This window comes from Pseudomonas sp. (genome assembly GCF_030696055.1).
Taxonomy (GTDB): domain Bacteria; phylum Pseudomonadota; class Gammaproteobacteria; order Pseudomonadales; family Pseudomonadaceae; genus Aquipseudomonas.
In genome coordinates, this window is the sequence record NZ_JAUYNP010000304.1 from 1 (window position 1) to 52,607 (window position 52,607).

Here is a 52,607-nt window from a genome sequence, read left to right on the forward strand (position 1 = left end):
TGAGGGAGGCTTGCCTTCCGACCAGCGCTGCAGCGCCTTGATCCGCGCCTGGCTCTCGGCCAGGGGCTTGTTCAGCTCTGCTTCATAGTCTTCCAGCCAGCTGCGCGAGCCGGCAATCATCCCGGCCAGGTCGCGCATGCCCAGCTTAAGGGCGGCGATGGAGCTCTGATAGCTGCGCTCCTGGCCGATCAGGGTGCGCGCCACCATCTGCTGGGTTTCTTTATCTTTGTTGCTGGTCTGTGGCGCGGCGGGTGCCGGGGCGGGGGTGAGCGCGGTCTTCTGTTGCAGAAGCAGGAGCTTCTGCTGATCCTGCAGCTGCTTCTGCAGGCTAGCGAGCTGCAGCTGCAGGGCGCCGACTTCCTTCTGCAGCGCTAGCGTGTTGGCTTCGCTTGCGTGCGGTTTCTCGGCTTTTTTCGCATCGCCTGAGCCGAGCAGGGCGATCAATAGCCCAGCCAGCAGCACCAGGGCCAGCCCACCGGCGAGGGCATAGATCAGCAGGCGATTGAGTTTGCCGGCTTTCTCCAGTAGTTCGATGCGCTGCAGGTCGTCCATGGCCTCGGCGGCTACGCTTGCGCCGCCGTTGCTTTGGCTGTCGTCGCTCATGCCGTTCACCCTGTGCTGCTGTTGCTATGCACTGCATGCTAGCAGCGCCGCGGCGCATGGCACGGCCTTTCTAGAAGCTGGCGAGAATTCGCCCCAGCACTTCCATCGCCTGCTCGCTCTGCGCATCCCAGGGATGGCCATGATTGAGCCGTGCGCAATTGCGAAAACCCCGGGTGGCGGAGAAGATCGGCCCCGGTGCCAGGCTGATGCCCTGGGCCAGGGCGAGCTGGAACAGCTGCAGCGAATCGACCCGCTCGGGGAACTCAAACCAGAGGAAATAACCGCCGCTGGGCCGCGTTACCCGCGTGCCGGCCGGGAAATGCCGCGCGGCGGAGGCGAGCATGGCCTCCTGCTGGGTCTCCAGGGCGATGCGCAGCTTGCGCAGATGGCGGTCGTAACTGCCGTGCTGCAGGTAGTCGGCGATGGCGGCCTGGGCCGGCACCGAGGGCGAGATGGTGGTCATCAGCTTGAGCCGGCTGATCTGCTCGGCATAACGTCCGCCGGCCACCCAGCCAACCCGGTAGCCCGGCGCCAGGCTCTTGGAAAACGAACCGCAGTGCATCACCAGGCCATCACGGTCGTAGCTCTTTACCGGCTTGGGCGGCTGGCTGCCGTAGTACAACTCGGCGTACACATCGTCCTCGATCAGCGGCACCTGATGGCGGTGCAGCAGCTGGTACAGCTCTGCTTTCTTCGCCTCGCTGAGGCTGGCGCCCAGGGGGTTCTGCAGGCTGCTCATAAACCAGCAGGCCTTGATCGAAAGACTTGCCAGGCGCTCGGCCAGCACGCCGAGGTCGATGCCTTCACGCGGGTTGACCGGGATTTCCACGGCCTTGAGCTGCAAGCGTTCCAGCACCTGCAAACAGGCGTAGAAGGCCGGCGCCTCGATGGCCACTAGATCCCCTGGCTTGGTCACACACTGCAGGCACAGATTGAGCGCCTCCAGGGCGCCGTTGCTGATAACCAACTCATCCAGCGACAGGCGCACGCCGGCGCCCATATAGCGCAGGGCGATCTGCCGGCGCAGGTCGGGGTTGCCGCTGGTCATGTCGGCTATCACCGCGTGCGCCGGCATGTCGCGCAGGGCATGGGCCATGGAGCGCGCCAGACGCGGCAGGGGGAACAGCTGCGGGCTGGGGAAGGCCGAGCCGAACGGTACGGTGTTTGGGTCCTTGAGCGAGCCGAGCACGGAGAACACCAGCTCGCTGACGTCCACTTCGGTGGTCTGGGTCGGTTGTGTGCTGGTCTCGGGTTCGGCCAGGGAATGCCGAGCCAGTTCACGGACGAAATAACCGGAGCGCGCCCGCGCCTGAATCAGGCCGCGGTCTTCCAGCAGGTAATAGGCCTGGAACACGGTGGACGGACTGACGCCGTAGGTGCGGCTGGCGTGGCGCACCGAGGGCACCTTCTCGCCGGGGGCGAGCATCCCGGAGCGGATCAATTCGGCTATCTGCTCGGCGAATTTCTCGTAGCGTTTCATCGTGTCCGGGGCTGCGGCCAGTGATGGGCCACAGTCTACGGCGAGTTGCCGGCTCATGCTCGTCAGCGCCGGCTCGGGGCGATAAAGATGCTCTTGGTCTGCGCGCGCTGGCTGGCATCGGCTAGGTTGCTGACTTCGAAACGCACCGGCGTGGTGGTGCCGGCAGGCTGCTCGATCAGCTGCACCAGGGTTACCGGCAGCTCGAGGATTTCCCCCGGCGCCAGCGCCAGGTGTTGCGGCGCGTCCAGGCGCAGCTCTGGGCTGTCGAGCAGCTTCAGGCCATAGCGCTGGGGCTGCTGGGTCTTGTTGATCAGCTTGAGGCGATAGCTGTTCTCGATCTGCCCGGCACTGTTCTCGCGGAACATCGTGCGGTCCTTGGCCGCATCGATGGACAGCAGCGAGCGGGCGTTCAGGGCCCAGATAAAGGCGCCGAGCATCAGCGCCAGGGCCACGCCATAGCCAAGCAGCCGTGGGCGAAGCAGGCGGCTCTTGCCGCCCTGCAGCTCGCGCTCGGAGTGATAGCCGACCAGGCCACGGGCGTAGCCCATCTTGTCCATCACCCCGTCGCAGGCGTCGATGCAGGCGGCGCAGCCGATGCAGTCGATCTGCAGGCCGTCGCGGATATCGATACCGGTCGGGCAGACCTGCACACACAGCTGGCAGTCGATGCAGTCGCCGAGGCCCTCGGCCTTATGGTCGCTGTCTTTCTTGCGCGGGCCACGGCCTTCGCCGCGGGCGGCGTCATAGGCCACCAGCATTGTGTCCTGGTCGAACAGGGCGGCCTGGAAGCGCGAGTAGGGGCACATATGCACGCAGACCTTCTCGCGCAGCCAGCCGGCGTTGAGGTAGGTGGCGGCGGTAAAGAACAGCAGCCAGAACAGCGCGGCGCCTTCCAGTTGCAGACCCAGCAGTTCCTCGGCCAGGCCGCGGATCGGGGTGAAGTAGCCGATAAAGGTCAGCGCGGTGAGCAGGCTGACCGCCAGCCAGATGCCGTGTTTGGCGCTGCGTCGCGCCAGCTTGTTGAGTGACCAGGGCGCGGCGTCCAGCTTGACCCGCTGGTGGCGCTCGCCCTCGGTGATCTGCTCCGCCCACATAAACACCCAGGTCCACACACTTTGCGGGCAGGTGTAGCCGCACCAGATGCGCCCGGCCACCACGGTGGCGGTAAACAGGCCGAAGGCGGCGATGATCAACAGCGCCGAGAGCAAGATAAAGTCCTGCGGCCAGAAGGTCGCGCCAAAGATGTAGTAGCGGTGCTCGGCCAGATTCCACAGCACGGCCTGACGGCCATCCCAGTCCAGCCAGGCGGTGCCGAAGAACAGCAGAAACAGCAGGCCGGCGCCGTACAGGCGCAGATTGCGAAAGCGCCCGCTAAAGCTGCGGGTATGGATAGGCCCACCAGCCTGGGACGGCGTCAGCCGCACAGGCTGGGTAACGTCGATGGATTCCACGATCCGCGCGGGAATGCGCTCGCTCATGACAACTGCCTCATCAAGCCTTCTAAGATGGGGCAATGGTCGACGCGTTAGCGATTACATAACAGATTCAGGTTGATCAATAAAAAGCGGATCAGATCGCGCCGGACGCAGTTTTGTCCTGGTTTTGTGCTGCGCTGGCGGATGGACGGTGCAGCGAATGCTTGGGGGAGTTGGAGTCGGCTTTGTGGGTTGCTTTCGACCCATTGCGGACAGTCAGGTTCGTCTAGAAAACTACGGCCGATTCAGTAGTAAAAACATGATAAGTTTCTATTCATCGTGCTAAAAAACTTTGGGGATGACGAATGGAACAGCTACTTCAAATAGCCGCGGGGGTTGCCACCCTATTAGTAGTAGGGGGGCTTACACATGGCTTCTATAAAGCCTTCAAGGCTTCTGAACCAATGAGCGCGTTAGCAGTTCGAATTTCCCCAGAACCACCCAAAATTAGCTCTCTGGTATATCGCGGACTGATTGTGATCAGCTGGTTAATCTTTGCTTTCAGTGGTCTTTATGGCCTGCTTTTTTGGCTGCCGCCAGAAGCAGCTTTCTCCAGCGCAGGACTTCTAGCGCTCATGTCACTAGGAATGCTGGAGGAAATTACCAATGTAGCCAAGATCCGGCATACCAGTCAGGGGCGGCTACTTATCATCTCTGAGATTTGGCGCCTAATCACCCCCCCTAGGGTCATTCAGAAAGATATCATTACCGATTTCAGTGAGAAATACAGAACAGCGCAAACAGCGTCTATTCGGCAGGCTAATTTGGACCTTTCGCATTTCGCAACCACCTTGGCAGAACGTGACGCAGTGCTTACTGCCGAGGCTGCGAGCGCAGCAGTAACGAAAATTAAGGACAAGCAAGAAGCTATCGATCAGGAAAAAGCTTTAGCGGCCGCACGAAGTGAACGAGAAAAGCTTCAACAGCCACTAGAAGCAATCAGGAAGGCGCTACCGACCATTAAGACAATTGATTCAGTCATCTCAGGAATCGAGTCAATTGTTGATCCTAGTGTTCTGAATCAGCAGCTCCAGAAGCTATTACATTTCGCAGAGCGCTTGAAGCAAGGAGCTACAGAGGACTGTATTCCCACCCTTATAAAGGCAGTTCCAGGTATGCAACCACTTGATAGCGTAACTTTCAAGCTGGAGTTAGAGGGTGACGAAAGGGATGGCCATTACGAAGTGATTTGTATGCGACAGGGTGTTAAGGGGAATTTGGCTGACGGTATTTACTTTGAAGCATCTTTAAACGGCCTGATGGCCGCGTTCTACGTGCGCATCATACTGCCGGGAAGACTTGCATGGAATCATGGACTTTATGGTCGGAATCAGCAGTTCATAGAGGAGCAAGAGCAACTTATAGCAACGCTTGAAGATGTACATATAACCTCTGATAGCGCCAAATTGAAGTCATTATCCGTCCCGGCGGGTTTTCGAATATCCAACCCAACGAATGAAGCTCTTACGCTAAAATGCTTAGCCTATATCCCGACCTCAGGTAAGTTTTGTGACTATGAAGTTAGTGTTTTCAAAGGTGCCGCTTCTGAAGCAATAGAAACCGTCATACTGGAAACTGGAATGAGCATGTTTTACTGACTAATTCGCCCTGGTTTGGTAGGCGCGTCTGGGGGGGGCGATTCTTGGCTGGGGCTGCTGCACTCTATCGCCAGCGGCTGCTTTTGGCCGATTCTGTTGAAAAAGTCGGTCTGCCCAAATTGTCTGATCATTGACTGGTGAAAACGCCTTTTTTGCACGCTGCTACGTGAAATCCGAGTCCGTAAGCCTCTGCCAAAAGTAAAGATTTCAATCTCGGACGCGTACTTTTTCTGATGCGCAAACCATGGCCGACTTTTTCAACAGAATCGGCCGAAAACTGTCGATATGCACGCCCGCTCTGCTGCGCCCTAAAGATTGATCGCAGCATCTGCTCCGTATTCTCACCACCAATCTGAGTCTGTTCGCGCTCCGCCACACCATAGTCACTCCCCTTGGGCCAGCAGGGCGGGTGGTTGATAAGGTGGCGGGATATATCAGTGCGACGAATACGACCACGTGCAGGTGCGCGAGCGGGTCGTCCAGTTCCGCGACCAGCTCAGCCATATGCACCAGTGCGGTTTCGATGCCTTCGCCGTGTGCGCAGGCAAGTCGGCGGCGGATGCGCTTAAGGGGCTGGCCGGTATCAGCGCGCTCCATGGCCGCTCGGCAATCGAGCCGCGGCCGCTATTTCGTCGGCGTTAACCGCTTGGCGCCAGGTTTTAGCACTGAGCTGTCGTTTGGTTAAAAAACCATCTATACCTGACGGGTAGGCCCGCGCCTCTTGGGCGAGGTTGCGGGCGCCTCGCTGTTCTCTCCCCGAGCTGTGGCGCAAGGGAATGACACTTATGCCGCGCGGTTGGGCCACCACTGCACGGCACTGTCGGGAGAAAGGGATTGATAAGTGCGGAGACGGGTGCCAGGCGGGCGTGCATTAGTTCCCAGTTGCTGCGGCTGGTGTGGCCTTTTGCCCTGGTGATTCTGCTGCAGTCGCTGCTGGCCGGCGGCAGCCTCTATCTGATGTCCGCCGTGCGCGCCTATGTGGGCGGCGAGAGCCTGTGGTCGAAAGGCCTCAAGGATGCCATCCATCACCTCGATCTCTACGCGCAGAACCAGGCGCCCGTGCATTTTCGCCAATACCAGCAGGCGATCGCCGTGCCCCTGGGCGACCATGCCTTGCGCATGGCCATGAGCCAGGAACCGCCAGACCTGGCTGTGGCGCGCAAGGGCATACTGCAAGGCAAGAATCACCCGGACGATGTCGAGGCGATGCTCTGGCTGTTCCGCCACTTCCGCCATTTCAGTTACCTGGAACGGGCCATCGAACAGTGGACCCTGGGCGATCGGCATATCTTCGCCCTGACCGAGCTGGCGGAGGAGATGCATGCCAGCATCGGCCGCGGACAAGTCACGGCGCGGCAGAGGGTCGACTGGCAGGCGCGGGTCGAGCAGATCAACAACGGCGCCACGCCCGCCGCCGAGGCGTTCTCCAGCATTATGGGCGAGGCCTCGCGGGTGGTGCTGCGCCTGCTGATAGTGCTCAATCTGCTGACCGCCGCCCTGTTGATCGGCCTGGCGGCGCTGCGCACGCGCAAGCTGCTGACCCAGCGCGAGCTGGCCGACCAGGCCCTGGAAAGCGAGAAACAGCGCGCCCAGGTGACCCTGGCGGCGATTGGCGATGCGGTGATCAGCCTCGATCGGCGTGGCCATATCGCCTATATGAACCCCACGGCGGAACGGCTGATCGGCTGCCGGGTCGAGCAGGCGCGGGGGCAGGCCTTCGATGCGCTGTTCTCGATAGTCGACGAACAGCCGAGCGAGGGCGGTGAGCCGTTTTTGCAGGCCATCCTGGCCGGTGGCAGCCAGAGCCTGTACGACCACAGCAAGCTGATCCTGCGCGCGGATGGTAGTTCGGTGGCGGTTAACCTGGTCGGCACGCCTATCCTCAGCGACGGCCAGGTAAGCGGCGCGGTGATGGTGCTGCACGATATGACCCGCGAGCGCCAGTTCGTCGCCAGCCTGTCCTGGCAGGCCAGCCACGATGCGCTGACCGGCCTGGTCAACCGCCGCGAGTTCGAATACTGCCTGGCCCAGTTGCTGGAGCGCCTGCAGCACGAACACCGGCGCCATGCCCTGATGTTCCTCGATCTGGATCAGTTCAAGCTGGTCAACGACACCAGCGGCCACGCCGCCGGCGACGAGCTGCTGCGCCAGGTCTGCGGCGAGTTGCAGCAGCACCTGCGCGAGGGCGACACTCTGGCGCGCCTGGGCGGCGACGAGTTCGGCATCCTGTTGGAAAACTGCCCGGCGGAGGCCGCCGAGCGGATCGCCGAGGCCCTGCGCAAGTCGGTGCAGGACCTGCGTTTCGTCTGGGGCGGCCGGCCCTTTGCGATCAGCGTGAGCATCGGCCTGGTGCAGATCACCCAAGGCCATAGCAGCCTGGAGGCGTTGCTGCGCACCGCCGACATGGCCTGCTACTCGGCCAAGGAGAAGGGCCGCAACCGGGTGCACGCCTACCAGCCGGACGACTCCGAGCTGTCCCTGCGGGTCGGCGAGATGAGCTGGGTGCAGCGTATCCATACGGCGTTGAAGGAGGACCGCTTCTGTCTCTATGCGCAGAAGATCCTCGCCCTGGGCGACGGCCAGCAGAGCGAGCATATGGAGATTCTCCTGCGTCTGCAGGACGAGAACGGTCAGCTGATCGGCCCCGGCAGCTTTTTGCCGGCGGCCGAGCGTTACGGCCTGATGCATATGATCGACCGCTGGGTGCTGCGCAACACATTGCAGGCCTTGGCCCGCCAGTTGGCCAGCGGCGCCCTGACGGACAGCGCCACCTGCGCCATCAACCTGTCGGGGGCGAGCATCGGCGATGCCGAGTTCCTCGGTTTTATCCGCGAGCAGTTCGCCAGTCAGCCGGTGCCGCCGCAGATGATCTGCTTCGAGATCACCGAAACCACGGCCATCACCAACCTGGCCGAGGCCATCCGCTTTATCGGCGAGTTGAAGGGCCTGGGTTGTCGCTTCTCCCTGGACGACTTCTGCGCCGGCATGTCGTCCTTTATGTACCTCAAGCACCTGCCTGTGGATTACCTGAAGATCGACGGCAGTTTCGTGCGCGACATGCTGGAAGACCCCATCGACCGCGCCATGGTCGAGGTGATCAACCATATCGGCCATGTCATGGGCAAACGGACCATCGCCGAGTTCGTCGAGTCCGAAGAAATTCTCGCGGCCCTGCGCGAGGTCGGCGTCGACTACGCCCAGGGTTATGTCATCGCCCGGCCGCAGCCCTTTGCCGACGCGGGTCGGGTCGTCGAGGCGCTGAACGAGCGCTCGCCGGCGGCTGATCCAGCGATCTAGAGCGCCGAGCAGCCTGCGCTGGCAGCTTACTGAGCCGCATTGGCAAGAAAGCGTTACGCGCGGCAAGCCGTTACGGTGGTGCTTTCCAGCGATTTCAGGGCTGTAAGGAAAACTTGCCGACCTGGCCGGGCGGCAGCCGGTCGCAGGCCTGTTACCGCGCTTGTTCGTGACCCGGCCACGGGTTGTTATGGGGGTATCGACAGCGTCACGGCGGCACGCGCCGGACGGCATCCCACAACAACGAGGAGGCGCAATGAACGCCGTGAACAAGATCGAGCAGCACAACCCCATAGGTACCGACGGTTTCGAGTTCGTCGAGTACACCGCGCCGACGCCCGAGGGCATCCAGCAGCTGCGTGAGCTGTTCACCGCCATGGGCTTCACCGAAACCGCCAAGCACCGCTCCAAGGAAGTCTGGCTGTTCCAGCAGAACGACATCAATTTCGTGCTCAACGGCAGCCCCACCGGGCATGTCCGCGAGTTCGGCCTGAAGCACGGCCCCAGCGCCTGCGCCATGGCCTTCCGGGTGAAGAACGCGGCCCAGGCCGCGGCCTATGTCGAGTCCCAGGGCGCAACCCTGGTGGGCAGTCACGCCAACTTCGGCGAGCTGAATATCCCCTGCGTCGAGGGCATCGGCGGCTCCTTGCTCTATCTGGTGGATCGTTATGTCTGTGATCACAGCGACAAGAGCATCTACGACGTCGACTTCGAGTACATCGCGGGGCGCACGCCGAACGACAATGCGGTCGGCCTGAAAGAGCTGGATCACCTGACCCACAACGTCAAGCGCGGGCAGATGGATGTGTGGTCGGGCTTCTACGAGCGCATCGCCGGTTTCCGCGAGATCCGCTACTTCGATATCGAAGGCAAGCTCACCGGCCTGCTGTCCCGCGCCATGACCGCGCCGTGCGGCAAGATCCGCATCCCGATCAACGAGTCGGCCGACGACAAGTCGCAGATCGAGGAATTTATCCGCGAGTACCACGGCGAAGGCATTCAGCATATCGCCCTGAGTACCGAGGATATCTACGCGACGGTGCGCAAGCTGCGCGCCAATGGCGTGCACTTTATGCATACCCCGGATACCTATTACGACAAGGTCGACAGCCGCGTGGCCGGCCATGGCGAGCCCACCGCGTTGCTGCGTGAGCTGAGCATCCTGATCGACGGCGCGCCCGAGGATGACGGCATCCTGCTGCAGATTTTCACCAATACTGTGATTGGCCCGATCTTCTTCGAGATCATCCAGCGCAAGGGCAACCAGGGCTTCGGCGAGGGCAACTTCAAGGCGCTGTTCGAGTCCATCGAGGAAGACCAGATCAAGCGCGGCGTGATCAAGGCCGAATAAGCCAGAACCGTAGGGTGGGCGGCGCGTGCAAAAAGGCTTAGGTCCGGCTCAGGACTGAAGCGCCGCGTAACCCACTGATCCGGCGCAGCAATGGTGGGTTACGGCGCGCAAGAATCAGCAGTGTGATTGCAAAGCGCTGGACGCGCGCCTAACCCACCCTACGAAACTACGACCGTCGCCGTTTTCGAGGAGATTTTCATGAGTCGTAAATGGATCAGTTTTCCCCTGCGTGAAGGCGAGTGCTCGCGGCAGGCGCACTGCGACTTTCCCGCGGGCACTTACGAGCGCGAGATGGGCCGCGAAGGTTTCTTCGGCCCCACCGCGCACCTGCACCACAAGCATCCGCCCACCGGCTGGATCGACTGGCAGGGGCCGTTGCGCCCGCACGCCTTCAATTTCAACGAGATCGCCAGTGAGCGTGACTGCCCGCTGGAAGCGCCGCTGTGCCTGCATAACGCCGACGTGAAACTGCGCCTGTGGAAAACCCACGGCGCCATGCGCCATCTGGCGCGCAACGCCGATGGCGACGATCTGTTGTTTATCCATGAAGGGGCGGGACACTTCTACTGCGACTTCGGCCATCTGACGTATCGCGACGGCGATTACCTGCTGATCCCGCGCGGCACCGCCTGGCGCATCGAGGCCAGCGAGCCGACCTTTATGCTGCTGATCGAGAGCAGTGACGGCGCCTATCAGCTGCCGGACAAGGGCCTGCTCGGCCCGCAGGCGATCTTCGACCCGGCGGTGCTCGATCATCCGAAACTGGATGAGGCCTTCAAGGCCCAGCAGGACGAAAGCACCTGGCAGATCCGGATCAAGCGGCGCAACCAGATCAGCACCGTGACCTATCCGTTCATCCCGCTGGATGTGGTCGGCTGGCACGGCGACAACACGGTGGTGCGCCTCAACTGGCGCGATATCCGCCCGCTGATGAGCCACCGCTACCACCTGCCGCCGTCGGCCCACACCACCTTCGTGGCCAATGGCTTCGTCATCTGTACCTTCACCCCGCGCCCGGTGGAGAGCGACCCGGGTGCGTTGAAGGTGCCCTTCTATCACAACAACGACGACTACGACGAAGTGCTGTTCTACCACCGCGGCAACTTCTTCAGCCGCGACAATATCGAGCAGGGCATGGTTACCCTGCACCCCTGCGGCTTCCCCCACGGCCCGCACCCCAAGGCGCTGAAGAAGAGCCAGGAAGCGCCGGCCAGCTTCGTCGATGAAGTGGCGGTGATGATCGATACCCGCCGCGCCCTGGAAGTCGGCGAAGCCGCGGCCGGCGTGGATGTCCCCGAATACGTGAACTCCTGGCGTGCGCCGGGGAAACCAGACTGAACAAACCTGTAGGAGCCAGCTTGCTGGCGATGCTGTTGATCCGCTGATCGCCAGCAAGCTGGCTCCTACACATTGACGGAAGCTGCTTATGAAACTCGCATCACTGAATCAAGGCCGTGACGGCGTGCTGGTCGTGGTCTCCCGCGACCTGCGCCGCGCCACCAAAGTCCCGGCGATCGCCGCCACCCTGCAGGCGGCCCTGGATCACTGGGCAGTCAGCAAGCCCAAGCTGGAGGCGGTCTACCAGCGTTTGAACGATGGTCTGGAGCAGGGCGCTTTCGCCTTCGACCAGGCGGCCTGCCACAGCCCCTTGCCGCGCGCCTATCACTGGGCCGACGGCAGCGCCTACGTCAATCATGTGGAGCTGGTGCGCAAGGCTCGCGGCGCCGAGATGCCGGAGAGCTTCTGGCACGACCCGCTGATGTACCAGGGCGGCGCCGACAGCTTTATCCCGCCGCACGGCCCGATCCAGATGGCCGACGAGGCCTGGGGCATCGACCTGGAAGCGGAGATCGCGGTGATCACCGACGACGTGCCGATGGGCGTCACCCCGGCCGAGGCCGCCTCGCATATCCAGCTGCTGATGCTGGTCAACGACGTGTCGCTGCGTAACCTGATCCCCGGCGAGCTGGCCAAGGGCTTCGGTTTCTACCAGAGCAAGCCCTCATCCAGCTTCTCGCCGGTGGCCATCACCCCGGATGAGCTGGGCGATGCCTGGCAGGGCGGTAAGGTGCATCGGCCGCTGGTCTCGCATATCAACGGCGTGCTGTTCGGCCAGCCGGATGCCGGCACCGACATGACCTTCAACTTCCCGACGCTCGTCGCCCATGCGGCCAAAAGTCGGCCGCTGGGCAGCGGCACTATCATCGGCTCGGGCACCGTATCCAATTACGACCGCAGCGCCGGCTCCAGCTGCCTGGCGGAGAAGCGCATGCTGGAAATCATCGAGCAGGGCGAGGCCAAGACGCCCTTCCTCAAGTTCGGCGACCGGGTGCGTATCGAGATGTTCGACGCTGCTGGCCACAGCCTATTCGGCGCCATCGACCAGGCCGTGGAGCGTTATGAACATTGAGCTGGGCAGCAGCATTTTTGTAGGAGCCAGCTTGCTGGCGATGCTCTTGCAAAAACCGGATCGCCAGCAAGCTGGCTCCTACAGGGAGGTGTGGCATGTTGACTCTTTATAGCTACTGGCGCTCCAGCGCCGCCTACCGGGTGCGTATCGCCCTGAATCTGAAAGGCCTGGCCTATAAGCAGGTGTCGGTGCACCTGGTCAAGGAGGGCGGCCAGCAGCACTCGGCCGAGTACAAGGCGCTCAATCCGCAGCAACTGGTGCCGCTGCTGGTGGATGAGGGCAGCGGCGGGGTGCGCATCGCCCAGTCGCTGGCCATTCTCGAATACCTCGACGAAGCCTTCCCGGTGCCAGCGTTGCTGCCGTCCGACCCGGCGCAACGCGCCCAGGTACGCGCCCTGGCCCTGCATATCGCCTGCGACCTGCACCCGCTGAACAACCTGCGGGTGCTGCAATACCTCACAGGCCCGCTTGGGGTAAGCGAGGCGGGAAAAGATGCCTGGTACCAGCATTGGCTGCACGCGGGCTTGGCCGCAGTGGAGCAGGGCCTGGCGCTGTTCGATGGGCGGCTGTCGCTGGGCGAGCGCCCCGGTTACCTGGAAGCCTGTCTGATTCCACAGCTGTACAATGCGCGCCGTTTTAACGCTGACCTCGATGCCTACCCACGCATCCTGGCCATGGGCGCGCGCTGCGAATCCCTCGATGCGTTCAAGAACGCCGCTCCGGAGGTACAGCCCGACGCACAGTAGTCCCAGTCGGCCACGCCGCCTGGGTTGAGCGACCCTGATTCCCTCAGGTCGGTGCAAAGCGTCGCGAGCGAAGGCTAGGCAAGGCGAAATCAGTCGAGGACGCGCAGTGTACGTCTGTACATGAGCAGTCCGAGGCTGATTTCAACGCTGCATAGCCGAGCGCAGTAGCTTTAAGCCGATCTGAATGCCTTGCCCATTCCGCCGCACCACAAGCGCGGCGGGTTCTATTCCGTCACAGATAAAAACAAAAGGTGACGCATCCATGCAACATGACACCCTCCCCTCGGGCGGCCTCAAGCGCGGCCTGAAGAATCGCCATATCCAGCTGATCGCCCTCGGTGGCGCCATCGGCACCGGCCTGTTCCTCGGTTCGGCCGGGGTGCTGAAATCCGCCGGGCCGTCGATGATCCTCGGTTACGCCATCTGCGGCTTTATCGCCTTCCTGATCATGCGCCAGCTCGGCGAGATGATAGTCGAGGAGCCGGTAGCCGGTTCCTTTAGCCATTTCGCCCACAAGTACTGGGGTGGCTTCGCCGGTTTCCTCTCGGGCTGGAACTGCTGGGTGCTGTATATCCTGGTGGGCATGTCGGAGCTGACCGCGGTCGGCAAGTACATCCATTACTGGTGGCCGGATGTGCCGACCTGGGCCACCGCGGCGGTGTTCTTCGTCGCGGTCAACGCGATCAACCTGGCCAACGTCAAGCTGTTCGGCGAGGCAGAGTTCTGGTTCGCCATGATCAAGGTGGTGGCGATCATCGGCATGATAGTGCTGGGCTGCTACCTGCTGTTCAGCGGCGCCGGCGGCGAGACGGCCACGGTGAGCAACCTGTGGCAGCATGGCGGCTTCTTCCCCAACGGCATCGGCGGCCTGGTGATGGCCATGGCCTTTATCATGTTCAGCTTCGGCGGCCTGGAGATGCTCGGTTTCACCGCGGCCGAGGCCGACAAGCCGAAGACCGTGATCCCCAAGGCGATCAACCAGGTGATCTACCGCATCCTGATCTTCTACGTCGGCGCGCTGCTGGTGCTGCTCTCCCTGACCCCCTGGGACGCCCTGCTGCAGAACATCAACAGCGCCGGCGATCCCTACAGCGGCAGCCCCTTCGTCCAGGTGTTCGCGATGCTGGGCAGCGATACCGCCGCGCATATCCTCAACTTCGTGGTGCTCACCGCCGCGCTGTCGGTCTATAACAGCGGCACCTACTGCAACGGCCGCATGTTGCTGGGCCTGGCCGAGCAGGGTGATGCGCCCAAGGCCCTGGCCAAGGTCGACAAGCGCGGCGTGCCGGTGCGCGCCCTGGTGCTCTCGGCGTTGGTGACCTTGCTCGCCGTGCTGGTCAACTACCTGGTGCCGCAAAACGCCCTGGAGCTGCTGATGTCCCTGGTGGTGGCCGCGCTGGTGATCAACTGGGCGATGATCAGCTACTCGCACCTGAAGTTCCGCCAGCAGATGGACCGCGATGGGGTGCGCACCGGCTTTCGGGCCTTCTGGTATCCCTTCGGCAACTACCTGTGCCTGGCCTTCGTGCTGTTTATCCTCGGCGTGATGCTGCTGATTCCGGGTATTCAGGTGTCGGTCTACGCCATCCCGGTGTGGCTGCTGCTGATGTGGGGCTGCTACCGGCTGAAACTGGCCAAGCAGGCCGCGCCGGCCGCTAGCACCAGCGCGTACGAGGTCGGTTAAGCCCTCACTAGCTCGCCCGCTATAGCAGCGGGCGGGCGCCTGTCGTCTGGCTGGCCGGGCAATTGCCGGGCTGTATATACTGCCCGGCGTTGCCGTGACCCGATGCCGCCTTGGCATCACCCGGGCCAATAGCCCCTAAGAACCTGTTTACGATCTGCTGCGCGTCGGCCATCCAGCGTTAAAAACAGCCTCGGAATGCTCATTTACCGCTCGTAAACTGCGCTTCCTCGGCTGTTTTTTCCTTGTCTGGCTCTAGCTCGCGAGATCGTAAACAGGTCTTAAGGTTCCGCAGGATCACGAGTCCCGCGGGTTTCCGTCACGGCACTGACCGACAGGTGACCCCTATGCCACGTATTCGTCTCTTCCGCTGCCTGCCCAGGAGCGCCCGCTGATGTCCGAACAGCTGCACACCGGCCCGCTCAACCGCGGCCTGAAGAATCGCCATATCCAGCTGATCGCCCTCGGTGGCGCCATCGGCACCGGCCTGTTCCTCGGCTCCGCCGGGGTGTTGCAGAGCGCCGGGCCGTCGATGATCCTCGGCTATGCCATAGGCGGTTTTATCGCCTTTCTGATCATGCGCCAGCTCGGCGAGATGATTGTCGAAGAGCCGGTGGCCGGCTCCTTCAGCCACTTCGCCCACAGCTACTGGGGGCCCTTCGCCGGCTTCCTGTCCGGCTGGAACTACTGGGTGCTCTACGTGCTGGTGGGCATGGCCGAGCTCACCGCGGTGGGCAAGTACGTGCAGTACTGGTACCCGGAGATCCCCACCTGGGCCACGGCGGCGGCCTTCTTCGTGCTGATCAATCTGATCAACCTGGTCAACGTCAAAGCCTTCGGCGAGACCGAATTCTGGTTCGCCATCATCAAGGTGGTGGCGATCATCGGCATGATAGTGCTCGGCTGTTACCTGCTGATCAGCGGCGCCGGCGGCGAGCAGGCGACTGTCGCCAATCTGTGGAGCCACGGCGGCTTCTTCCCCAACGGGATCGAAGGTCTGGTGATGGTGATGGCCATCATCATGTTCAGCTTCGGCGGCCTGGAGCTGGTCGGTATCACCGCCGCCGAAGCCTCCGAGCCGCGCACGGTGATCCCCAAGGCGATCAACCAGGTGGTCTACCGCATCCTGATTTTCTATATCGGCGCGCTGACCGTGCTGCTCTCGCTCTATCCCTGGGACAGCCTGGTGCAGAGCCTTACCGCCGGTGGCGACGCCTATGGCAGCAGCCCCTTCGTGCAGATCTTCTCGCTGATCGGCAGCGATACCGCCGCGCATATCCTCAACTTCGTGGTGCTCACCGCCGCGCTGTCGGTCTACAACAGCGGCGTGTACTGCAACAGCCGCATGCTCTACGGCCTGGCCGAGCAGGGCGATGCACCCAAGGCGCTGATGAAGGTCAACAGTCGCGGCGTGCCGGTGCTGGCCATCGGCCTGTCGGCGGCGGTGACCCTGCTCTGCGTGCTGGTCAACTACCTGGCGCCGAAGTCCGCCCTGGAGCTGCTGATGTCGCTGGTGGTGGCGTCCCTGGTGATCAACTGGGCGATGATCAGCTACTCGCACCTGAAGTTCCGCAAGGCCATGGTCGCCAAAGGCGTGGAGCCGAGCTTCAAGGCCTTCTGGTATCCAGTCAGTAACTATATCTGCCTGGCCTTCGTGCTGTTTATCCTCGGCGTGATGCTGCTGATCCCGGGCATCCAGGTGTCGGTCTACGCCATGCCGGTGTGGATTGTGTTTATCTGGGTTTGTTATCGCCTCAAGCTGGCGCTCGGCGGGGCCAGAGTGCTCAGCCAGGGTTAACTTTTAACCTCGCCTAGCGACGGCCCGCAGGCTGGCTGCCATGGATGGCAGGACACAAAAAAACAGGCTAATGCATGGACGTCAGCCTGTTTTTTTATGCCCCTTCGGCAGGCCCGGCAGCAGTCAATCAGCCGAAGCGTTCCACTAGAAAATCCACGAAGCTGCGCAGCTTGGGCGAGCGATAGCGGTCCGGCAGGTAGACCACGCTCGTCGGCTTGCTGGGGAGTTCATGCTGGGGAAACAGTTGCACCAGGCGACCCGCCCGCACATCGGCCTCCAGCAGAATCGCCGGTTGCTGCACTATACCCAGGCCCTTTAGCGCCGCGACACGCAGCGCCTGCCCCTGATTGATCTGCAGGCGACCCGACACCGGCACGCGGTAGCTGCCGTCCTGGTCGCTCAGGCGCCAGTGGCTCAGCGCGGCGGTCGAGAAAGCCAGGCACTCATGCTGGCTCAGGTCCTCCGGCTTGGTCGGCGTACCCCGGCGCGCCAGGTACTCGGGGGAGGCGCAGATCATCAGCCGATAAGGCGCCAGCGACTTGGCTATCAGTGTCGAATCCGGTAATTCGCCGATGCGGATGGCCGCCTCGAAGCCTTCCTCCAGCAGATCCACCACCCGGTCGGACAAGACCAGATCGACGCTGACCTGGGGGTGGCGCTCGAGGTATTGCGCCAAGGCGGGCATCAGTGCCTCGGTGCCGAAGGTCACGGGTGCGCTGATGCGCAACTTGCCCGCAGGCGCCAATTGCAGGCTCTGGGCCTGTGCGTCGGTTTCGGCCACCAGCCTGAGGATTTCCTTGCAGCGGCCGTAGTAGTCCTCGCCGAAGGTCGTGAGGTGCTGGCGCCGGGTCGTTCGGTTGAGCAGTTGCATGCCCAGGCGTTTTTCCAGCGTGCGCAGGTGGTTGCCCGCCATGGTCGCCGAGATACCGTAAGCCGTGGCGGCGGCGCTAAGGCTGCCCTTTTCGACGGCCAGAACGTACACCTGCATGCTGTCGAGTAAGTCCATTAGCAATCCATGTTTTCAAATGAATAAATAGAACCGCAGTTTATCCATTGTCTGTTTTTAATAAAACTGATGCCTAGTCGTTGGCGCGCTACATCACTGGCGCTGTGATGTAGCGAGTTGGCGGCCTCACCCGGCAGCTGTTTTATTGGAGAGAAAAGACCATGAAAGCCATTGAACTCACCGCTCACTCCCTCACCGCGTTTCGCCGCACTGAATTGCCCGACGCCAAGGCCAGTCACGGCGAGGTGCTGGTGCGCCTGCGCGCCGCTACGTTGAATTTCGCGGACGTGGCCGTCGCAACGGGCGCCTTCCCTGGCGCGACCTTTCCGATGATTCCGGTTGCCGATGGTGCGGGTGAAGTCGTCGCGCTGGGCGAAGGCGTCAGCGGCCTGGCCATTGGCGAGCGGGTGATCCCGCACTTTATGCCGAATTGGCAAGGCGGGGCCATGACACCGCGCAATGTGGCCGCGATGCGTGGCATCACACTGCCAGGTTCGCTGGCCGAGTACGTGGCCGTTCCCGCCACCAGCCTGGTCGCCTTGCCGGCTCACCTGGATTTCGTTCAGGGCGCGGCGTTGCCCATCGCCGCGACGACGGCCTGGAATGCCGTGCGTTCGGCCCAGCTGCGCCCCGGCTCGGTGGTGGTGCTGCTGGGAACCGGCGGGGTCAGCATCTTTGCCTTGCAGTTCGCCAAGGCCTCTGGCGCCACGGTGATACTCGCGTCGTCCTCCGACGAGAAGCTGGAGCGTGCGCGCCAGCTCGGCGCCGATCAGCTGATCAACTACCGCGCCACGCCTGCCTGGGACGAGGAAGTGCTGAAACTCACCGAGGGGCGCGGCGCCGACTTGGTGGTGGAGACGGTTGGCGGGGCAACCTTCGCGCGCGCGCTTAACGCAGCGGCAATGGGCGGTACGGTATTTACGGTCGGCTTTGTCAGCGGCACGGCCGCCTCGATCGACCTGCTGCCGATCATAGTCAAGGCCTTGCGTATAGTCGGCAATAGCACTGGCTCCGTGGCCGACCTGGCGGAGGCGGCCCGCGCCATTACCGCCCACCGCATAGTGCCGGTGGTCGACCGTGTGTTTAGCATCGACGATACCCGCGCCGCCTATGCCGAACTCAGTGCTGGCGGGCGGCACTTCGGCAAGCTCGCCATCGCCCATTGAGCCACGGCAGACAGTTCGAGTCCTGAGCGTTCGGCAACTAGTGCTGTGCCGGTTTTAGAACCTGTTTACGATCTTGCGAGCTAGAGCCAGACAAGGCAAAACTGGCCTAGGGAGCGGAGTTTACGAGTTGTAAATGAGCATCCCGAGGCCAGTTTTAACGCGGTATGGCCGACGCGCAGCAGATCGTAGGCAGGTTCTAGGGCATTTCGCGCTATCAGGGTTTGTGGGTCAGGGCTTGGGCCCAGCTCAGCAGTTGCACCGGCTCGCGTTCGTCCCAGATCCGTTGCCAGAGCACCAGCAGGTGCTCGGGTTCACCTCGGGTGAAGGGCAGGCGTTCGATTTTCGGCAGCGGCTGCCAGCGGCCGTCGCGGCGTTCGGCGAAGATAAAGCGGAAGGGGTGGTAGCCGGTCATGCCCAGGCGCAGGTCGGTGACTATCAGCTGCTCGCCGATCTTGTCGTAGCGCAACACGCCGTGGGTAAACCAGCTTAGGCGCGCATGCTGTGGCGACTTGCGCAGCGACTTGGCCAGGGCGGCGCCGCGGGGAATACGTTCGAGCAGGGGTGGGCTGTGGTCGAGCCAGCCGACCAGGGCCTCGTGGTAGTCCTCGCCATCCAGCACTATTACCCGCCACAGCAGGCTGTTGAATGGCGTTGGTGTGCTGAACAGCTGTTCGGCCTGGATGCCGCGCTGGGCCAGCAGTTGTTCCACTCGCTGTTCGGCCATCCACTTGCCGGTGACGGTAAAGGCCAGGTACAGGCTGGACAGGCACAGGGCGGCAATCGCCAGCCATTGCGGGCGCTCGCGTAGGTCTCGCAGTAGCCCGACGATGACCGCCACCAGCAGCGGCAGGGTATATAGCGGGTCGATAATAAAGATGCTCGACCAGGTCGTGGGAATCGGCATCAGCGGCCAGAACAGCTGGGTGCCGTAACTGGTAAAGGCGTCCAGCAGCGGGTGGGTGATCAGCACCAGCCAGATCGCCAGAAACAGGCGTCGCGTCGAATACGCGGGGTTGGGCTGCCATCGTCGTATCACCCAGGTCAGCAGCACGGCCAGGCTGCTGAGCACCAACAGCGAATGGCTGAAGCCGCGGTGCTGGGTCATATTGGCCACGGCGTCGCCGTAATCGATCAGCACGTCGAGGTCGGGCACTGTGCCGAGCAGGGCGCCGTACAGCAGCGCCTTGCGCCTCTGCCAGCGGCCGAGCAGTGCGCCCTGAATGCTGGCGCCGAGTACCGCCTGGGTGAGCGAATCCATTTATCGTCCCTTGGCCAATTCCGTGGTCTTAACTTAGCGCCGAGCCGGCCGAAAGGCAGCGGTTAAATTCCGACTAAAGATTTCAGCGCTCCGCCGGTTTGCCCCCTTTATTTGTCCCATATGTCCCTCCCGCATGGCCGCTGGCGGGCCTAGCATGGCGGTATCAATCACAAGGAGCGTCGTTATGACCGCTTTCGATTTCCAGGTGACCTGGGCCGATCTGGATTCCAGTGCCCACCTGAAAAACACCCGTTATCTGGATTATGCCGCGCAAACGCGTTTCCTCTTCCTGGCCGGGGCCGGCTTCACCCCACAGGCCTTTGCCGAGGCGAAGATGGGCCCGGTGGTGTTCGAGGACCGCGTCGAGTACCGCAAGGAGTTGCGCCTGCTGCAGAAATTCAGCGTGCGCATGCAGGTCGGCGGCCTGACCGAGGATGGCGCAAAGTTCATCCTGGTCAACGAGGTGCAGGGTCCCAAGGGCGAGCTGTGCGCCCGGGTGCAGACCACTGCCGCCTGGTTTAGCCTGGACAGCCGCAAGGTCACGCCGCCACCAGCAGCGCTCAAGGCGGCCATGGAGCAGGCCGAGCGCACCGAGGATTTCCGCTGGCTCTGATGCCGCAGACGGGCAGGCGAGGGCGCATGGGGTTATCCTGGGCGCCCTTGAGCTTATCCCGACCCTGCCCATGCTGGTGATTTCCCATAGCGTCCACCTGCCCGACGACGAAGTCGAGCTGACCGCCATTCGCGCCCAGGGCGCCGGCGGGCAGAACGTCAACAAGGTGTCCAGCGCCGTGCACCTGCGCTTCGACAGTCAGGCCTCAAGCTTGCCGCCGTTCTACAAGGAACGCCTGCTGGCGCTGCGCGACAGCCGCATCACCTTGGAGGGCGTGGTGATCATCAAGGCCCAGCAATACCGCACCCAGGAACAGAACCGCAGCGATGCCCTGGAGCGCCTGGTCGAGTTGATCCGCAGCGCCGGCAAGACCGAGAAGGCCCGACGCCCGACCAAGCCGACCCTGGGCTCGAAGAAGCGCCGCCTGGAAGGCAAGAGCAAGCGCGGGACCATTAAGGCGGGCCGGGGCAGGGTCGACTTCTAACAGGCCATTGAAAAACTACCTACGTTGCCGATACTGCGTTAAAAACGGCCTCAAAATGCTCATTTACAGCCAGTAAACTGCGCTTTTTCGGCCGTTTATGCCTTGTCTCGGCTGCCTCGCCGACATTTTTCAACGGCCTGCTGACTGCGTTCGCCGCAGAGCCTCAGGGCCGAGGCCGGCAGTACCAGCAGCGCCATCTGGAGGCCGATAAATAGGCTGGCGCTGGCGCCTGTGTCCGCTATTAGCTGCGGTTATGCAGATAGGCGGTGTAATCGGGAATGCGGTAGTCGTGGGCCTGGTCCAGCAGCGCGCTGCCGAGCATATAGTCGGCGCTGCTCTCGTTGCAGGCCACCGGGATATTCCACACCGCGGCGACCCGCAGCAGTGCCTTGATATCCGGGTCGTGGGGCTGCTGCTCGAAGGGGTCCCAGAAGAACACCAGCATATCCACCCGCCGCTCGGCGATACGCGCGCCCAGTTGCTGGTCGCCGCCCAGGGGGCCGCTGATCATGCTTTCGATCGGCAGGTCGAGGCGGCGGTTGAGCAACATGCCGGTGGTGCCGGTGGCCAGCAGATGGTGCCGGGCCAGTTTGTCGCGCTGGCGTTCGCTCCAGTCGAGGAGGAACTCCTTGCAGTGGTCGTGGGCCACCAGGGCGATGCGCTTGCGCGCCGGCAGGGTGGCGCTGGTAAAGCTGATACGGCTCATGCTGGGTTCCTGGATTTAGCTGGGTAGCCCGGATGCAATCCGGGGAGGCGCTGTCCCGGATTGCATCCGGGCTACGGTACTGGCGATCCATTGCCGGTGAAAAGCATCGCCAGCAAGCTGGCTCCTACAGATAAACGTGCCGCCGCGATCGCTTTCAAACAGCGTTATGCAGGGCCAGGCAGCTATCCAGCATCCTGTTGGAGAAGCCCCATTCGTTGTCGTACCAGGCCATGACTTTCACCAGCCGGCCGCTGACCTTGGTGTGGTTGGCGTCGAAGATCGACGACAGCGGGTTGTGGTTGAAGTCGCAGGACACCAGCGGCAGGCTGTTGTAGCCGAGCACCGGGGATTTCTGGCTGGCGGCCAGGAGCAGGGCGTTGATCTCCTCGCTGCTGGTGTCGCGCTTGACCTGCAGGCACAGGTCGACCAGGGAGACATTGATCACCGGCACCCGCACGGCCATGCCGGTGAGTTTGCCGGCCAACTCCGGCAGCACCAGGCCGACCGCTTCGGCGGCGCCGGTCTTGGTCGGGATCATCGACTGGGTGGCCGAGCGGGCGCGGTAGGGGTCGTCGTGGTACAGGTCGGAGAGGTTCTGGTCGTTGGTGTAGGCGTGGATGGTGGTCATCAGCCCCTGCTCGATGCCCAGCTCGCGCTGCAGCACCTGGGCCACCGGGGCCAGGCAGTTGGTGGTGCAGGAGGCGTTGGAGATTATCTGCATGGACTGGCGCAGAATGTCGTGATTGACGCCGTAGACTATGGTGGCGTCGGCACCCTTGGCCGGCGCCGAGATGATCACCTTGCGCGCCCCGGCGCTGAGGTGGGCGGCGGCCTTGTCGCGCTCGGTGAACAGCCCGGTGCATTCGAACACCACATCGACCTTGAGCGCCTGCCACGGCAGCTCGGCCGGGTTGCGAATGGCGCTGACGGCGATGCGGTCGCCGTTGACGCAGAGGCTCTCGCGTTCGTGCTCGACGCTGCCGGGAAAGACGCCGTGCACGCTGTCGTACTTGAGCAGATGGGCATTGATCGCGCTGTCGCCGAGGTCGTTGATCGCCACCACCTGCAGCCGTTGGCGATAGTCTTGACTGTAGAGGGCGCGCAGCACGTTGCGGCCGATGCGGCCGAAGCCGTTGATTGCGATGCGAATAGTCATGCTCGAGCTCCGATCTTGATTTTTGTTGTTGGAATTACAAGATTATGCCCGTAAGTGTAGAAATCAAGTGTTTTAAGTGGCAGTATTTTTGTAGGAAGCACAAAATATTGCCATTCACCTGCCAGGAGTCCTGCCCATGCATCCCCGCGTTATCGAGGTAACCGACCGTCTGATCGCCCGCAGCCGCGCCACGCGCGAGCCCTATCTGGCGATGATTCGTGGGGCGGCCAGCGCAGGTCCGCAGCGCGGCAAGCTGCAGTGCGCCAACTTCGCCCACGGCGTGGCCGGTTGCGGCAGCGCAGACAAGCAGACCCTGCGCCTGATGAATGCGGCCAACGTGGCGATTGTTTCTGCTTATAACGACATGCTCTCGGCGCACCAGCCCTATCAGCCCTACCCGGAGCAGCTCAAGCAGGCTCTGCGCGAGGTCGGTTCGGTCGGTCAGTTCGCCGGCGGTGTGCCGGCCATGTGCGACGGCGTGACCCAGGGTGAACCGGGCATGGAGCTGGGCATCGCCAGTCGCGAGGTGATCGCCATGGCCACCGCCGTGGCGCTGTCGCACAACATGTTCGACGCCGCGTTGTACCTGGGGATCTGCGACAAGATAGTGCCCGGCCTGCTGATGGGCGCCCTGCGTTTCGGCCATCTGCCGAGCCTGTTCGTGCCGGCCGGGCCCATGCCTTCCGGGCTGTCGAACAAGGAAAAGGCCGATGTGCGCCAGCGCTACGCCGAGGGCAAGGCCAGCCGCGACGAGTTACTGGAGGCCGAGATGGCCGCCTACCACAGCCCCGGCACCTGCACCTTCTATGGCACCGCCAACACCAACCAGTTGCTGATGGAGGTGATGGGCCTGCATCTGCCGGGCGCCTCCTTCGTCAACCCCAACACCCCGCTGCGCGATGCCCTGACCCGCGAGGCGGCGCAGCAGGTCACCCGTCTGACCCAGCAGAGCGGGCAGTTTATGCCGCTGGGCGAAATCGTCGACGAGCGTTGCCTGGTCAACGCCATAGTGGCCCTGAGCGCCACCGGCGGTTCCACCAACCACACCCTGCATATGCCGGCCATCGCCCAGGCCGCGGGGATTCAGCTGACCTGGCAGGACATGGCCGACCTGTCCGCCGTGACCCCGACCCTGGCCCACGTCTATCCCAACGGCCAATCCGATATCAATCACTTCCAGGCCGCGGGCGGCATGGCCTTGCTGATAGGCGAGCTGCTGGATGCCGGGCTGCTGCACGACCAGGTCAACACAGTGGCCGGGCCTGGCTTGCGCCGTTACACCCGCGAGCCCTTCCTCGAAGACGGTCAACTGGTCTGGCGCGACGGCCCGCGCAAGAGTCATGACGAAAGCGTGCTGCGCCCGGTGGCGCGGCCGTTCTCCGCGGAAGGCGGCCTGCGCCTGATGCAGGGCAACCTGGGGCGTGGGGTGATGAAGGTGTCCGCCGTGGCCCTGGAGCATCAAGTGGTCGAGGCCCCGGCAAGGGTGTTCGAGGATCAGCAGGAGCTGGCCGATGCCTTCAAGGCCGGCGAGTTGGAGCGCGATTTCGTCGCGGTGATGCGCTTCCAGGGCCCGCGCAGCAACGGCATGCCGGAGCTGCACAAGATGACACCCTTCCTCGGCGTGCTGCAGGACCGCGGCTTCAAGGTGGCGCTGGTCACCGACGGGCGCATGTCCGGCGCTTCGGGCAAGATTCCGGCGGCCATTCACGTCTGCCCCGAGGCCTTCGGTGGCGGGCCGCTGGCGTTGGTGCGCGACGGCGACCTGATTCGCGTCGACGGTCACACCGGCGAGTTGTGCGTGTTGCTCAGCGACGCCGAGCTGGCGGCGCGCACGCCTGCGCTCGGCACCCTGGATAATGCTGTGGGCTGCGGCCGCGAGCTGTTCGCCTTTATGCGCCAGGCCTTCAGTTCGGCGGAGCAGGGCGCCTGTGCCTTTACCAGCAGCCTGGAGTCGCTCAAGTGAAGTTGGCCCTGGTCGGCGATATCGGCGGCACCAACGCGCGCTTCGCCCTGTGGCGCGCTGAGCGGCTGGAGTCGGTACGGGTGCTGGCCACCGCCGACTATCCGGGGCCGGAGCAGGCGATTCGCGCCTACCTGGCCGAGCTGGAACTGCCTCTGGGCGCGGTGGATTCGGTGTGCCTGGCCTGCGCCGGGCCGGTGAGTGGCGACCTGTTCCGCTTCACCAATAACCACTGGCGCATCAGCCGTTCGGCCTTCTGCCGCGAGCTGCAAGTGCGCGAATTGCTGCTGATCAACGATTTCTCGGCCATGGCCCTGGGCATGACCCGGTTGCGCGAGGATGAGCGCATCGCCATCTGCCCCGGCGAGGCGGAGGCGGAGCGCCCGGTGGTGGTGATAGGCCCGGGCACCGGCCTGGGGGTCGGCACCTTGCTGGCTTTGGCCGATGGCCGCTGGCTGGCCTTGCCAGGCGAGGGCGGGCATGTCGATTTGCCGATCGGCAGCCCGCGCGAGGCCGAGCTGTGGCAGCAGCTGTATCGCCAGCTCGGTCATGTGCGCGCCGAGGATGTGCTCAGCGGCGGCGGCCTGCTGCTGCTCTATCAGGCCATCTGCGCCCTGGATGATCTGACCCCGCGCCTGCATTCACCGGCGGAGGTCACGGCGGCGGCGCTGGCCGGCGATCCCGTGGCCGCGGCGGTGCTGGAGCAGTTCTGCTGCTGGCTGGGCCGCGCCGCCGGCAATAACGTGCTGAGCCTGGGCGCGCGCGGCGGCGTCTATATAGTCGGCGGCGTAGTGCCGCGCTTCGCCGAACTCTTCCTGGCTAGTGGTTTTGCTCGCAGCTTCAGTGACAAGGGCTGCATGAGTCATTACCTTGCCGGCATCCCGGTGTGGCTGGTGACGGCCGAGTATCCCGGTTTGATGGGCGCGGGCGTGGCCTTGCAGCAGGCGTTTGCCGTAGCCCGGATATAATCCGGGACAGCCGTTGATAGAGCCCCCCGGATTGCATCCGGGCTACAGAGTCATAACAAGAAAGGTGGCGGACCATGAGCCAGCCCGGCAAGTCGATTCTGCTGGTCGATGACGACCAGGAAATTCGCGAACTGCTGCAGACCTACCTGAGCCGCGCCGGCTTTCAGGTGCGCACCGTCGGCGATGGCGCCGGCTTTCGCCAGGGGCTGTGTGCCGAGCTGGCGGATTTGGTGATTCTCGATGTGATGCTGCCCGATGAGGATGGTTTCAGCCTGTGCCGTTGGGTGCGCGAGCACCAGCGTTTCGCCCAGGTACCGATCATCATGCTCACCGCCAGCTCCGATGAAACCGACCGGGTGATAGGCCTGGAGTTGGGCGCCGACGATTACCTGGGCAAGCCGTTCAGCCCGCGCGAGTTGCTGGCGCGGATCAAGGCCTTGCTGCGCCGCGCGCATTTTTCCCAGGAGCGCGGCGGCGAGGTATTGGCCTTCGATGAGTGGCGCCTGGATATGGTCAGCCACCGCCTGTTTCATGCCGATGGCGAGGAGGTGATTCTCTCCGGCGCCGACTTCGCCCTGCTCAAGCTGTTTCTCGATCACCCGCAGCAGATTCTCGACCGCGATACCATAGGCAACGCCACCCGCGGCCGCGAGGTGATGCCGCTGGAGCGCATAGTCGATATGGCGGTCAGCCGCCTGCGTCAGCGTCTGCGCGATACCGGCAAGCCGGCGCGGCTGATCCGCACCGTGCGCGGCAGCGGTTACCAGTTGGCGGCGGCGGTGACGCCCTACAGCCATGCATAGCTGGCGCAAACTGCTGGCGCTGCCGCGCTCGCTGCTCGGGCGCATGTTGCTGCTGACCCTGCTGGTGGTGTTGCTGGCCCAGGGGCTGTCCAGCCTGATCTGGGTCTCGCAGTTGCGCGCCAGCCAGATGGAAGGGCTGCTCACCAGCTCGCGCAGCCTGGCGCAGTCGATGGCCGCCAGCGTCAGCTATTTCCGCTCGCTGCCCCTGGGCTATCGGCCCATGGTTCTCGACCAGCTGCGCAATATGGGCGGCACGCGTTTCTTCGTGTCCCTCAACGACAAGCCGCTCAGCATGCAGGTGCTGCCAGAGACCCCACGCAAGCGCGCGGTGCTGGATGCGGTGGACGCCACCCTGCGCGAGCGCCTGGGCAAGGACCTGGACCTGTTGGTGCAGTTCGTCAGCCCGGACGACCTGCGCATCTTCAACAGCGCCCTGAAACTCGACGAGTTGCCGCGCTCCTGGGCCCACTATGCCCTGAGCCTGGAGCCGCTCAATCCGCCGGTGCTGGTGACGCAGATCCAGATCGCCCCGGGCGAATGGCTGTATCTCGCCTCCCTGATGCCCGAGCCCTATGTCGGCCTGGAGCAGCAAGGGCTGCCGGCCCAGCAGCTGTGGTTCATCATCCTCACCAGCAGTTTCCTGCTGCTGTTTATCGGCATCCTGGTGCACTGGCAGAGCCGCCCGCTCAAGCGCCTGGCGGTGGCGGCGCGGGAAATGTCCCTGGGCAGCGAGGTGGAGCCGCTGGCCGAGGCGGGCGGCAGCGAGGTGGTCGAGGTCAGCCGCGCCTTTAACGCCATGCGCGAGCGCATCGGCCGCTACCTGCGCGAACGCAGCCAGCTGTTCAGCGCCATTTCCCATGACCTGCGCACGCCCATCACCCGTCTGCGCCTGCGCGTCGAGCTGCTCGACGACGAAGCCGTACAGGCCAAGTTCAGCCGCGACCTGGACGAGCTGGAGATGCTGGTCAAGGGCGCGCTGCAATGTGTCAAGGACACCGACATCCACGAGAATATCGAGCCGGTGGACCTCAGCCAGCTGCTCAATTGCGTGATCGAACCCTACCTGGCGCCGCTCGGCAACGGCCGCGTGACCCTGGATGGCCAGGCGCTGGCGCCTTACCCGGGCAAGCCCCTGGCGCTCAAGCGCTGCATCGGCAACCTGGTGGACAACGCGCTGAAATATGGCGAACGCGCCCATCTGCATATCGAGGACGCTATCGACGCCTTTGTCCTGCATGTGGATGACGAAGGCCCGGGGGTGCCCGAGCAGCGTCTGGAGCAGGTGTTCGAGCCGCATTTCCGCCTGGCCGGGCAGCAGCAGGGCTACGGCCTGGGCCTGGGCATTGCGCGCAATATCGCCCACAGCCACGGTGGCGAGGTCAGCCTGCGCAACCTGCGCGAGGGCGGCCTGCGGGTGACCCTATGCTTGCCGCGTTTCGCCGAATAAAGCGCCGTTTGGGCGCTGTTCGCCGCCCTGCTCCGGTGCCGTTGTAGCCCGGATGCAATCCGGGGCGTTGGGCCTGCCAGCCAATCCATCCCGGATTGCATCCGGGCTACGGACCGCGCCTATGTAACCATCCCGTGACCTTTACGCATCCCTTCGTTACCCGCGGCGGCGGTGACTGTGGTTAGACTCGATTCCAGCGCAAGCACCAGACTTGCTGGTAATAACAACAATAAAGGTACTGCTCATGAATGCGATCTCACGCCTGACTGCCGCTATCTCCCTGGTCTCTCTGCTGCCACTGGCTGCCCATGCCGGTGAAGTGGAGGTGCTGCACTGGTGGACCTCGGGCGGCGAAAAACGCGCCGCCGATACCCTGCAGAAACTGGTCGAAGCCAAGGGCCATAGCTGGAAGGACTTCGCCGTCGCCGGCGGTGGTGGCGAGGCGGCCATGACCGTGCTGAAGACCCGCGCCGTGTCCGGCAACCCGCCGGCCGCCGCGCAGATCAAGGGTCCGGATATTCAGGAGTGGGGCGAGCTGGGCTTGCTCGCCGACCTCAATGGCGTGGCCGCCGAGCAGCAGTGGGACAGCCTGCTGCCCGAGCAGGTGGCCAACGTGATGAAGTACCAGGGCGACTATGTGGCGGTGCCGATCAACGTGCACCGGGTCAACTGGCTGTGGATCAACCCCGAAGTGTTCGCCAAGGCTGGCGCCACCCCGCCGACCAGCCTCGCCGAATTCTTCGTCGCCGCCGACAAGCTCAAGGCGGCCGGCTTTATTGCCCTGGCCCATGGCGGCCAGCCCTGGCAGGACGGCACAGTGTTCGAGGACCTGGCCTTCAGCATTCTCGGCGCCGAGGGCTATCGCAAGGCCTTCGTCGAGCAGGACAAGGCGACCCTGACCGGGGCCAAGATGGTCGAGGTGTTCGCCGCCCTGCAGAAACTCCACGGCTATATCGATGCCGACGCCGCCGGGCGCGACTGGAACACCGCCGCGGGCCTGGTGATCAACGGCAAGGCCGGCATGCAGGTGATGGGCGACTGGGCCAAGAGCGAATGGACCGCCGCCGGCAAGGTCGCCGGCAAGGACTACCAGTGCCTGCCATTCCCCGGCAGCCAGGGCAGCTTCGCCTACAACATCGACTCCCTGGCCATGTTCAAGCTCAGCGACGCGGACAACCGCAAGGCCCAGGAAGACCTGGCGCGGATCATCATGGGGCCGGAGTTCCAGCAGTTCTTCAACCAGAACAAGGGCTCGATCCCGGTGCGCCTGGATCAGGACATGAGCAGCTTCGACGCCTGCGCCCAGGCCTCGATGCAGGACTTCAAGGCAGCCGCGGCCAGCGGTGGCCTGCAGCCGAGCCTGGCCCACGGCATGGCCGCCTCCAGCTATGTGCAGGGCGCGGTGTTCGATGTGGTGACCAACTTCTTCAACGACCCCAAGGCCGACCCGCACAAGGCTGCCCAGCAGCTGGCCGCGGCCATCGAAGCGGTGCAGTAAGGCAGGCCGCCCCGGCCGCCGCTGAACGGCGGCTGTCGTAGGGCGGGTGCAACCCGCCGGTTTCCAAATCTGTTTTCTCCCAGCGCCTGCTTTATAAGCAAGCGCCGCGGGATCGGCCGTGTCGGTTTTTATGTAGGAGCCAGCTTGCTGGCGATCAGCGCGCTGACCATGGATCGCCAGCAAGCTGGCTCCTACAGGTGGTGTATCAAGCAACGGAGTTACCCATGAGCTCAATAGCAGTCTTTACCAAGGCCTCACCGCTGGATGCGCTGCAACGCTGGCTGCCCAAGCTGGTGTTGGCACCGAGCATGCTGATAGTGCTGGTCGGCTTCTACGGCTACATCCTGTGGACCTTCCTGCTGTCGTTCACCGGCTCGCGTTTTATGCCCAGCTATTCCTGGGTCGGGCTGCAGCAGTACCAGCGCCTGCTGGACAACGACCGCTGGTGGGTGGCGAGCAAGAACCTGCTGGTGTTCGGCGGCCTGTTTATCGGCATCAGCCTGGTACTCGGCGTGCTGCTGGCGGTGCTGCTGGACCAGCGCATCCGCCGCGAAGGTTTTATCCGCACCATCTTTCTCTACCCCATGGCGCTGTCGATGATAGTCACAGGCACCGCCTGGAAATGGCTGCTCAACCCCGGCCTGGGCCTGGACAAGCTGCTGCGCGACTGGGGCTGGGAGGGCCTGCGCTTCGACTGGCTGGTGGACCCGGAGCGGGTGGTCTACTGCCTGGTGATGGCCGCGGTGTGGCAGTCTTCGGGCTTCGTCATGGCGCTGTTCTTGGCGGGGTTGAGAGGGGTGGATCAGTCGATTATCCGCGCCGCCCAGGTGGACGGCGCCAGCCTGCCGAATATCTACCTGCGCATCGTGCTGCCGAGCCTGGGCCCGGTGTTCTTCAGCGCGCTGATGATCCTCGCGCATATCGCGATCAAGAGCTTCGACCTGGTGGCCTCGATGACCGCCGGCGGCCCCGGTTACTCCTCCGATCTGCCGGCGATGTTTATGTACGCCCACACCTTTACCCGCGGCCAGATGGGCCTCGGCGCCGCCAGCGCGATGCTGATGCTCGGCGCGGTGCTGGCGATCCTGGTGCCCTACCTGTACTCCGAACTGCGAGGCAAACGCCATGACTAAGCCCGTCTTTAGCCTTAGCCGTGTGGCCATCTACGCAACCCTGCTGGCGGCCTGCGCGGTGTACCTGATTCCGCTGCTGATCATGCTGCTGACCAGCTTCAAGAGCCCGGAGGATATCCGCAGCGGCAACCTGCTGTCCTGGCCGGATGTGATCACCGCCATCGGCTGGATCAAGGCCTGGGACGGTGTCGGCGGCTACTTCTGGAACTCGGTGAAGATCACCATTCCGGCGGTGTTGATTTCCACCTTGCTCGGCGCGCTGAACGGCTATGTGTTGGCCATGTGGCGCTTCCGTGGCTCGCAGCTGTTCTTCGGCCTGCTGCTGTTCGGCTGCTTCCTGCCGTTCCAGGTGGTGCTGCTGCCGGCGTCCTTCACCCTCGGCCAGCTCGGCCTGGCCAACACCACCGGCGGCCTGGTGCTGATCCATGTGGTCTACGGCCTGGCCTTCACCACGCTGTTCTTTCGCAACTACTACGTGAGCATTCCGGACGCCCTGGTGCGGGCCGCGCGCCTGGATGGCGCGGGCTTCTTCACCATCTTCGGACGGATTCTGCTGCCGATGTCGATCCCCATCGTCATGGTCTGCCTGATCTGGCAGTTCACCCAAATCTGGAACGACTTCCTCTTCGGCGTGGTGTTCGCCAGCGGCGATACCCAGCCGATCACGGTGGCGCTGAACAACCTGGTCAACACCAGCACCGGGGCCAAGGAATACAACGTCGATATGGCCGCCGCGATGATCGCCGGCCTGCCGACCCTGGTGGTCTACGTGCTGGCCGGTAAGTATTTCCTGCGCGGCCTTACCGCCGGCGCGGTCAAAGGTTAAAGCTGCTGCGCTCGGTCATGCGGCGTTGGAATCCGGCTCGGAAAGCCGCTTGCGGCTAACGCACTTCAGTGCGGCCCGAAGGGGCGAGCGAAGCGAGTCATGCTCATTTAGCGGCCTAAACTCCGCTTCCTCGCCGGATTCCGCCTTGCCTGACCTTCGCTCGCGACACTTCAACGATATTGGAGAGATGAAATGGCAACCCTCGAACTGCGCAACGTCAACAAGTCCTACGGCAGCGGCCTGGCGGACACCCTGAAAAATATCGAGATATCCATCGATTCCGGCGAGTTCCTGATCCTGGTCGGCCCCTCGGGCTGCGGCAAATCCACATTGATGAACTGCATCGCCGGCCTGGAAGATATCAGCGGCGGGGCGATTCTGGTGGACGGTGCCGACATCAGCGGCATGAGCCCCAAGGACCGCGATATCGCCATGGTCTTTCAGTCCTATGCGCTGTACCCGACCATGACGGTGAAGGACAACATCGCCTTCGGCCTGAAGATGCGCAAGATGGCCCCGGCGGCCATCGAGGCAGAAGTGGCGCGGGTGGCCAAGCTGCTGCAGATCGAGCACCTGCTGGCGCGCAAACCCGGCCAGCTGTCCGGCGGCCAGCAGCAGCGCGTGGCCATGGGCCGGGCGCTGGCGCGGCGGCCGAAGATCTACCTGTTCGATGAGCCGCTGTCCAACCTCGACGCCAAGCTGCGGGTGGAGATGCGCACCGAAATCAAGCTGATGCACCAGCGCCTGAAGACCACCACCGTCTACGTCACCCACGACCAGATCGAGGCCATGACCCTGGGCGACAAGGTGGCGGTGATGAAGGACGGCATCATCCAGCAGTTCGGAACCCCGCGGGAGATCTACAACGATCCGGCCAATCTGTTCGTGGCGAGCTTTATCGGTTCGCCGCCGATGAACTTTATTCCCCTGCGTTTGCAACGCCGCGACGGTCAGTTGCTGGCCTTGCTCGACAGTGGTCAGGCGCGTTGCGAACTGCCTCTGGGCGCTATGGGGGAGGGCTTCGAGAACCGCGAGGTGATCCTCGGTATCCGTCCCGAGCAGATCCAACTGGCCACGGCCGAAACGCGCAATCAGTCGTCGATTCGCGCCGAGGTCGAGGTGATAGAACCCACCGGCCCGGACACCCTGGTGTTCGTCTGCCTGAACCAGACCAAGGTGTGCTGCCGCCTGGCCCCGGACGACGCGCCGCAGGTGGGGCAAACCCTGGAGCTGCAGTTCGATCCGAGCAAGCTGCTGCTGTTCGACGCGCAAAGCGGTGAGCGCCTATTGCCGGGCAAGTCGCAGCCGGTCGAACGCAAGGTCACTCAGTTAAAGCTCGGCTAGCTGGGGACTTCACCGAACCCGCGCTTCGGCGGTTATCCGAGGATTCGTAGCCCGGATGCAATCCGGGGACACCACGACACGACGAAACCATTCCCGGATTGCATCCGGGCTACGGCGCTAAAGCGGCGTTGCCTGCTGATCCGCCGCTAGCGACTGCAAGGCAATAAACACAGGCTTGCTGGGGCTGCCTTATCCGCCCCCGAGCGGGTGCAACGAGCATGACAACAATAAAAACAAGAGGAGTGGATATGAGAGCAGCAACGAGTCTCGGCCTGGCGTTGACCCTGGGATATCTGGCATTACCCCAGGCCCATGCCGCGGAATTTAGCGGCTATGTGCGCAGCGGCGCGGGCGGTTCGGTCAATGGCGGCACCCAGTCGTGCTTCCAGTTGCCCGGTGCGCAGTCCAAATATCGCCTGGGTAACGAGTGCGAGCAGTACATCGAGCTGGACCTGCGTCAGGACCTGTTGAGCCTGGACGACGGCTCGCTGGTCAGCGTCGAGGGCATGGCGCAGCTGTATAACCAGTATGGCCATACGCCGAAATTCACCGGCGACTACGGCTTCGCGCGGATGAACCAGATGTACGCCGAGTGGAGCAAAGTGCCGGCGCTGAATGGCGGCTCGCTGTGGGCCGGGCGGCGTTTCTATAAGCGTAACGACATCCATATCTCCGACTTCTTCTACTGGAACCAGAGCGGCACCGGCGCCGGCATCGAGGACTTCGAGCTGGGTGGGCTGAAATACAGCTACGCCTTCTCGCGCAAGGACAGCTACTTCCAGGAACCCTATATCAACCGTCATGACTTCAACGTCGCCGGCTTCCAGGTCAATCCCGGCGGCGAGCTGGAGCTGGGCCTGAGCTTTATCGACAAGCCCGATAGCACGGACGCCCACAGCGGCTGGTCGGTTACCGCGCAGCACAAGCAGGCGGAGTTTCTCGGCGGGGTGAACACCCTGGCCCTGCAATACGGCCGCGGGCCGGGCACCGGCCTGGGGTATACCGGCGACGTGAGCCTGGATAGCGACAACCACAGCTATCGCCTGGTGGAGTTCTTCGACTGGCAGGCCACCCCGCGCTGGGGTGGTCAGGCGCAGTTCGTCTACCAGAAGGATGTGCGCCCGGATGGCAGCGATCAGGACTGGCTGTCGGTGGGTGGGCGCACCAGTTACGCCTTTACCGAGCAGTTCAAGCTGGTCGGCGAGCTGGGCTTTGATCAGGTCGATGCTGTGGGCGGTACGCGCAAGCTGAGCAAGTTCACCGTGGCGCCGACCTGGTCACCGGCCGGTCCCGGTTTCTGGAGTCGCCCGGAAATTCGCCTGTATTACACCTACGCCAGCTGGAACGAGGCGGCGCAGCGTGCAGCCAGCCAGATGGCGGCGGGTTCGGCGCTGTCCGATAGCGGCGCCTTCGCCACCGCGCAGCATGGCTCCAACTTCGGCGTGCAACTCGAATACTGGTGGAAATAGCTCGGTGTCGCTGAGCGTATTCAATAGGTGCCGGCATGCCGCTGCTTAAACCGCAGCCGGTGACGGCACAGGCAACCCGGCCGGGGGCTGCTGCAGAGCATCCCCTGGCCGGGTTGTTTGCGCCTGCTGGCGAGCCCGGCATGCGCTGGGTCACGCATCAGCAGCGCGACTTGCTGCTGATCGAGCATGCGCGCTTTCAGGCGGTGTTCAGCCGCCAGGGCGGGCAGCTTCTGCATTTTCAACCCCGTGGCCAACGGCCCTGGCTCTGGTGTGCCAGCCACTGGCCGCGGGGTGGGGCGATTCGCGGTGGAGTGCCAGTGTGCTGGCCCTGGTTCGGTCGGCATCCCAGCGAGAGCGGCTGGCCGTCTCATGGCTGGGCGCGGCTGAGCGACTGGGAGCTGCTCGACTGCACAATGGACGAGCAGAGCGTGCGCCTGCGCTGGCAGCTGCAGCTGTGGGATTGGCAGGTATGCCTGGAAGCCGAGCTGGGCGATGGCATGGCTTTACGCCTGAGCAGCAGCCATCAGGACAGTCAGCCCTGCCAGCTTAGCCATGCCCTGCATGCCTACTGGCGCATCAGCGATGTGGTGCGGGTGGCGCTGCTCGGCCTGGATGGCGCCCAGGGTCACGACCTGCTCAAGCGAGCGGAGTGCCTGCAGCAGGGCGAGTTGCGCAGCGAGGATGGCTGTCACCGCATCTATCGCCACGCCGGCATGCTGCAGTTGCAGGACCTGGCCTGGCAGCGGCGTTTGCTGATCGATACCAGCGGCGGCGCCAATACTGTGGTCTGGCACCCGGGTAGCCGGCCCCTGACCGATGTCAGGTGGAACGAGACCCTGGGCTTTCTCAGCGTGCAGGCGGCCAGTTGCGCCACCGACAGCCTGTGCCTGGCGCCGGGGCGGGAGGCCGTGCTGGAACTCAAGGCGCGCTTGGGATGAGAGGCTAGTGTGCTGCCTCAGAATTACTGATGCCGGCGAAATAGTTCGGATAGCACTCTGTAGGAGCCCGCTTGCTGGCGATCTTCGGTGCCTGTTAGCGGATCGCCAGCAAGCTGGCTCCTACAAAACCGGTGGCGCCCCGACGGGCAGCGGCTCGACCGGGAAAACGATTATTACCAGACAGGCTCCTAGCGGCCGCTTAGTGCTCGGCACTTGGAGTCGCGAGTATGCGGTAGGTGCAGCGGCGGTCGCCGGCGAGGAAGTGCTCGACGCGCTCGACCGTGACGCCGTCGCCGAGTACCTCACGGAATAGCCTCAGCTCGCCGCCGCAGAGTTGGCTGCAGAAGTGCGCAGCCTTGGCGATCGCGCAGTGGTTTTCCACCAGTTCGAGGGTCCCGTCCTGGGCCGGCCGGCACTCGGCCATAAAGCCTTCCGCGCAGCGGATCTTCACCAGGGCGGCCACTCGCTGGTCGAGCGGCAGGTCCTGGTGCGGCATCTGCGTGCGATAGGCGGCCACCTGCTTGCGCGTCCAGCCGTCGGTCAGGCGTTCCAGGCCTTCATCGCCGAAGGTGCTCTGCACCACCTGCAGCATGTCGACCGCCAGCCCCGCATGCTGATCCGGAAAGCGCGCATCGGCCTTGGGCGTCAGGCGCCAGATGCGCGCGGGGCGGCCGATCTTGCGCTGCTCGTCGCTGAACTCGACCAGGCCCTCGCCAGAGAGGACGGCAAGGTGCTGGCGCACGGCCATGGCCGTCACCCCCAGCTGCTGCGCGACTCGCGCCGTGGCCTGGGGCCCGTCCCGCTTGAGCAGGAAGAGCACGCGATCCCGACCGGAACCGGGGGCCTCGGCATTCTGGCTGGCAGCGCGCATCGCAGCTTCCCTTTGCATACTTAGGAAAGTTCATTATTGACAATCTAGGCGCGAGCGTCTAGCTGTTAAGTCTGGCGGCTGCGGCGTGCTGCGGTCGCGGCCTGGAGCTGCGAGCGGCGGTCGCCCCTGGAGTAGTGCCATGAGTGAATTCGTCAAGGTCGCCCGCGTCGGCGACATCCAGCCGGGTAGCGGCAAGACCGTGACCCTGGGGGCGACCCCCGTCGCGCTGTTCAACGTGGACGGCCAGTACTACGCCATCCACAACAACTGCCCGCACGAGGACGGCCCGCTGGGCGAAGGCACGCTCTGCGGCTGCGTGGTGACCTGCCCGGTGCATGCCTACGAGTTCGACGTGACCAGCGGCGCATGCCTCACTGAACCGGTCTATCGAGTCGAGCAGTTCGAGGTGCGGGTGGACGGCGAGGACATTCTGCTGCGGCTGTAGGCGGGTCGATGCTGCGGAGCATGCGCATATGTCGGTGGACAAGAAAGCGTTGCCCTGCGCCAATCAGAATCACCGCGTAGGGTGGAAAACCGCGCAGCGTTTTCCACTGCGGAGCATCCAGGCTACCTCGCCACCACGACGTCGGAGAGCTCATTCGCTCGACTCGGTCGCCCCACGGCTACGTCCGTCCGAGGCGGCGAATGTCGAAGGCCGAAACTGCCTCGGCGTCGCCCCAACCACCTTGCGCATCATTCGCCTGAGCGCTGTGGCATCGCCGTAACCCACACGCTCGGCAACCTGTTCGACGGTTAGCTTGCTGGTCTCCAGCAGAGTCCGGGCCTTGTTCAGTCGAACGCTTTGCAACAAGGCCAAAGTACTCCGGCCTGTAGCCGCTCGCACATGGCGAGAAAGCGTACGCTCGGAGACGCACAGCTCCGCCGCCAGCTCGCTAATGCTAGGCAGGTTCGGCAAGGCTGAATCGATCCGGGCAGTCAGCTTCGCGATCAGTTCATTGCCATTGGCGAACATCGTTGGCAGCACGAATGGCGCTTGGTTTTGTCGCCCATCGATCAACAACACTCGCGACACGGCATCCGCCAGTGCCACACCGAAACGGGTGCGCAGCAGGTGCAGCATCAGATCGGTTTGCGCCAGTGCGGCGCCCGCTGTCACGAGCGCTCCATCGGCTACCACCATGCGATCCGCATCGACCGTGCAGCGTGGCTCCAAGCGTTGCAGCGCTGGCGCCAACCACCAGGAGGTAGTCGCCTTCCTGCCAACCAGGAGACCTGCCGCCTGAAGCAGGAAAACGGCCGAACATGAGGCTGCAATGGCCCCTCCTGCGCGACCCTGCACCCCAAGGGCTTCGATTGCGCGCTGCGCATCGGGATGCGCGAGACGACTCGCTACGTCGGAAGGATTCTCGAGCCCAAGTCCCGGCACTATCCAGGTAGAGCGATCCGCGCTCACCTCCTTAGGCAAAGGTTGCGCCTGAATGCTCAGACCATTGCCGAGCCGGGTCTCAGGTTGAGCAATGGCGTAGGTGCGCCAACTTGGCTTGGCCACGCCGAGGCGTTCGGCCATTGCCGCGGCGGCCGAGAGCATGTCCAGCGTCACCGCCACGCTCGACGGATAGGCGCCGGACAAAATCAACACGGTGAAATCTACCATGGCTGAAAGCGCTCGAAAGATGTCAAAACAGACGCTGTAAGCCTGGGTCCAGGCGGGCTCCAATACAAGCCCAGATTCACTGACCAGGAAGAGAAAAGTGCCAAACATTCTCGTCAAGATTCCGCAAGGCTCATTCCCCGCCGAACACCGCGCCACGCTCATGCGCAAGCTAAACGACGCCGCCGCAACGGCCGAGCAGATTCCGCAAGACCAGAACAAGCGCTTCTTTTGCTGGGTCGTTGTCGACGAAGTCGAACCGGGCTCATTGACCTGCGGCGCGCTCGACATGACCGCTCAGGTCCTGCCGTGCATCGCAATGATCTACGTGCCGGCGGGGGTCGTGGACGATGCGGCGCGGGCCAGCTATGCCAAATTGGTTCACGAGGCGTTTGTACAGGCCCTGCCGGCGACCGAGAAAAGGCAGCTGGCAACCTCGGTTATGTTGCACGACGTGATCGACGGTACCTGGGGCGCGAACGGCGCTATCTGGAGGCTCCCCGAGCTTGCCAAGGCCTCGGGCTACGCCCATCTCCAAGCACTGGTTGCGGATTGAGGAGCAACAGATGGTCGGACTCTTCACCGGAGTCGAAGGCATCGATGCCGACGACGACCTTAGCGCCGATTCGTACTGCGTTGTAGGAGCTGGCCCTTCGGGGCTGGCCACCTCCAGAGCCCTAACGCGTTTCGACATCCCACACGTGGTCTACGAGAAGCATGCGGATGTGGGCGGCATCTGGGATATCGACAACCCAGGTTCGCCGATGTACCAATCGGCCCATTTCATCTCCTCGAAGTGGACATCGGGCTTCACCGGCTTCCCCATGCCTGAGGAGTTTGCCGACTATCCCCATCACACCCAGATCCTGAGCTATCTGCGCGCGTTCGCCACAGCGTTCAATCTGCGCCGACACATGGTTTTCAACGCAGAGGTCGAGCGCATCGAACCGATCGGCGGCCGCTGGAGAGTGACGCTGAAGGACGGGCGGACGGCGTGGCATCGCGGGGTAATCTGCGCCAACGGGGTCACCTGGCTTGCGGCGCTCCCCACGTGGCCCGGCTCATTCACCGGAGAAATACGGCACTCCGTCAGCTACCGCAGCCCGGCCGAGTTCGAGGGCAAGCGCGTTCTCATCGTCGGGCTCGGCAACTCGGGCGCCGACATCGCCTGCGACGCGGCGCGGCATGCCGCCAGCGCGGCGGTCAGCGTGCGTCGGGGTTACCACTTCCTGCCGAAGCATGTGTACGGCTGGCCGGTCGATGTGCACTTCCGCCGGCCGGACCTCCTGCCGGCGGCGGTAAAAGCCATGGACTTGAGGGCCGGCATATTCGCCATCACCGGCGACACCAGCCGGTTCGGGATGCCGAAACCGGATCACGAATTCGGCCAGGCTCATCCACTGTTAAACACCCAACTCCTGCACCACCTAGGTCACGGCGACATAGAGATTCGGCCAGACATCGAGTGCCTCGATGGTCAAACCGTGGTCTTCAAGGACGGCAGCCGCCTGGAGGTGGACCTGCTGTTGGCCGCGACCGGCTATCAGGTCAAGGCGCCTTACCTGGACGATTCACTCTTCCAGCTAAAAGGGCTGCGGACGATGCAGTACATGAACGTCTTCAATCGCACGCATCACGAATTGTTCACCGTCGGGTCCGCCGAGGTCGCCGCCGGTATCTACCCGTTGATCGAGCAGATGGCCCACCTATTGGCCAGCCACCTGAACGACCGGCTGCGACGACCCAAGGCTGCGCGCGCCTTCGAGATTTACAAGCAGCAGGACGAATTCGATCCTCGTGGCGGTAAGCACTTCGTGGAGTCGGATCGTCACGCCAACTATGTCGACCTGGTTAGCTACAGCGCCCATACCGAGGCGCTTTGCCAGCAGTTCGACTGGCCAATGGATATATTGAGTGAGGCGGTATGAAAGATAGAAAAACCTATCAAGGTTCCTGCCACTGTGGTCAGGTCACCTTCGAGCTGCAAGCCAAGCTTGAGTACGTTGGCGACTGTAACTGCTCGCTGTGCCGCCGCCGGGGAGCGCTGTGGCATTTCGCGTCGCAGCAGGATCTGCGCATCATCAAAGGCGAGAGCGAGCTGACGCTCTATCAGTTCAACAGCATGACCGCGAAGCACTACTTTTGCCGGCATTGTGGCATCCACCCGTTCATCCGCCCGCGCCTAGATCCGAACAAATGGGCAGTCAACCTTCGCTGTATCGATGAGGTCGATCTCTCGTCCCTGCCCGTTCGACGATTTGACGGAGCCAACTGGGAAGCTGCTGCCAAGGCCCTCTATGAGAGCCGCAAGTAGGCGCCTGCGGCCACCCTTGCGGAGGGTGCCGTTTACCCGCGGGGCAATGCCAACACAAACCGCGGTCGACGGCACCTCCGCGACCTACCCGGGCGATTGAAATTGCTTAGTATCTATACTTTGTAAAGAACATACTTGCTAAATGTGGGCTGGGGGGTAATGTATAAGCAATCGAATCGTCCGCCGAATAATCGCTCGGGCCGCAACCGCGCCACCTGAGCGTGGGCGGCCGGAAGGGCGAGGAGGAAGCGATGCGCACCGACAACGCCAAGATCCGCGAACTCAGCAGCCGCGCCTACAAGTACGGCTTCGTCTCCGACTTCGAGAGCGACGCCGCCCCGCGCGGGCTCAATGAGGACGTCATCCGCCTGATCTCGGCGAAGAAGAACGAGCCGCAGTGGCTGCTGGACTGGCGCCTGAAGGCCTACCGCCACTGGCTGACGATGCGCGAGCCGACCTGGCAGAACGTCCACTACGCGCCCATCGACTACCAGGACATCATCTATTACTCGGCGCCCAAGCCGAAAACCCCGGGGCCCAAGAGCCTCGACGAGGTCGACCCCGAGATGCGCGAGATGTTTGGCAAACTCGGTATCTCCCTGGCCGAGCAGGAGCGCCTGACGGGCGTCGCGGTGGACGCCGTGGTCGACTCGGTCTCGGTGGCGACCACCTTCAAGCACAAGCTCGCCGAGGTCGGCGTGATCTTCTGCTCCTTCTCTGAGGCCGTGCAGAACCATCCGGAGCTGGTGCGTAAATACCTGGGCTCGGTGGTCCCTTACAGCGACAACTTCTTCGCCACGCTGAACTCGGCGGTGTTTTCCGACGGCTCCTTCTGCTACGTGCCCAAGGGCGTGCGCTGCCCGATGGAACTGTCGACCTACTTCCGCATCAACGCCGCCGATACCGGCCAGTTCGAGCGCACGCTGATAGTCGCCGAGGAGGGCGCCTACGTCAGCTATCTCGAGGGTTGCACCGCGCCGATGCGCGACAACAACCAGCTGCACGCGGCGGTGGTCGAGTTGGTCGCGCTGGATAACGCCCAGATCAAGTACGCCACCGTGCAGAACTGGTACCCGGGCGACGCCGAAGGGCGCGGCGGCATCTTCAATTTCGTCACCAAGCGCGGCAAGTGTGCCGGTAGCCACTCGAAGATTTCCTGGACCCAGGTCGAGACCGGTTCGGCCATCACCTGGAAGTACCCGGGGGTAATCCTCCAAGGCGACTACTCGGTCGGCGAGTTCTACTCGGTGGCCTTGACCGCCAACTACCAGCAGGCGGACACCGGCACCAAGATGATTCACATCGGGCGGCACACGCGCAGCACCATCCTCTCCAAGGGGATCTCCGCCGGCCATGGGCAGAACACCTACCGCGGCCTGGTGAAGATCCTCAAAGGCGCGACCGGCGCGCGCAACCATACACAGTGCGACTCCCTGCTGCTGGGCAGCCAGTGCGGCGCGCACACCTTCCCCTATGTCGAGGTGAAGAACCCCAGCGCCCAGGTCGAGCACGAGGCCTCCACCTCGAAGATCAGCGATGAGCAGCTGTTCTACTGCCGGCAGCGCGGCATCGGCGCGGAGGATGCGGTGCCGATGATAGTCAACGGCTTCTGCCGCGAGGTGCTCAAGGAGCTGCCGATGGAGTTCGCGGTGGAGGCCCAGAAACTGCTGGGCGTGAGCCTGGAGGGCTGCGTGGGCTGAGGGCCGAGGTTTGAAGGCTGAGGTGAAGCATGCTCGAGATCATCAATCTGCACGCCAGCGTCGAGGGCCGCGAAATCCTGCGGGGCATAACGCTGCGGGTAAACGCCGGCGAGGTGCACGCGATCATGGGGCCAAACGGCTCCGGCAAGAGCACCCTGGCCCAGGTGCTGGCGGGCCATGAGATCTACGAGGTCAGCGGCGAGGTGCGCTATGAGGGCCGGGACCTGCTCGCCATGCCGCCGGAAGCGCGCGCGGTCGCCGGCGTCTTCCTGGCCTTCCAGTACCCGGTGGAGATCCCCGGCGTCGGCAACCTCTACTTCCTGCGCACGGCCCTCAACGCCGTGCGCAAGCAGCGCGGGCTGGAGGAGCTGGATGCGTTGGACTTCCTCGCGCTGGCCAAGGAGCGCATGGCGCTGGTCGAGATGGACCAGAGCTTCATGACCCGCTCCGTCAACGTGGACTTCTCCGGCGGCGAGAAGAAGCGCAACGAGATCTTCCAGATGGCGATTCTGGAGCCCAAGCTGGCGATTCTGGACGAGACCGACTCGGGCCTCGACATAGACGCGCTGCGCATAGTCGCGGCCGGGGTCAACGCGCTGCGGCGCGAGGACCGCGCACTGCTGGTTATCACCCATTATCAAAGGCTGCTCGACTATATAGTCCCGGATCGCGTCCACGTCATGGCCAACGGCCGGATCGTGCAGTCCGGCGGCAAGGAGCTGGCCGTCGAACTGGAGAAGCACGGCTACGCCAGCTTCGAGCAGCAGCCGGCAGCGCCCGGAGCTAGCCCATGAACAGCGCGGCGAGCGTAGCGAACGAAGTGAACGCGGCCTTTCTCGCCCGGCTCGAGCCCAGGACAGACGTTCGGGAATCTGCCCGGCAGCCCGCCTGGCTGCGGGAGCTGCGCCGCGCGGCGTGGCAATGGGTGGCCGAGCAGGGCTTTCCCACGGCCAAGGACGAGGCCTGGAAGTACACGCGAGTCGCGCCCATCCTGGCGATCCCCTTCCAGCCGGCCGAAGCGGGCGCGGGCTGGCATTTGTCCGCAGCGATGGTCGAGCGGCTCGCCGGCGTCCTCTACGACTTGGGCGGCCCGCGGCTGGTCTTCGTCAACGGCTATCTCGCCGCCGAGCTCTCGACGCTCGAGGGGCTGCCCCCGGGGTGCCAGCTGAGCAACCTGGTGGCGCTGCTGCAGGCCGGCGACAGCAGTGCCGAAAGGGGAGCCGACGGCGGGGCGCTCGAAGCCTTGTTCGCGCATTCGTTCCGCGCGCAGCCGCAGGCCTTCACGGCGCTGAATACGGCCCTCGCCGAGGACGGGGCGCTGGTGCGGATTCCCGCCGACACGACAGTCGAAGCACCTATCCACCTGGTGTTCCTCGCGGACGCGGGCGCCACGCCGCTGCTGGTACAGCCGCGCGCCTTGGTGCGGATGGGGGCCGGCAGCCGCGCGACAATAGTGGAAAGCCACCTGGGCAGCGCGGGCGAGGTCTACCTCAGCAATGCCGTCACCGAGGTGGTGCTCGAGGCGGGCGCGGCGCTCGAGCATTACAAGCTGCAGAACGAGAGCACGGCGGCCTTCCATGTCGCGCTCCTCAGCGTGCGCCTGGCCGAGGGCAGCCGCTTGGCCGCGCACTCCTCGGCACTCGGTGGGTTGCTGGCGCGGCAGGAGGTGCGGGTGCTGCTGGAGGGCCCGGGCGCGCAGGTTAGTCTGAACGGCCTGTACCTGCCGCGTGGCGAGCAGCATTTGGACAACCAGACGTGCATCGAGCACCTGGCGCCGCGCTGCACCAGCCGCGAACGCTACAAGGGCGTGATCGACGGGCGCGGGCACGGGGTCTTCGACGGCCGGATCATAGTGCGCCCGGGCGCGATCAAGACCGATGCCAGCCAGACCATCAAGAACCTGCTGCTGTCGGACTCGGCCCAGGCCAACACCCAGCCGCGCCTGGAGATCTTCGCCGATGACGTCAAGTGCGCCCACGGCGCCGCGGTCGGCCAGCTGGATGAGCAGGCGATCTTCTACCTGCGTTCGCGCGGGATCCCCCTGGCGGCGGCGCGGTCTCTGCTGACCTACGCGTTCGCCAGCGAGATGCTGGAGCTCATCCGTCTGGAGCCGCTGCGGGCCCAGGTCGAGCGACTGGTCGCCGCACAGCTGCGCGGCGTGGAGGTGGCGGCATGAGCGAGCTCGAGAGCAGTCTGCAGACGCTGCCCAAGCAGTTCGACCGCGCGGCGGGCTACGACGTCGAACGCGTGCGCCAGGCGTTCCCGATCCTGGCGCAGCGGATCTACGGCAAGCCGCTGGTCTACCTCGACAGCGCCGCGACCAGCCAGAAACCGCAGGCGGTCATCGATGCGATGTCGCGCTTCTTCCTGCAGGAGAACGCCAACGTGCACCGCGGCGTGCACTACCTCTCGGTGCGCGCCACCGAGGCCTACGATCAGGCGCGGACCAAGGTCCAGGGCTTCCTCAACGCCGAGCACTTCGAGGAGATCGTCTTCGTTCGCGGCACCACCGAGGCGGTCAATCTGGTGGCGCAGACCTATGGCAAGACTCATCTCCACCCGGGCGACGAGGTGCTTATCAGCGCCATGGAGCACCACTCGAACATAGTGCCCTGGCAGATGCTCTGCGAGCAGAGCGGCGCCCGGCTGCGGGTAGCGCCGATCGACGACGCCGGCGAACTGCTGCTGGATGAGCTGGAGCGGCTGATCGGGCCGAGGACCAAGCTGGTGGCCGTTGCCCATGTGTCGAACGTGCTCGGCACCGTCAACCCGATCCGGCGCATAGTCGAGCTCGCCCACGCAAGGGGCGCGCGCGTGCTGGTGGACGGCGCCCAGGCCGCCCCGCACCTGAAAATCGACGTGCGCGCGCTGGGCTGCGACTTCTACGCGCTGTCGGGGCACAAGATGTACGGCCCCACCGGCATCGGCGTGCTCTACGGTCGCCGCGAGCTGCTCGAGGCGATGCCGCCCTACCAGGGCGGCGGCGACATGATCCTCTCGGTCAGTTTCGAGAAGACCCTCTACAACAAGCCGCCGTACCGCTTCGAGGCGGGCACGCCGAACATGGCCGGGGCGATCGGCCTAGGCGCGGCGATCGATTTCCTCGGCGAGCTGGGGCCCGCGGCCATCGCCGCCCACGAGCAGGCCGTGCTGGCCTACGCGCAGCAGGCGCTGGCGGCGGTGCCCGGGCTGCGGCTGATCGGCACCGCGGCGGACAAGGTCGGCGTGCTCTCCTTCGTCCTCGACGGCATCCATCCCCACGACATCGGCACCATCCTCGACCGCGAGGGGATCGCCATTCGCACCGGGCACCACTGCGCCCAGCCGCTGATGCAGCGCTTCGGCTTGGCCGCCACGGCCCGCGCCTCGCTCGGCTGCTACAGCAGCGAGCAAGACATCGATGCGCTGGTGGCCGGCCTGGCCAAGGTGCAGGAGCTGTTCCGATGAATGGCGAGCTGCGCGACCTCTACCAGGAGGTAATCATCGACCACGGCAAGCGGCCGCGTAATTTCCGCCTGCTGGAGGGCGCGACCCGCACGGCGGAGGGCTTCAATCCGCTGTGCGGCGATCAGCTCAGGGTCTATGTGAAGCTCGCCGACGGGGTGATCGAGGACATCGCCTTCCAGGGCGCCGGCTGCGCCATCTCCCAGGCCTCGGCGTCGCTGATGACGCTGGCGGTCAAGGGGCAGACGCCTGCGCAGGCGCTGGCGCTCTTCGCCCGCGTGCACGCGCTGCTCACCGAGGGGCCGCATGCCCTTGAGCCGCCCGCAGAGCTGGGCAAGCTCGCGGTGCTCTCGGGGGTCTGGGAGTTCCCGGTGCGGGTCAAGTGCGCCACCCTGGCCTGGCACACGCTGCGCAGCGCCCTCGAAGGGGGTGATGCGCCAGTCTCGACGGAGTAAGCCATGGCAACCGATCAGCCCACTTCCGATATTCCCAGCCTCCCCAGCATTCGCCTTAGCGACTCGGCGCGGCGAGTCTTGCGCGATGCCCTGGCCGAGGGCAGCGGCGACTGGGTGCGGCTGAGGATCGACGAGCGCTTCGCCCATGAGCTGCTGTTCGGGCCCGGCGCCGAGGGCGATATCGCCGTCGCAGCGGACGGCCTGACCCTGTTGCTCGATCCGGCGAGCGCGCGGCGCGCCGATGGCCTGGCCATCGACTTCGTGCAGGACCTGCGCGGCGCCGGCTTGCGCTTCGACAACCCCAACCAGCCGGGCCGCCCCCAGCGGATCGAACTCAAGAGGGATTGCGCGGCCACCCTGATCCCGCGCGGTGAGCGGCTGCAACTGGCGCGGGGCGAGTGGGTGGTCGTGACCCAGGCGCTCGGCGGCAGCTTCACGGTCAGGACCGCCGAGGGCCAGCTGGCGCGGATCGCCGGCGGCGATGCCGACGCCTTGGGGCTGGATGCTCGCCAGGGGGGGCAGCCCCAGGCGAGCGGCCAGCCGGCGGAGGCCGGAGCCTTCGACGTCCAGCAGGTGCTCGACATGCTGCGCACCGTCTACGACCCGGAGATTCCGGTCAACCTGGTCGACCTCGGGCTGATCTACCGGTGCGAGGCGCAGCCGCTGGAAGGCGGCGGCCAGCGGGTCGAGATCGAGATGTCCATGACCGCACCCGGCTGCGGGATGGGCGACGTGCTGAAGGAGGAGGCGCGGGCCAAGGTCCTGGCGCTCCCCGGCGTCACCGAGGTCGAGATCGAACTGGTCTGGGAGCCGCCCTGGGAGCAGAGCCGCATGTCCGAGGCGGCCCGCCTGCAGCTCGGTCTGTTGTGAGCAAGCCAGTGTGAGGAGCCAGCCATGAGCAATCGACTCGCCAACGAAACCTCGCCCTACCTGCGCCAGCATGCGGAGAACCCCGTCGATTGGTATCCCTGGGGCGAGGAGGCGTTCCGTCGTGCGCACGACGAGGACAAGCCCATCCACCTGTCGGTGGGTTATGCCGCCTGCCACTGGTGTCACGTGATGGCTCACGAGTCGTTCGAGAACCCGGAGGTCGCGCGCTTGATGAACGAACGGTTCATCAACATCAAGGTCGACCGCCAGGAGCGGCCCGACCTCGACGACATCTATCAAAAAGTCGTGCAGATGCTGGGGCAGGGCGGCGGTTGGCCGCTGACGGTGTTCATGACCGCGCAGCGCGAGCCGTTCTTCGCCGGCACCTACTTCCCGCCGCAGGCGGGCTACGGCAGGTCCGGATTCGCCCAGCTCCTGCGCGGGCTGAGCGAGGCCTGGCAGAACAACCGTGGGGCGCTGCGGCAGAACGTCGAGCAGTTCCTCAAGGGTTACCGCGCCATGGAGGCGCGACTGCTGGAGGGTGAGACGCCGCCGGAGCAAGACCAGCCGGCCGCGGCCGCACGGCTGTTTGCCGAGAACACCGACCGCCTGCACGGTGGCCTGGGCCAGGCGCCGAAGTTCCCCAACCCGGCCTGCCACGACCTGGTTCTGCGCCTCTATCAGCGCCTGCGCGAGCCGGACTTGCTGCGCTCCCTGCAGCTGACCCTCGATCAGATGGCGACCGGCGGGCTCTACGATCAGCTGGGCGGCGGCTTCGCCCGCTACTGCGTGGATGAACGTTGGGCCGTGCCGCATTTCGAGAAGATGCTCTACGACAACGGCCAACTGGTGAAGCTCTATGCCGACGCCTATCGCGCGACCGGCCAGCCTGCCTGGCGGCGCGTGTTCGAGGAGACGATCGGCTATATCCTGCGTGACATGACCCATCCCGAGGGCGGCTTCTACGCCAGCGAGGACGCCGACAGCGAGGGTGAGGAGGGCAAGTTCTATGTCTGGACCCCGGCGCAGGTGCAGGCCGTGCTCGGCGAGGCGGACGCTGCGCTGGCCTGCCGCGCCTACGGCGTGAGCGCGGCGGGCAACTTCGAACATGGCAGCACCGTGCTGTACCGCGCGGCCGCGCTGGACGCGGAGGAAGAGGCGCAACTGGCGGGGCTGCGCGACCAGCTGCTGGCGGCGCGGGCCCGGCGCGTTCGCCCGGGGCGCGACGAGAACATCCTCACCAGCTGGAACGCGCTGATGATCCAGGGCCTCTGCGCCGCCTATCAGGCCACGGGCACCGCGAGCCATCTGGACGCCGCGCGTCGCGCCGCCGACTTCCTGCAGGACCACCTCTCCACCCCCGAGGGCGGCCTGTACCGGGCCTGGCGCGAGGGCACGGCCAAGGTGCCGGGCTTTCTCGAGGACCATGCCTTCCTCGCCAACGCGCTGCTCGATCTCTACGAGTGCGACTTCGACCGGCGCCATCTCGAACGGGCCACGCAGTTGGTCGAGCTGATCCTCGAGAAGTTCTGGGAGGACGGCCTCTACTTCACCCCCAGCGATGGCGAGCCGCTGGTGCATCGGCCACGCGCGCCGCACGACGGTGCCTGGCCCTCGGGCACCTCGAGCAGCCTGTTTGCCTTCCTGCGGCTATTCGAGCTGACCGGCCGCGAGCTGTACCGGGAGCGCGCCGAGCAGGTGTTCGCCATGTACCGCGCCGCGGCGGCGCAGAATCCCTTCGGCTTCGCCCATCTGTTGGCGGCGCAGGACTTCGCCGAGCGCGGCCCGCTGAGCATCGTCATCGCCGGCGAGCGCTGCGCCGCCCGCGCCTTGGCGATGAGCCTGCATCCGCTCTACCTGCCGGCCCGCGTCCTGGCCTTTGCCGAGGATGTGCCCATAGGCGCCGAGCGGTCGCCGCTCGCGGGGCAGGCCAGCGCCTATGTGTGCCGCCATCGCAGCTGCGAAGCCCCGCTGACCAGCGCCGCGGCACTGGTCGCGCGCTGCCTGGCAGACTGACGCAGCAATAGCAGCTGGCCGCATTTCCTCGCGAGGAGGGGCGCCTGCCGATGCGACAGGTGCCGGGTTAGCTCGGCTCTTCGTCCAGCGGATAACGGCTGGCGTTCAGGCTTTCCTTGATCTTGCGCAGGTGCGGCTGGAAGTCCACGCCGCGGCGCAGGGTCATGCCGGTGGCCAGCACGTCCAGCACTGTGAGCTGGATGATGCGCGAGGTCATCGGCATATAGATGTCGGTGTCTTCCGGCAGCGGGATGTCCAGGCTCAGGGTGCTGGCCTGGGCCAGGGGCGAGCCGGCGGCGGTCAGGCCGAGCACCGAGGCACCGTTTTCCCGGGCCAGGCGCGCCACTTCCACCAGCTCGCGGGTGCGCCCGGTGTAGGAGATGATCACGAACAGATCGCCGGTGTGCGCCACCGAGGCGAGCATGCGTTGCATCAGCACGTCGGAGTGCGCGCTGACCGCGAGGTTGAAGCGGAAGAACTTGTGCTGCGCATCCAGGGCCACCGAGGCCGAGGCGCCGAGGCCGAAGAAGTGGATCTGGCGGGCCTGGATCAGCAGGTCGACGGCGCGACTGATCATCTGCGGATCTATGCTCTGGCAGGCGCTGTCCAGCGAGGCGATGGCGCTGCCGAAGATCTTGCGGGTATAGGCTTCCGGGGCGTCGTCGGCTTCCACCGCGCGGCTGACATAGGCCGCGCCGCTGGCCAGGCTCTGCGCCAGTTGCATCTTCAGTTCGGGATAACCGCCGACGCCGAAGGAGCGGCAGAAGCGGTTGACCGTGGGCTCGCTGACCTGGGCGGCTTGCGCCAGGGCGGCAATACTCAGGCGAGTGGCTTGCTGCGGGTTGTGCAGTATCACCTCGGCGACTTTGCGTTCGGCCTTGTTCAGGCTGTCGAGTCGGCCCTGGATCTGTTCCAGAAGGTTTCGCACGCGATCCATGGGTTTTCCTTAGGCGGGCGTTAAAAGTGCTGGCCTATCCTACTGATGGGGCCTGTTGGCCACCACTTTAAAGTAGCTTGTGGAAAAATGTTGTTTTTATTACTACATTAGCCCTTGATAAATCCCGGATGACCGGGTATTTCTAGGGCAACTTGATAAAAGAACAAACATCATGCCTTCGATAATTGTGGAATCCTGCACTTTTGCCTTGTTTGGCGCCCTGGGCGATCTGGCCCTGCGCAAACTGTTTCCGGCGCTCTATCAGCTCGATCGCGCGGGCTTGTTGCATGCCGATACGCGGATTCTCGCCCTGGCCCGGGACGCGGGCGAGGCGCAGGGCTATCTGCTGCAGATCGAGCAGCAGCTGCGCCGCCATGTGCCGGCCCAAGAGATAGACGAGGCCGTGCTGCAACGCTTTCAGGCGCGCCTGAGCTACCTGCAGATGGATTTCCTCCAGGCCGCCGACTACGACGCCCTGGCCGCGCAGGTGGGCGGCAGCGCGCAGCTGATCGCCTACTTCGCCACCCCGGCCGCGGTCTATGGCGGCATCTGCGCCAACCTGGCGCGGCTCGGCCTGGCCGAGCGCACCCGCGTGGTGTTGGAGAAGCCCATAGGCCATGACCTGGAGTCTTCGCGGGCGGTCAACGACGCGGTGGCCGAGGTCTTTCCGGAGACGCGCATCTACCGGATCGACCATTACCTGGGCAAGGAGACGGTGCAGAACCTGATCGCCCTGCGTTTCGCCAACAGCCTGTTCGAAACCCAGTGGAACCAGAACCATATCTCCCACGTGGAAATCACCGTGGCGGAGAAGGTCGGCATCGAAGGCCGCTGGGGCTACTTCGACCAGGCCGGCCAGCTGCGCGACATGATCCAGAACCATTTGCTGCAACTGCTCTGCCTGATCGCCATGGACCCGCCCAGCGACCTCTCCGCCGACAGCATCCGCGATGAGAAGGTCAAGGTGCTCAAGGCCCTGGCGCCTATCACCGCCGAGCAGCTCAGCCAGCAGGTGGTGCGCGGCCAGTATGTCGCCGGCAGCAGCGATGGCAAGGCGGTGCCGGGTTACCTGGAGGAAGAGAATGCCAATGCCCAGAGCGACACCGAAACCTTCGTCGCCCTGCGCGCCGATATCCGCAACTGGCGCTGGGCCGGCGTGCCCTTCTACCTGCGTACCGGCAAGCGCATGGCGCAGAAGCTGTCGCAGATAGTGATCCACTTCAAGGTGCCGCCGCACTACATCTTCGACCCCGAGCAGCGCCAGTTGGTGGGCAACAAGCTGATCATCCGCCTGCAACCGGACGAGGGCATCGCCCTGCAGGTGATGACCAAGGACCAGGGCCTGGACAAGGGCATGCAGCTGCGCAGCGGCCCGCTGCAGCTGAATTTCTCCGACACCTACCGCAGCGCCCGGGTGCCCGATGCCTATGAGCGGCTGCTGCTGGAAGTGATGCGCGGCAACCAGAACCTGTTCGTGCGCAAGGATGAAATCGAACATGCCTGGCAGTGGTGCGACCAGTTGATCGCCGGCTGGAAACGCCTGGGCGATTCGCCCAAGCCCTATGCCGCGGGCACCTGGGGGCCCATGGGCTCGATCGCCCTGATCACCCGTGATGGGAGGTCCTGGTATGGCGATCTCTAAGCTCGACTTGCCCCAGGGTGTATTGGCGCACAGTCACGCCAACCCCCAGGTGCTGGCCGAAGAGCTGGCCAAAACCGTGGCCGCCGCGCTGCGCCAGGCCATCGAAACCCGAGGCCACGCCACCCTGGTGGTGTCCGGCGGACGCAGCCCGGTGGCGTTTTTCGAGGCCTTGGCGCAGCAGCCGCTGCCTTGGCCGCAGGTGCTGGTGAGCCTGGCGGACGAGCGTTGGGTGCCGGTCAACCATGCCGGCAGCAACGAGGCGCTGGTGCGCCGGCATTTGCTGCGCGGCCCGGCCGCCGCGGCGCGTTTTCTCGGCCTGTACCAGGTGGCGAGCAATCTGCAGCAGGCCGCCGAGCTGGCCGACCAGGCCCTGGCCGAGCTGCCGCCGATCGACGTGCTGGTGCTGGGCATGGGCGATGACGGCCATACCGCTTCGCTATTTCCCGATAGCCCGAATCTTGCCTTGGCCCTGCAGGCCGATTGCCCGCGCCGCGTGCTGCCGATGCAGGCGCCCAGTGCGCCGGCCCAGCGTCTGAGCCTGACCTTGCCGCTGCTGGCTGGCGCGCGTCTGCCGTTGCTGGCGATCCAGGGCCCGACCAAGCTGACCACCCTGCGCGCGGCCCTGGCCGGCGCCGAGGTGGCGAGCATGCCGATTCGCGCCTTGCTGCATTCCCCCCTTGAGATCTACTGGTGCCCTTAGGGCCGAAGGACCCGTCGACATGACCACGACCCTGAACACCCCGCAGGCCCGCATGGCCGAGAAGATCGCCCAGATCGACAGCCTCTGCGCCCGTGCGCGGATCATGCCGGTGATCACCATCGCCCGCGAACAGGACATCCTGCCGCTGGCCGATGCCCTGGCCGCCGGCGGCCTGACGGTATTGGAAATCACCCTGCGCTCGGTGCATGGCCTGACTGCCATTCGCCTGCTGCGTGAGCAGCGCCCGCAGCTGTGTATAGGCGCCGGCACCGTGCTGGACCCGACGATGCTGGCGGCGGCGATCGAGGCCGGAGCGCAGTTTATCGTCACCCCGGGCTCGACCGCCGAGCTGCTCCAGGCTGGGCTGGAAAGCCCGGTGCCGCTGTTGCCTGGCACCGCCAGCGCCTCGGACATCATGCTCGGCTACGCCCTGGGCTACCGCCGCTTCAAGCTGTTTCCCGCGGAGGTCTGTGGCGGCACCGCGGCGCTCAAGGCCTTCGGCGGACCCTTTGCCGAGGTGAAGTTCTGCCCGACCGGGGGGATCAACCCCGGCAATCTGCAGCGTTATATGGCCCTGGCCAATGTGATGTGCGTCGGCGGCACCTGGATGTTCGACAGCGAATGGGTCAAGCAGGGTGACTGGGCGCGTATCCAGCAGTGCAGCAGCGATGCCCTGCAGTTGCTTAACGGCTAAGAACCTGCCTCGGATCTGCTGCGCGTCGGCGATACTGCGTTAAAAACAGCCTCGGAATGCTCATTTACAACCCGGTGTGTCCGCTTCCTCGGCTGTTTTTGCCTTGCCTCGCTCTAGCTCGCGAGATCCGCAACAGGTTCT

At 64.3% G+C, this 52,607-nt stretch carries 45 protein-coding genes and 1 pseudogene; 36 read left to right on the plus strand and 10 right to left on the minus strand.

The genetic code is table 11. The features are described 5' to 3' along the window. From Q8Q83_RS18250 to ccoG, 3 genes are all read right to left on the minus strand, one after another. Positions 1–603, minus strand: a 603-nt coding sequence (locus Q8Q83_RS18250) for a hypothetical protein (protein WP_305625548.1), incomplete at its 3' end; no start/stop codon positions are given. Positions 604–673: 70 nt separating this feature from the next. Continuing rightward, positions 674–2,083 (minus strand): GntR family transcriptional regulator MpaR, encoded by a 1,410-nt coding sequence (mapR, locus tag Q8Q83_RS18255; RefSeq protein ID WP_305625549.1) that lies wholly within the window; start codon positions 2,081–2,083, stop codon positions 674–676. 62 nt (positions 2,084–2,145) lie between these two features. Continuing rightward, positions 2,146–3,561, minus strand: coding sequence for a cytochrome c oxidase accessory protein CcoG (gene ccoG, locus Q8Q83_RS18260; RefSeq protein ID WP_305625550.1), 1,416 nt, complete (start codon positions 3,559–3,561; stop codon positions 2,146–2,148). Positions 3,562–3,863: 302 nt separating this feature from the next. Between ccoG and Q8Q83_RS18265 the strand changes: the two genes are divergently transcribed. The 9 genes and pseudogenes from Q8Q83_RS18265 to Q8Q83_RS18305 all read left to right on the plus strand — a co-directional run bounded on the left by Q8Q83_RS18265 (position 3,864) and on the right by Q8Q83_RS18305 (position 16,436). Beyond that, a complete protein-coding gene (locus tag Q8Q83_RS18265; protein WP_305625551.1) occupies positions 3,864–5,156 on the plus strand; it encodes a hypothetical protein in 1,293 nt (430 codons plus the stop codon). Between the two features lie 486 nt (positions 5,157–5,642). Then, a pseudogene (locus tag Q8Q83_RS18270) lies at positions 5,643–5,798 on the plus strand (DUF934 domain-containing protein); the annotation flags it as partial. Positions 5,799–5,993: 195 nt separating this feature from the next. Next, positions 5,994–8,453, plus strand: a complete 2,460-nt coding sequence (locus Q8Q83_RS18275; RefSeq protein ID WP_371132436.1) for an EAL domain-containing protein — start codon at positions 5,994–5,996, stop codon at positions 8,451–8,453. 253 nt (positions 8,454–8,706) lie between these two features. Beyond that, positions 8,707–9,801, plus strand: coding sequence for a 4-hydroxyphenylpyruvate dioxygenase (gene hppD / locus Q8Q83_RS18280; RefSeq protein WP_305625552.1), 1,095 nt, complete (start codon positions 8,707–8,709; stop codon positions 9,799–9,801). A 198-nt stretch (positions 9,802–9,999) separates the two neighbouring features. Then, positions 10,000–11,139 (plus strand): homogentisate 1,2-dioxygenase, encoded by a 1,140-nt coding sequence (locus tag Q8Q83_RS18285; protein ID WP_305625553.1) that lies wholly within the window; start codon positions 10,000–10,002, stop codon positions 11,137–11,139. Positions 11,140–11,227: 88 nt separating this feature from the next. Then, a complete protein-coding gene (locus Q8Q83_RS18290; RefSeq protein ID WP_305625554.1) occupies positions 11,228–12,211 on the plus strand; it encodes a fumarylacetoacetate hydrolase family protein in 984 nt (327 codons plus the stop codon). 95 nt (positions 12,212–12,306) lie between these two features. Then, entirely contained in the window at positions 12,307–12,957 is a 651-nt protein-coding gene (maiA, locus tag Q8Q83_RS18295) for a maleylacetoacetate isomerase (RefSeq protein WP_305625555.1), read from the plus strand. A 262-nt stretch (positions 12,958–13,219) separates the two neighbouring features. Then, positions 13,220–14,641 carry an amino acid permease gene (locus Q8Q83_RS18300; RefSeq protein WP_305625556.1) on the plus strand — a complete coding sequence of 474 codons (1,422 nt, stop codon included), beginning with the start codon at positions 13,220–13,222 and terminating at the stop codon, positions 14,639–14,641. Positions 14,642–15,032: 391 nt separating this feature from the next. Further along, a complete protein-coding gene (locus tag Q8Q83_RS18305) occupies positions 15,033–16,436 on the plus strand; it encodes an amino acid permease (protein ID WP_371132433.1) in 1,404 nt (467 codons plus the stop codon). A 127-nt stretch (positions 16,437–16,563) separates the two neighbouring features. Here the strand turns inward: Q8Q83_RS18305 and Q8Q83_RS18310 are convergent, their stop codons facing one another. Then, complete coding sequence (locus tag Q8Q83_RS18310) at positions 16,564–17,442, minus strand: LysR substrate-binding domain-containing protein (RefSeq protein WP_305625557.1); 879 nt, start codon at positions 17,440–17,442, stop codon at positions 16,564–16,566. Positions 17,443–17,603: 161 nt separating this feature from the next. Here Q8Q83_RS18310 and Q8Q83_RS18315 point away from each other — a divergent pair, with 161 nt between their 5' ends. Next, positions 17,604–18,608: an NAD(P)-dependent alcohol dehydrogenase gene (locus tag Q8Q83_RS18315; protein WP_305625558.1), complete on the plus strand. Its 1,005-nt coding sequence runs from the start codon at positions 17,604–17,606 to the stop codon at positions 18,606–18,608. A 214-nt stretch (positions 18,609–18,822) separates the two neighbouring features. Here Q8Q83_RS18315 and Q8Q83_RS18320 read toward each other — a convergent pair whose 3' ends face one another. Continuing rightward, entirely contained in the window at positions 18,823–19,866 is a 1,044-nt protein-coding gene (locus tag Q8Q83_RS18320) for a metal-dependent hydrolase (RefSeq protein ID WP_305625559.1), read from the minus strand. A 184-nt stretch (positions 19,867–20,050) separates the two neighbouring features. Between Q8Q83_RS18320 and Q8Q83_RS18325 the strand changes: the two genes are divergently transcribed. Next, positions 20,051–20,479: a thioesterase family protein gene (locus tag Q8Q83_RS18325; RefSeq protein WP_305625560.1), complete on the plus strand. Its 429-nt coding sequence runs from the start codon at positions 20,051–20,053 to the stop codon at positions 20,477–20,479. 70 nt (positions 20,480–20,549) lie between these two features. Then, a complete protein-coding gene (arfB, locus tag Q8Q83_RS18330) occupies positions 20,550–20,963 on the plus strand; it encodes an alternative ribosome rescue aminoacyl-tRNA hydrolase ArfB (protein WP_305625561.1) in 414 nt (137 codons plus the stop codon). Between the two features lie 241 nt (positions 20,964–21,204). Here the strand turns inward: arfB and Q8Q83_RS18335 are convergent, their stop codons facing one another. Further along, positions 21,205–21,669 carry a methylglyoxal synthase gene (locus Q8Q83_RS18335; protein WP_305625562.1) on the minus strand — a complete coding sequence of 155 codons (465 nt, stop codon included), beginning with the start codon at positions 21,667–21,669 and terminating at the stop codon, positions 21,205–21,207. Between the two features lie 154 nt (positions 21,670–21,823). Further along, on the minus strand, positions 21,824–22,825 hold the full coding sequence (gene gap / locus Q8Q83_RS18340) for a type I glyceraldehyde-3-phosphate dehydrogenase (protein WP_305625563.1): 1,002 nt from the start codon (positions 22,823–22,825) through the stop codon (positions 21,824–21,826). Positions 22,826–22,961: 136 nt separating this feature from the next. Between gap and edd the strand changes: the two genes are divergently transcribed. The 10 genes from edd to Q8Q83_RS18390 all read left to right on the plus strand — a co-directional run bounded on the left by edd (position 22,962) and on the right by Q8Q83_RS18390 (position 35,211). Then, positions 22,962–24,788 carry a phosphogluconate dehydratase gene (edd, locus tag Q8Q83_RS18345; protein WP_305625564.1) on the plus strand — a complete coding sequence of 609 codons (1,827 nt, stop codon included), beginning with the start codon at positions 22,962–22,964 and terminating at the stop codon, positions 24,786–24,788. Continuing rightward, positions 24,785–25,753: a glucokinase gene (locus tag Q8Q83_RS18350; protein WP_305625565.1), complete on the plus strand. Its 969-nt coding sequence runs from the start codon at positions 24,785–24,787 to the stop codon at positions 25,751–25,753. Before edd ends, Q8Q83_RS18350 begins: the two co-directional genes overlap by 4 nt. 74 nt (positions 25,754–25,827) lie before the next feature. Continuing rightward, positions 25,828–26,556, plus strand: a complete 729-nt coding sequence (locus tag Q8Q83_RS18355) for a response regulator (protein ID WP_305625566.1) — start codon at positions 25,828–25,830, stop codon at positions 26,554–26,556. A gap of 19 nt (positions 26,557–26,575) precedes the next feature. Further along, on the plus strand, positions 26,576–28,003 hold the full coding sequence (locus Q8Q83_RS18360; protein ID WP_305625589.1) for an ATP-binding protein: 1,428 nt from the start codon (positions 26,576–26,578) through the stop codon (positions 28,001–28,003). A 244-nt stretch (positions 28,004–28,247) separates the two neighbouring features. Further along, positions 28,248–29,501, plus strand: coding sequence for an ABC transporter substrate-binding protein (locus tag Q8Q83_RS18365; protein ID WP_305625567.1), 1,254 nt, complete (start codon positions 28,248–28,250; stop codon positions 29,499–29,501). A 224-nt stretch (positions 29,502–29,725) separates the two neighbouring features. Beyond that, positions 29,726–30,634 carry a carbohydrate ABC transporter permease gene (locus tag Q8Q83_RS18370; protein ID WP_305625568.1) on the plus strand — a complete coding sequence of 303 codons (909 nt, stop codon included), beginning with the start codon at positions 29,726–29,728 and terminating at the stop codon, positions 30,632–30,634. Next, positions 30,627–31,460 (plus strand): carbohydrate ABC transporter permease, encoded by an 834-nt coding sequence (locus tag Q8Q83_RS18375; RefSeq protein ID WP_305625569.1) that lies wholly within the window; start codon positions 30,627–30,629, stop codon positions 31,458–31,460. Before Q8Q83_RS18370 ends, Q8Q83_RS18375 begins: the two co-directional genes overlap by 8 nt. A gap of 192 nt (positions 31,461–31,652) precedes the next feature. Further along, positions 31,653–32,804, plus strand: a complete 1,152-nt coding sequence (locus Q8Q83_RS18380; RefSeq protein WP_305625570.1) for an ABC transporter ATP-binding protein — start codon at positions 31,653–31,655, stop codon at positions 32,802–32,804. A gap of 248 nt (positions 32,805–33,052) precedes the next feature. After that, positions 33,053–34,273 (plus strand): carbohydrate porin, encoded by a 1,221-nt coding sequence (locus Q8Q83_RS18385; RefSeq protein WP_305625571.1) that lies wholly within the window; start codon positions 33,053–33,055, stop codon positions 34,271–34,273. A gap of 35 nt (positions 34,274–34,308) precedes the next feature. Then, positions 34,309–35,211 (plus strand): D-hexose-6-phosphate mutarotase, encoded by a 903-nt coding sequence (locus Q8Q83_RS18390; RefSeq protein WP_371132434.1) that lies wholly within the window; start codon positions 34,309–34,311, stop codon positions 35,209–35,211. A 199-nt stretch (positions 35,212–35,410) separates the two neighbouring features. On the opposite strand, the gene Q8Q83_RS18395 is transcribed toward Q8Q83_RS18390, so the two are convergent. Continuing rightward, positions 35,411–36,082, minus strand: a complete 672-nt coding sequence (locus Q8Q83_RS18395) for a metalloregulator ArsR/SmtB family transcription factor (protein ID WP_305625572.1) — start codon at positions 36,080–36,082, stop codon at positions 35,411–35,413. A 139-nt stretch (positions 36,083–36,221) separates the two neighbouring features. On the opposite strand from Q8Q83_RS18395, the gene Q8Q83_RS18400 reads away from it, so the two are divergent. Beyond that, the gene (locus tag Q8Q83_RS18400) at positions 36,222–36,527 is read left to right on the plus strand and encodes a non-heme iron oxygenase ferredoxin subunit (protein WP_305625573.1); all 306 of its coding nucleotides are present in this window, start codon (positions 36,222–36,224) and stop codon (positions 36,525–36,527) included. 150 nt (positions 36,528–36,677) lie between these two features. Here the strand turns inward: Q8Q83_RS18400 and Q8Q83_RS18405 are convergent, their stop codons facing one another. Beyond that, positions 36,678–37,805: a GlxA family transcriptional regulator gene (locus Q8Q83_RS18405; protein WP_371132435.1), complete on the minus strand. Its 1,128-nt coding sequence runs from the start codon at positions 37,803–37,805 to the stop codon at positions 36,678–36,680. Between Q8Q83_RS18405 and Q8Q83_RS18410 the strand changes: the two genes are divergently transcribed. From Q8Q83_RS18410 to Q8Q83_RS18455, 10 genes are all read left to right on the plus strand, one after another. After that, the gene (locus tag Q8Q83_RS18410; RefSeq protein WP_305625574.1) at positions 37,795–38,250 is read left to right on the plus strand and encodes a tautomerase; all 456 of its coding nucleotides are present in this window, start codon (positions 37,795–37,797) and stop codon (positions 38,248–38,250) included. The genes Q8Q83_RS18405 and Q8Q83_RS18410 overlap by 11 nt on opposite strands. A 10-nt stretch (positions 38,251–38,260) precedes the next feature. Then, entirely contained in the window at positions 38,261–39,622 is a 1,362-nt protein-coding gene (locus tag Q8Q83_RS18415; RefSeq protein ID WP_305625575.1) for an NAD(P)/FAD-dependent oxidoreductase, read from the plus strand. After that, a complete protein-coding gene (locus tag Q8Q83_RS18420; RefSeq protein WP_305625576.1) occupies positions 39,619–40,008 on the plus strand; it encodes a GFA family protein in 390 nt (129 codons plus the stop codon). The genes Q8Q83_RS18415 and Q8Q83_RS18420 overlap by 4 nt, the downstream gene beginning before the upstream one ends. Before the next feature lie 251 nt (positions 40,009–40,259). Continuing rightward, positions 40,260–41,708 (plus strand): Fe-S cluster assembly protein SufB, encoded by a 1,449-nt coding sequence (sufB, locus tag Q8Q83_RS18425; RefSeq protein ID WP_305625577.1) that lies wholly within the window; start codon positions 40,260–40,262, stop codon positions 41,706–41,708. 29 nt (positions 41,709–41,737) lie between these two features. Further along, positions 41,738–42,502 (plus strand): Fe-S cluster assembly ATPase SufC, encoded by a 765-nt coding sequence (gene sufC, locus Q8Q83_RS18430; protein WP_305625578.1) that lies wholly within the window; start codon positions 41,738–41,740, stop codon positions 42,500–42,502. Further along, positions 42,499–43,884 (plus strand): Fe-S cluster assembly protein SufD, encoded by a 1,386-nt coding sequence (gene sufD / locus Q8Q83_RS18435; protein ID WP_305625579.1) that lies wholly within the window; start codon positions 42,499–42,501, stop codon positions 43,882–43,884. The genes sufC and sufD overlap by 4 nt, the downstream gene beginning before the upstream one ends. After that, entirely contained in the window at positions 43,881–45,155 is a 1,275-nt protein-coding gene (locus tag Q8Q83_RS18440) for a cysteine desulfurase (protein ID WP_305625580.1), read from the plus strand. Before sufD ends, Q8Q83_RS18440 begins: the two co-directional genes overlap by 4 nt. Beyond that, positions 45,152–45,607, plus strand: a complete 456-nt coding sequence (gene sufU, locus Q8Q83_RS18445) for a Fe-S cluster assembly sulfur transfer protein SufU (protein ID WP_305625581.1) — start codon at positions 45,152–45,154, stop codon at positions 45,605–45,607. The genes Q8Q83_RS18440 and sufU overlap by 4 nt, the downstream gene beginning before the upstream one ends. Positions 45,608–45,610: 3 nt before the next feature. Beyond that, positions 45,611–46,477, plus strand: a complete 867-nt coding sequence (gene sufT / locus Q8Q83_RS18450; RefSeq protein WP_305625582.1) for a putative Fe-S cluster assembly protein SufT — start codon at positions 45,611–45,613, stop codon at positions 46,475–46,477. A gap of 24 nt (positions 46,478–46,501) precedes the next feature. Then, positions 46,502–48,493 carry a thioredoxin domain-containing protein gene (locus Q8Q83_RS18455; RefSeq protein ID WP_305625583.1) on the plus strand — a complete coding sequence of 664 codons (1,992 nt, stop codon included), beginning with the start codon at positions 46,502–46,504 and terminating at the stop codon, positions 48,491–48,493. A 67-nt stretch (positions 48,494–48,560) separates the two neighbouring features. On the opposite strand, the gene Q8Q83_RS18460 is transcribed toward Q8Q83_RS18455, so the two are convergent. After that, positions 48,561–49,421, minus strand: coding sequence for a MurR/RpiR family transcriptional regulator (locus tag Q8Q83_RS18460; protein WP_305625592.1), 861 nt, complete (start codon positions 49,419–49,421; stop codon positions 48,561–48,563). Between the two features lie 181 nt (positions 49,422–49,602). Between Q8Q83_RS18460 and zwf the strand changes: the two genes are divergently transcribed. The 3 genes from zwf to Q8Q83_RS18475 are packed head-to-tail and all read left to right on the plus strand — an operon-like array spanning position 49,603 to position 52,466. Continuing rightward, the gene (gene zwf / locus Q8Q83_RS18465) at positions 49,603–51,072 is read left to right on the plus strand and encodes a glucose-6-phosphate dehydrogenase (RefSeq protein ID WP_305625584.1); all 1,470 of its coding nucleotides are present in this window, start codon (positions 49,603–49,605) and stop codon (positions 51,070–51,072) included. Further along, entirely contained in the window at positions 51,059–51,772 is a 714-nt protein-coding gene (gene pgl / locus Q8Q83_RS18470) for a 6-phosphogluconolactonase (RefSeq protein WP_305625585.1), read from the plus strand. The genes zwf and pgl overlap by 14 nt, the downstream gene beginning before the upstream one ends. A 19-nt stretch (positions 51,773–51,791) precedes the next feature. Then, positions 51,792–52,466, plus strand: a complete 675-nt coding sequence (locus tag Q8Q83_RS18475) for a bifunctional 4-hydroxy-2-oxoglutarate aldolase/2-dehydro-3-deoxy-phosphogluconate aldolase (RefSeq protein ID WP_305625586.1) — start codon at positions 51,792–51,794, stop codon at positions 52,464–52,466. Positions 52,467–52,607: the final 141 nt, after the last annotated feature.

Excerpts from the sequence above, each read along its gene's own strand:
- arfB (WP_305625561.1), top strand. The coding sequence starts at position 20,550 with ATGCTGGTGATTTCCCATAGCGTCCACCTGCCCGACGACGAAGTCGAG.
- Q8Q83_RS18400 (WP_305625573.1), top strand. The coding sequence starts at position 36,222 with ATGAGTGAATTCGTCAAGGTCGCCCGCGTCGGCGACATCCAGCCGGGT.
- Q8Q83_RS18265 (WP_305625551.1), top strand. The coding sequence starts at position 3,864 with ATGGAACAGCTACTTCAAATAGCCGCGGGGGTTGCCACCCTATTAGTA.
- Q8Q83_RS18405 (WP_371132435.1), bottom strand. The coding sequence starts at position 37,805 with ATGTTTGGCACTTTTCTCTTCCTGGTCAGTGAATCTGGGCTTGTATTG.
- Q8Q83_RS18475 (WP_305625586.1), top strand. The coding sequence starts at position 51,792 with ATGACCACGACCCTGAACACCCCGCAGGCCCGCATGGCCGAGAAGATC.
- sufD (WP_305625579.1), top strand. The coding sequence starts at position 42,499 with ATGAACAGCGCGGCGAGCGTAGCGAACGAAGTGAACGCGGCCTTTCTC.
- Q8Q83_RS18380 (WP_305625570.1), top strand. The coding sequence starts at position 31,653 with ATGGCAACCCTCGAACTGCGCAACGTCAACAAGTCCTACGGCAGCGGC.
- Q8Q83_RS18385 (WP_305625571.1), top strand. The coding sequence starts at position 33,053 with ATGAGAGCAGCAACGAGTCTCGGCCTGGCGTTGACCCTGGGATATCTG.
- zwf (WP_305625584.1), top strand. The coding sequence starts at position 49,603 with ATGCCTTCGATAATTGTGGAATCCTGCACTTTTGCCTTGTTTGGCGCC.
- Q8Q83_RS18395 (WP_305625572.1), bottom strand. The coding sequence starts at position 36,082 with ATGCGCGCTGCCAGCCAGAATGCCGAGGCCCCCGGTTCCGGTCGGGAT.
- Q8Q83_RS18310 (WP_305625557.1), bottom strand. The coding sequence starts at position 17,442 with ATGGACTTACTCGACAGCATGCAGGTGTACGTTCTGGCCGTCGAAAAG.
- Q8Q83_RS18355 (WP_305625566.1), top strand. The coding sequence starts at position 25,828 with ATGAGCCAGCCCGGCAAGTCGATTCTGCTGGTCGATGACGACCAGGAA.
- Q8Q83_RS18325 (WP_305625560.1), top strand. The coding sequence starts at position 20,051 with ATGACCGCTTTCGATTTCCAGGTGACCTGGGCCGATCTGGATTCCAGT.
- Q8Q83_RS18455 (WP_305625583.1), top strand. The coding sequence starts at position 46,502 with ATGAGCAATCGACTCGCCAACGAAACCTCGCCCTACCTGCGCCAGCAT.
- Q8Q83_RS18370 (WP_305625568.1), top strand. The coding sequence starts at position 29,726 with ATGAGCTCAATAGCAGTCTTTACCAAGGCCTCACCGCTGGATGCGCTG.
- Q8Q83_RS18335 (WP_305625562.1), bottom strand. The coding sequence starts at position 21,669 with ATGAGCCGTATCAGCTTTACCAGCGCCACCCTGCCGGCGCGCAAGCGC.
- sufB (WP_305625577.1), top strand. The coding sequence starts at position 40,260 with ATGCGCACCGACAACGCCAAGATCCGCGAACTCAGCAGCCGCGCCTAC.
- maiA (WP_305625555.1), top strand. The coding sequence starts at position 12,307 with ATGTTGACTCTTTATAGCTACTGGCGCTCCAGCGCCGCCTACCGGGTG.
- edd (WP_305625564.1), top strand. The coding sequence starts at position 22,962 with ATGCATCCCCGCGTTATCGAGGTAACCGACCGTCTGATCGCCCGCAGC.
- Q8Q83_RS18320 (WP_305625559.1), bottom strand. The coding sequence starts at position 19,866 with ATGGATTCGCTCACCCAGGCGGTACTCGGCGCCAGCATTCAGGGCGCA.
- Q8Q83_RS18285 (WP_305625553.1), top strand. The coding sequence starts at position 10,000 with ATGAGTCGTAAATGGATCAGTTTTCCCCTGCGTGAAGGCGAGTGCTCG.
- ccoG (WP_305625550.1), bottom strand. The coding sequence starts at position 3,561 with ATGAGCGAGCGCATTCCCGCGCGGATCGTGGAATCCATCGACGTTACC.
- sufU (WP_305625581.1), top strand. The coding sequence starts at position 45,152 with ATGAATGGCGAGCTGCGCGACCTCTACCAGGAGGTAATCATCGACCAC.
- Q8Q83_RS18420 (WP_305625576.1), top strand. The coding sequence starts at position 39,619 with ATGAAAGATAGAAAAACCTATCAAGGTTCCTGCCACTGTGGTCAGGTC.
- Q8Q83_RS18390 (WP_371132434.1), top strand. The coding sequence starts at position 34,309 with ATGCCGCTGCTTAAACCGCAGCCGGTGACGGCACAGGCAACCCGGCCG.
- Q8Q83_RS18305 (WP_371132433.1), top strand. The coding sequence starts at position 15,033 with ATGTCCGAACAGCTGCACACCGGCCCGCTCAACCGCGGCCTGAAGAAT.
- Q8Q83_RS18375 (WP_305625569.1), top strand. The coding sequence starts at position 30,627 with ATGACTAAGCCCGTCTTTAGCCTTAGCCGTGTGGCCATCTACGCAACC.
- gap (WP_305625563.1), bottom strand. The coding sequence starts at position 22,825 with ATGACTATTCGCATCGCAATCAACGGCTTCGGCCGCATCGGCCGCAAC.
- Q8Q83_RS18365 (WP_305625567.1), top strand. The coding sequence starts at position 28,248 with ATGAATGCGATCTCACGCCTGACTGCCGCTATCTCCCTGGTCTCTCTG.
- sufT (WP_305625582.1), top strand. The coding sequence starts at position 45,611 with ATGGCAACCGATCAGCCCACTTCCGATATTCCCAGCCTCCCCAGCATT.
- Q8Q83_RS18415 (WP_305625575.1), top strand. The coding sequence starts at position 38,261 with ATGGTCGGACTCTTCACCGGAGTCGAAGGCATCGATGCCGACGACGAC.
- hppD (WP_305625552.1), top strand. The coding sequence starts at position 8,707 with ATGAACGCCGTGAACAAGATCGAGCAGCACAACCCCATAGGTACCGAC.
- mapR (WP_305625549.1), bottom strand. The coding sequence starts at position 2,083 with ATGAAACGCTACGAGAAATTCGCCGAGCAGATAGCCGAATTGATCCGC.
- sufC (WP_305625578.1), top strand. The coding sequence starts at position 41,738 with ATGCTCGAGATCATCAATCTGCACGCCAGCGTCGAGGGCCGCGAAATC.
- Q8Q83_RS18300 (WP_305625556.1), top strand. The coding sequence starts at position 13,220 with ATGCAACATGACACCCTCCCCTCGGGCGGCCTCAAGCGCGGCCTGAAG.
- Q8Q83_RS18315 (WP_305625558.1), top strand. The coding sequence starts at position 17,604 with ATGAAAGCCATTGAACTCACCGCTCACTCCCTCACCGCGTTTCGCCGC.
- Q8Q83_RS18440 (WP_305625580.1), top strand. The coding sequence starts at position 43,881 with ATGAGCGAGCTCGAGAGCAGTCTGCAGACGCTGCCCAAGCAGTTCGAC.
- pgl (WP_305625585.1), top strand. The coding sequence starts at position 51,059 with ATGGCGATCTCTAAGCTCGACTTGCCCCAGGGTGTATTGGCGCACAGT.
- Q8Q83_RS18290 (WP_305625554.1), top strand. The coding sequence starts at position 11,228 with ATGAAACTCGCATCACTGAATCAAGGCCGTGACGGCGTGCTGGTCGTG.